The 57,392-nt window shown below is 62.9% G+C and carries 55 protein-coding genes and 1 pseudogene (2 of these 56 running past the window's edge); 39 read left to right on the top strand and 17 right to left on the bottom strand.

Features of this window, described 5'->3' with window-relative positions:
* From M0D64_RS19490 to M0D64_RS19470, 5 genes and pseudogenes are all read left to right on the top strand, one after another.
* A protein-coding gene (locus M0D64_RS19490) for a DUF1254 domain-containing protein (protein ID WP_266258897.1) crosses the window boundary here: on the top strand, window positions 1-901 show its 3' portion. Its footprint begins 587 nt before the window's first position; the window shows 901 of its 1,488 coding nt (coding positions 588-1,488); its start codon lies off the left edge, out of view; its stop codon occupies window positions 899-901.
* A gap of 101 nt (window positions 902-1,002) precedes the next feature.
* Window positions 1,003-1,974: a transporter gene (locus M0D64_RS19485; protein ID WP_171925315.1), complete on the top strand. Its 972-nt coding sequence runs from the start codon at window positions 1,003-1,005 to the stop codon at window positions 1,972-1,974.
* Window positions 1,975-2,052: 78 nt separating this feature from the next.
* The gene (locus tag M0D64_RS19480) at window positions 2,053-3,171 is read left to right on the top strand and encodes a BamA/TamA family outer membrane protein (protein ID WP_266258896.1); all 1,119 of its coding nucleotides are present in this window, start codon (window positions 2,053-2,055) and stop codon (window positions 3,169-3,171) included.
* A gap of 167 nt (window positions 3,172-3,338) precedes the next feature.
* Entirely contained in the window at window positions 3,339-4,067 is a 729-nt protein-coding gene (locus M0D64_RS19475) for an acetyltransferase (RefSeq protein WP_171925317.1), read from the top strand.
* A 170-nt stretch (window positions 4,068-4,237) separates the two neighbouring features.
* Window positions 4,238-6,590 (top strand): annotated as a pseudogene (locus tag M0D64_RS19470) (carbohydrate-binding family V/XII).
* A gap of 21 nt (window positions 6,591-6,611) precedes the next feature.
* Here M0D64_RS19470 and M0D64_RS19465 read toward each other — a convergent pair.
* The 6 genes from M0D64_RS19465 to M0D64_RS19440 form a co-directional block, all read right to left on the bottom strand.
* Window positions 6,612-7,274 (bottom strand): acetyltransferase, encoded by a 663-nt coding sequence (locus M0D64_RS19465; RefSeq protein ID WP_171927655.1) that lies wholly within the window; start codon window positions 7,272-7,274, stop codon window positions 6,612-6,614.
* Window positions 7,275-7,306: 32 nt separating this feature from the next.
* Complete coding sequence (gene vioA / locus M0D64_RS19460; protein WP_171927654.1) at window positions 7,307-8,455, bottom strand: dTDP-4-amino-4,6-dideoxy-D-glucose aminotransferase VioA; 1,149 nt, start codon at window positions 8,453-8,455, stop codon at window positions 7,307-7,309.
* A 46-nt stretch (window positions 8,456-8,501) separates the two neighbouring features.
* Window positions 8,502-10,847, bottom strand: a complete 2,346-nt coding sequence (locus M0D64_RS19455; RefSeq protein ID WP_171927658.1) for a tetratricopeptide repeat protein — start codon at window positions 10,845-10,847, stop codon at window positions 8,502-8,504.
* 305 nt (window positions 10,848-11,152) lie between these two features.
* Window positions 11,153-11,467: a flagellar protein FliT gene (locus M0D64_RS19450; RefSeq protein ID WP_171927653.1), complete on the bottom strand. Its 315-nt coding sequence runs from the start codon at window positions 11,465-11,467 to the stop codon at window positions 11,153-11,155.
* A gap of 3 nt (window positions 11,468-11,470) precedes the next feature.
* Complete coding sequence (fliD, locus tag M0D64_RS19445; RefSeq protein ID WP_171927652.1) at window positions 11,471-12,985, bottom strand: flagellar filament capping protein FliD; 1,515 nt, start codon at window positions 12,983-12,985, stop codon at window positions 11,471-11,473.
* Window positions 12,986-13,142: 157 nt separating this feature from the next.
* Window positions 13,143-14,291, bottom strand: coding sequence for a flagellin (locus M0D64_RS19440; RefSeq protein WP_171927651.1), 1,149 nt, complete (start codon window positions 14,289-14,291; stop codon window positions 13,143-13,145).
* Window positions 14,292-14,558: 267 nt separating this feature from the next.
* Between M0D64_RS19440 and M0D64_RS19435 the strand changes: the two genes are divergently transcribed.
* Both M0D64_RS19435 and rpsU read left to right on the top strand, forming a co-directional pair.
* Window positions 14,559-15,500, top strand: coding sequence for an aldo/keto reductase (locus M0D64_RS19435; RefSeq protein WP_266258895.1), 942 nt, complete (start codon window positions 14,559-14,561; stop codon window positions 15,498-15,500).
* 359 nt (window positions 15,501-15,859) lie between these two features.
* Window positions 15,860-16,072 carry a 30S ribosomal protein S21 gene (gene rpsU / locus M0D64_RS19430; protein WP_006050883.1) on the top strand — a complete coding sequence of 71 codons (213 nt, stop codon included), beginning with the start codon at window positions 15,860-15,862 and terminating at the stop codon, window positions 16,070-16,072.
* A 130-nt stretch (window positions 16,073-16,202) separates the two neighbouring features.
* Here rpsU and M0D64_RS19425 read toward each other — a convergent pair whose 3' ends face one another.
* On the bottom strand, window positions 16,203-16,628 hold the full coding sequence (locus M0D64_RS19425) for a hypothetical protein (RefSeq protein WP_266238857.1): 426 nt from the start codon (window positions 16,626-16,628) through the stop codon (window positions 16,203-16,205).
* 148 nt (window positions 16,629-16,776) lie between these two features.
* A complete protein-coding gene (locus M0D64_RS19420) occupies window positions 16,777-17,373 on the bottom strand; it encodes a DNA-3-methyladenine glycosylase I (RefSeq protein ID WP_171927648.1) in 597 nt (198 codons plus the stop codon).
* Window positions 17,374-17,513: 140 nt separating this feature from the next.
* Here M0D64_RS19420 and M0D64_RS19415 point away from each other — a divergent pair, with 140 nt between their 5' ends.
* Window positions 17,514-18,395, top strand: a complete 882-nt coding sequence (locus tag M0D64_RS19415; protein ID WP_154559876.1) for a BadF/BadG/BcrA/BcrD ATPase family protein — start codon at window positions 17,514-17,516, stop codon at window positions 18,393-18,395.
* Between the two features lie 86 nt (window positions 18,396-18,481).
* Window positions 18,482-19,303, top strand: coding sequence for a Cof-type HAD-IIB family hydrolase (locus M0D64_RS19410; protein WP_171927647.1), 822 nt, complete (start codon window positions 18,482-18,484; stop codon window positions 19,301-19,303).
* 82 nt (window positions 19,304-19,385) lie between these two features.
* Here the strand turns inward: M0D64_RS19410 and M0D64_RS19405 are convergent, their stop codons facing one another.
* The 3 genes from M0D64_RS19405 to aqpZ all read right to left on the bottom strand — a co-directional run bounded on the left by M0D64_RS19405 (window position 19,386) and on the right by aqpZ (window position 21,581).
* On the bottom strand, window positions 19,386-19,688 hold the full coding sequence (locus M0D64_RS19405) for a PXPV repeat protein (RefSeq protein ID WP_171927646.1): 303 nt from the start codon (window positions 19,686-19,688) through the stop codon (window positions 19,386-19,388).
* 284 nt (window positions 19,689-19,972) lie between these two features.
* Window positions 19,973-20,668, bottom strand: coding sequence for a histidine phosphatase family protein (locus M0D64_RS19400; RefSeq protein WP_171927645.1), 696 nt, complete (start codon window positions 20,666-20,668; stop codon window positions 19,973-19,975).
* 172 nt (window positions 20,669-20,840) lie between these two features.
* Complete coding sequence (gene aqpZ / locus M0D64_RS19395) at window positions 20,841-21,581, bottom strand: aquaporin Z (RefSeq protein WP_171927644.1); 741 nt, start codon at window positions 21,579-21,581, stop codon at window positions 20,841-20,843.
* 290 nt (window positions 21,582-21,871) lie between these two features.
* On the opposite strand from aqpZ, the gene M0D64_RS19390 reads away from it, so the two are divergent.
* A complete protein-coding gene (locus M0D64_RS19390; RefSeq protein WP_054038506.1) occupies window positions 21,872-22,174 on the top strand; it encodes an H-NS family nucleoid-associated regulatory protein in 303 nt (100 codons plus the stop codon).
* A 293-nt stretch (window positions 22,175-22,467) separates the two neighbouring features.
* On the opposite strand, the gene M0D64_RS19385 is transcribed toward M0D64_RS19390, so the two are convergent.
* Window positions 22,468-23,532, bottom strand: coding sequence for a glycosyltransferase family 4 protein (locus M0D64_RS19385; RefSeq protein WP_175054023.1), 1,065 nt, complete (start codon window positions 23,530-23,532; stop codon window positions 22,468-22,470).
* Window positions 23,533-24,236: 704 nt separating this feature from the next.
* On the opposite strand from M0D64_RS19385, the gene flhD reads away from it, so the two are divergent.
* The 20 genes from flhD to M0D64_RS19285 all read left to right on the top strand — a co-directional run bounded on the left by flhD (window position 24,237) and on the right by M0D64_RS19285 (window position 46,490).
* Window positions 24,237-24,557 carry a flagellar transcriptional regulator FlhD gene (gene flhD, locus M0D64_RS19380; protein WP_006050893.1) on the top strand — a complete coding sequence of 107 codons (321 nt, stop codon included), beginning with the start codon at window positions 24,237-24,239 and terminating at the stop codon, window positions 24,555-24,557.
* Between the two features lie 51 nt (window positions 24,558-24,608).
* Window positions 24,609-25,169 carry a flagellar transcriptional regulator FlhC gene (flhC, locus tag M0D64_RS19375; protein WP_171927643.1) on the top strand — a complete coding sequence of 187 codons (561 nt, stop codon included), beginning with the start codon at window positions 24,609-24,611 and terminating at the stop codon, window positions 25,167-25,169.
* 238 nt (window positions 25,170-25,407) lie between these two features.
* Window positions 25,408-26,268, top strand: a complete 861-nt coding sequence (motA, locus tag M0D64_RS19370) for a flagellar motor stator protein MotA (RefSeq protein WP_006050895.1) — start codon at window positions 25,408-25,410, stop codon at window positions 26,266-26,268.
* A 21-nt stretch (window positions 26,269-26,289) separates the two neighbouring features.
* On the top strand, window positions 26,290-27,297 hold the full coding sequence (gene motB, locus M0D64_RS19365) for a flagellar motor protein MotB (protein ID WP_154559868.1): 1,008 nt from the start codon (window positions 26,290-26,292) through the stop codon (window positions 27,295-27,297).
* 84 nt (window positions 27,298-27,381) lie between these two features.
* Window positions 27,382-27,759 carry a response regulator gene (locus M0D64_RS19360; protein WP_154559867.1) on the top strand — a complete coding sequence of 126 codons (378 nt, stop codon included), beginning with the start codon at window positions 27,382-27,384 and terminating at the stop codon, window positions 27,757-27,759.
* Between the two features lie 98 nt (window positions 27,760-27,857).
* A complete protein-coding gene (gene cheA, locus M0D64_RS19355; protein WP_266258894.1) occupies window positions 27,858-30,188 on the top strand; it encodes a chemotaxis protein CheA in 2,331 nt (776 codons plus the stop codon).
* Window positions 30,189-30,239: 51 nt separating this feature from the next.
* Window positions 30,240-30,776, top strand: coding sequence for a chemotaxis protein CheW (gene cheW, locus M0D64_RS19350; protein WP_097390704.1), 537 nt, complete (start codon window positions 30,240-30,242; stop codon window positions 30,774-30,776).
* A gap of 49 nt (window positions 30,777-30,825) precedes the next feature.
* A complete protein-coding gene (locus M0D64_RS19345; RefSeq protein WP_266238860.1) occupies window positions 30,826-32,712 on the top strand; it encodes a methyl-accepting chemotaxis protein in 1,887 nt (628 codons plus the stop codon).
* 204 nt (window positions 32,713-32,916) lie between these two features.
* Complete coding sequence (locus M0D64_RS19340; protein WP_171927657.1) at window positions 32,917-33,858, top strand: CheR family methyltransferase; 942 nt, start codon at window positions 32,917-32,919, stop codon at window positions 33,856-33,858.
* Entirely contained in the window at window positions 33,855-34,625 is a 771-nt protein-coding gene (cheD, locus tag M0D64_RS19335) for a chemoreceptor glutamine deamidase CheD (RefSeq protein ID WP_171927640.1), read from the top strand. Before M0D64_RS19340 ends, cheD begins: the two co-directional genes overlap by 4 nt.
* A gap of 5 nt (window positions 34,626-34,630) precedes the next feature.
* Complete coding sequence (locus M0D64_RS19330) at window positions 34,631-35,719, top strand: chemotaxis response regulator protein-glutamate methylesterase (RefSeq protein WP_266258893.1); 1,089 nt, start codon at window positions 34,631-34,633, stop codon at window positions 35,717-35,719.
* Between the two features lie 117 nt (window positions 35,720-35,836).
* Window positions 35,837-36,232, top strand: a complete 396-nt coding sequence (gene cheY, locus M0D64_RS19325) for a chemotaxis response regulator CheY (protein ID WP_093640812.1) — start codon at window positions 35,837-35,839, stop codon at window positions 36,230-36,232.
* Window position 36,233: 1 nt separating this feature from the next.
* Window positions 36,234-36,944 (top strand): protein phosphatase CheZ, encoded by a 711-nt coding sequence (gene cheZ, locus M0D64_RS19320; RefSeq protein WP_168435651.1) that lies wholly within the window; start codon window positions 36,234-36,236, stop codon window positions 36,942-36,944.
* 279 nt (window positions 36,945-37,223) lie between these two features.
* The gene (locus tag M0D64_RS19315; protein ID WP_171927638.1) at window positions 37,224-37,769 is read left to right on the top strand and encodes a DUF2844 domain-containing protein; all 546 of its coding nucleotides are present in this window, start codon (window positions 37,224-37,226) and stop codon (window positions 37,767-37,769) included.
* Window positions 37,770-37,784: 15 nt separating this feature from the next.
* Window positions 37,785-39,080 carry a DUF3443 domain-containing protein gene (locus tag M0D64_RS19310; RefSeq protein ID WP_266258892.1) on the top strand — a complete coding sequence of 432 codons (1,296 nt, stop codon included), beginning with the start codon at window positions 37,785-37,787 and terminating at the stop codon, window positions 39,078-39,080.
* Between the two features lie 207 nt (window positions 39,081-39,287).
* On the top strand, window positions 39,288-40,511 hold the full coding sequence (flhB, locus tag M0D64_RS19305) for a flagellar biosynthesis protein FlhB (protein WP_266258891.1): 1,224 nt from the start codon (window positions 39,288-39,290) through the stop codon (window positions 40,509-40,511).
* Window positions 40,508-42,610: a flagellar biosynthesis protein FlhA gene (gene flhA / locus M0D64_RS19300; protein WP_266258890.1), complete on the top strand. Its 2,103-nt coding sequence runs from the start codon at window positions 40,508-40,510 to the stop codon at window positions 42,608-42,610. Before flhB ends, flhA begins: the two co-directional genes overlap by 4 nt.
* A 350-nt stretch (window positions 42,611-42,960) precedes the next feature.
* A complete protein-coding gene (gene flhF, locus M0D64_RS19295) occupies window positions 42,961-44,865 on the top strand; it encodes a flagellar biosynthesis protein FlhF (RefSeq protein ID WP_266258889.1) in 1,905 nt (634 codons plus the stop codon).
* Entirely contained in the window at window positions 44,858-45,727 is an 870-nt protein-coding gene (locus tag M0D64_RS19290; RefSeq protein ID WP_171927635.1) for an AAA family ATPase, read from the top strand. The genes flhF and M0D64_RS19290 overlap by 8 nt, the downstream gene beginning before the upstream one ends.
* Before the next feature lie 28 nt (window positions 45,728-45,755).
* Window positions 45,756-46,490: an RNA polymerase sigma factor FliA gene (locus M0D64_RS19285; RefSeq protein ID WP_054038479.1), complete on the top strand. Its 735-nt coding sequence runs from the start codon at window positions 45,756-45,758 to the stop codon at window positions 46,488-46,490.
* A gap of 57 nt (window positions 46,491-46,547) precedes the next feature.
* On the opposite strand, the gene M0D64_RS19280 is transcribed toward M0D64_RS19285, so the two are convergent.
* The 5 genes from M0D64_RS19280 to flgA all read right to left on the bottom strand — a co-directional run bounded on the left by M0D64_RS19280 (window position 46,548) and on the right by flgA (window position 50,076).
* On the bottom strand, window positions 46,548-46,958 hold the full coding sequence (locus M0D64_RS19280) for a type II toxin-antitoxin system HicB family antitoxin (protein ID WP_154559857.1): 411 nt from the start codon (window positions 46,956-46,958) through the stop codon (window positions 46,548-46,550).
* Window positions 46,955-47,137: a type II toxin-antitoxin system HicA family toxin gene (locus tag M0D64_RS19275; RefSeq protein WP_266258888.1), complete on the bottom strand. Its 183-nt coding sequence runs from the start codon at window positions 47,135-47,137 to the stop codon at window positions 46,955-46,957. Before M0D64_RS19275 ends, M0D64_RS19280 begins: the two co-directional genes overlap by 4 nt.
* A gap of 307 nt (window positions 47,138-47,444) precedes the next feature.
* Window positions 47,445-47,891, bottom strand: a complete 447-nt coding sequence (locus M0D64_RS19270; protein WP_154559855.1) for a flagella synthesis protein FlgN — start codon at window positions 47,889-47,891, stop codon at window positions 47,445-47,447.
* A gap of 94 nt (window positions 47,892-47,985) precedes the next feature.
* A complete protein-coding gene (gene flgM, locus M0D64_RS19265; protein WP_168435649.1) occupies window positions 47,986-48,342 on the bottom strand; it encodes a flagellar biosynthesis anti-sigma factor FlgM in 357 nt (118 codons plus the stop codon).
* Between the two features lie 198 nt (window positions 48,343-48,540).
* Window positions 48,541-50,076, bottom strand: a complete 1,536-nt coding sequence (flgA, locus tag M0D64_RS19260) for a flagellar basal body P-ring formation chaperone FlgA (protein ID WP_266258887.1) — start codon at window positions 50,074-50,076, stop codon at window positions 48,541-48,543.
* A gap of 218 nt (window positions 50,077-50,294) precedes the next feature.
* On the opposite strand from flgA, the gene flgB reads away from it, so the two are divergent.
* The 9 genes from flgB to flgJ form a co-directional block, all read left to right on the top strand.
* A complete protein-coding gene (gene flgB / locus M0D64_RS19255; RefSeq protein ID WP_054038465.1) occupies window positions 50,295-50,789 on the top strand; it encodes a flagellar basal body rod protein FlgB in 495 nt (164 codons plus the stop codon).
* A 19-nt stretch (window positions 50,790-50,808) separates the two neighbouring features.
* Window positions 50,809-51,234, top strand: coding sequence for a flagellar basal body rod protein FlgC (gene flgC / locus M0D64_RS19250; RefSeq protein WP_054038463.1), 426 nt, complete (start codon window positions 50,809-50,811; stop codon window positions 51,232-51,234).
* A gap of 10 nt (window positions 51,235-51,244) precedes the next feature.
* A complete protein-coding gene (gene flgD, locus M0D64_RS19245; RefSeq protein WP_175054003.1) occupies window positions 51,245-51,976 on the top strand; it encodes a flagellar hook assembly protein FlgD in 732 nt (243 codons plus the stop codon).
* 43 nt (window positions 51,977-52,019) lie between these two features.
* Window positions 52,020-53,531 carry a flagellar hook protein FlgE gene (locus tag M0D64_RS19240; RefSeq protein WP_171927632.1) on the top strand — a complete coding sequence of 504 codons (1,512 nt, stop codon included), beginning with the start codon at window positions 52,020-52,022 and terminating at the stop codon, window positions 53,529-53,531.
* Window positions 53,532-53,550: 19 nt separating this feature from the next.
* Window positions 53,551-54,309: a flagellar basal-body rod protein FlgF gene (gene flgF, locus M0D64_RS19235; RefSeq protein ID WP_171927631.1), complete on the top strand. Its 759-nt coding sequence runs from the start codon at window positions 53,551-53,553 to the stop codon at window positions 54,307-54,309.
* Window positions 54,310-54,390: 81 nt separating this feature from the next.
* Window positions 54,391-55,179 carry a flagellar basal-body rod protein FlgG gene (gene flgG / locus M0D64_RS19230; protein WP_168435648.1) on the top strand — a complete coding sequence of 263 codons (789 nt, stop codon included), beginning with the start codon at window positions 54,391-54,393 and terminating at the stop codon, window positions 55,177-55,179.
* A 41-nt stretch (window positions 55,180-55,220) separates the two neighbouring features.
* Entirely contained in the window at window positions 55,221-55,919 is a 699-nt protein-coding gene (gene flgH / locus M0D64_RS19225) for a flagellar basal body L-ring protein FlgH (RefSeq protein WP_171927630.1), read from the top strand.
* A 2-nt stretch (window positions 55,920-55,921) separates the two neighbouring features.
* Window positions 55,922-57,127, top strand: a complete 1,206-nt coding sequence (locus M0D64_RS19220; protein WP_266258886.1) for a flagellar basal body P-ring protein FlgI — start codon at window positions 55,922-55,924, stop codon at window positions 57,125-57,127.
* A gap of 12 nt (window positions 57,128-57,139) precedes the next feature.
* Window positions 57,140-57,392, top strand: partial view of a flagellar assembly peptidoglycan hydrolase FlgJ gene (gene flgJ, locus M0D64_RS19215; protein WP_171927629.1) — the 5' portion only. It continues 746 nt past the right edge of the window; only the first 253 of its 999 coding nucleotides appear in the window; the start codon lies at window positions 57,140-57,142; its stop codon lies off the right edge, out of view.

The raw sequence follows: 57,392 nt of genomic DNA, 5'->3' as shown, positions 1-57,392 counted from the left end.
AGTCGGCAGTTTTATTCCGCGCGTTTTCATGGACGACACGCCTGAAGATCGCGTGGCTGTGCAGTCGGTGATTGCGAAGGTTGGCCTGTATCCGCTCGCCGAGTACGACGGCCAGGTCAAGGAGACCGACTGGTCGAAGCTGCCGAGCTTCGGCGAGGCCGGTGGTGCCGCGGGCGGCAACGCCGAAGAGATCAAGTGGGTCGATCCAAACCGCTTCTGGGACATGCTGCCCACCGTGCTCGACGAGACGCCGCCGCAACGCGGCGAAGAGGCGCTCTACGCGCAGGCGCGCGCATTGATCGTCGCGGCGCAGAAGGATCCGGCAATCAAGACCGCGATTGTTGAGGAAGGGACGAAGGCCGAAGCGGATCTGGTCACGCCGCTGTTCAACTTCAACACCTTTGGCAAGCGGCTGCCGGCGAACTGGAACACCATCAGCAACGGCGCCGCGTTCGGCACGGACTACTTCACACGCACGGCGGTGGCGAAGTCGAACATCTTCGTCAACAAGCCTAACGAGACCAAGTATTTCTACGCCGACGCAGACGCATCCGGTCAGCGTCTCGATGGCAACGCACGCTACACGGTGACGTTCGCCAAGGATCAGTTGCCTCCGGTCAAGGGGTTCTGGTCGCTGACGCTGTACAACTCGCATCACTTCTTCTCGCCGAACCCGCAGAACCGCTACTCGCTCGGCACCAAGAACAAGGACCTGAAGTTCAATGCGGATGGCTCGTTGACGCTCTACGTGCAGAAAACGAGTCCCGGTGACGACAAGGTCTCCAACTGGCTGCCGGCGCCCGCCAATGAAGCGTTCTCGCTGTATGTCCGCGCCTATTGGCCGCAGCAACCGGCGCTCGACGGCAGTTGGACGCCGCCGCCGGTCAAGCGTGAACCGTAAGAAAACACGCCGATATGCACGCGTGCGGCTTGCCGCCGCGGTGTGTCAAAACCTTGTTTCGCAAAGTGGAAGTGCGGAAAGTTAATTTCATGAGGATGACTATGAGTCGCACAAACCGTTTGTCCGCAAGCCGGTCACTCGCCAGGTTGTGCACGGGTGCGCTTCTTACCACCGCCGGCGTGGGTCTTTCGCAACAAGCGTGGGCTACTGAAGGTGGCGTCGGCAGACCGATCACCGGCATGCAGGTCACGCCGTACGCAGGCGTGGTGCCGCCCACCAGCGACTGGATCGTGTCGGCCAACACGATTTACTACGAAGGCTCGCTCGGTGCGAGCAAGACGATCCCGATTGCCGGTACTGTCACCGCCGGGCTCGACTATTCGATCGTGTACACGCTCGTGAATGCGATCAAGACCTGGGGCATTACGGCGGGCGGCTGGAACTTCGCTTCTTCGTTCGGCGTACCGATCCAGTACACCGACGTGTCGTCGTTTCATGGCCGCTTGCCGAACGATCATGGCACCCAGTTCGCCGACCTCTTCTTCACGCCGGTGGTGGCCGGCTATCACCTGACCAGAACCGACCACATCGCGTTGAGCCTACAGATCTATGCGCCGACCGGCGCGTACACCTCGAGCCGCCTCGCCAATGCCGGGCAGAACACGTGGACCTTCACGCCGACGGTCTCGTACACGAAGCTGTTCCCGAAAGAAGAGATCGAGTTGTCGTTGAACTATGGCGTCGAGTTCTATACGCCGAACGGCGACACCCACTATCACAACGCACCGGTCAGCGTGCTCGACCTGCTCGCGCTCAAGCGCTTTGGCGGCGGCTGGGGTGTGGGCGTGGTGGGCGGCTATATCCAGCAGATCGGTCATGATAGCGGCGGCCTGGCCGATGCCACCGGCGGCAATCAGGGGCATTCGGTGGGTATCGGGCCGATGGTCACGTGGTCTGGCAAGGTCCAAAAAACGCCGGTGTCGGCGTCGCTGCGTTGGGTCAACGAGTTCAACGTCAGCAACCGGCCTAAGGGGAATGCGGTCGAACTGTCGATTAGTGCCACCTTCCAGTAACGGAGCATGCATCTGGTGATCCGTCGCTCCTCGTGTGTGCCGTTTCCCGTCGACGCCGCTCCACCGAGCGAGTCCGAGGTGCCCCGCAGACGATCGCTGCGCGCCTCGGCGGTGGTCGCGGCGTTGCTGCTCGTGTCGGTCCACGGCCGCGCGGCGTCGAAATTCACCGATCCCGAAGACGGTGCTTTCGACTTGAGCAATCTTCTGCTGACGCATAGGGGCGTCTTGCCTGTGCCGACGCTGATCACCGAGCCGGCGGTCGGCTACGGCCTGGGCCTCGGCCTGCTCTATTTCTCGCTGCCGACGAAAAGCGCCGATGCGCCCGACGACGCCAAAGTGCCGCCGAACATCACCGGCCTCGGCGGCTTCGTGACCGGCACGCATAGCTGGGGCGCGGGGCTGATGCACTTCCACACCTGGGACGACGACCACATCCGCTATCTCGGCGTAATTGGCAAGGTGGGGCTGCATCTGAATTACTACGGCATCCAGAACCAGCCGCGCGCCTATCAGCTCGACGGTATCGCGCTCGTGCAGCAGTTCCTGTTCAGGCTCGGCAATAGTCACTGGTATGTCGGCCCGCGCTATACCTTCTTCGACGCGAGCACGCGTTTCGACGCGAGCGTTCCGGCGGGGATTCGCGAGTTCGAGAGAGATCAGCGCGTCGCCAAGGGCGGCGTGGTGGTCGACTACGACACGCGCGACAACATGTTCTATCCGTCGAGCGGCACCTATGCGGAGCTGGAAGCCGACCTCGCGCGTGGCGGCCTCGGCAGTTCCACCAACTTTCAGGAGCAGACGGCACGCGGCTACCAGTGGATTCCGCTGTCGAAGAGCTGGGTGCTCGGCCTGCGTGCCGACACCGGCTTCTCGCAAGGAAACATTCCGTTTTTCGCGCAGCCGTATGTGTCGCTGCGCGGCGTGTCCGATGCGAAGTTCCAGGACAACAACCAGCTTACCGCGGAAGCCGAAATTCGCTGGAACGTCACGCCGCGCTGGTCGGTGCTCGGCTTCGGCGGCGTTGGTAAAGCCTACGGCCATCTGCATTCATTTTCGGATGCACCCACCGCGTTCGGCTTCGGCACAGGGTTTCGCTATCTGATTGCTCGCAAGCTCGGCGTGACGATGGGGATCGACGTCGCGCACGGGCCCGGGCAGAACGCGTTTTATGTGCAGGTGGGCAGCGCATGGCGGTGACTCGTGAAACGTGGTTACGCATCGAACTGGTCGTGAAATGCGGCCCTAATCGGCGAAGTGCGCCGCAGTGCTCGCCGATATGCTGTTCATGACCATCGTCGCCATTCGCGACCTCAATGTTGAGGCGTGGCCGGCGACGCGATGCGAACCACCTTTTGCGGACCATCATGAACGTAACCACCTCAGACGACTTTATCGGAGTTCAACCCCAACACCCCTTTTCGAAGGCCTTTATCGTGCTCGGGTATCGGGATGGATCGATCTCGACGATCCCGAACAACTTCTTTCGTGACTGGCTGGATGAAGAAGCGAAGGTTGGGACCTTCTCGATTGGCAAGTGTTCGGGAATCGGTGTCGGCTCGATCGCCAAATATGATGCCGGGTTGCAAAAGCTTGTAGTCGGAAAGTTCGTCGCGGGTGGCTTGAGACTGAAGTTCCTGCTGAATGGGCAACACGACATGCGGACGATTTCAACGTCGATGCTTAGCGTTTACGGCAGTGGGCTAAACAACGTCCCACCGCCTCAGTACGGCGACACGGTTATTCGCAACGACGTATGGATCGGCGACGAAGCGATGTTTCTTGGCGGTTCCACGATTGAAAACGGCTGCGTTATCGGTGCAAGAACCGTGGTGCCGCCCAATTTCAAAAGTGAACCCTATGGCATCTACGTGGGTAGCCCCGCACGCCTTGTTCGATTCCGTTTCTCCGAGCGCATCCGCGAGAAACTTCTTGAACTTGAATGGTGGGACATGTCGATGCCCTGGCTGCAAAAAAATAATGACCGCTTCCTCGTTGACCTGACGGCAGACGAGGGGCGGTCGATGGAAATCCTGACCGAGTTGTTGCGCGCAAAAAACGAGTCCGGCAAGGCGATGGCCGCGACGAAGACTTGATGCATCAGCACCGGGCAGGATGGCATTGCTTGATATGGAGGTCACGCTGACGGCGAGCAGGAGCGAATTCGCATCCTTGCCGATCAGCGGGCTCGGTTGACTTGCCGACCGGGGCCGCTGCGTCTGATGACCGGTCTATCCCGCCGTCAATGCTCATGGAGCGATGCACAATGAAAACTACGATGAAGCGATCCTTGCTGTTGCTTGCCGGCGTCTGCACGTCGCTTGCGGTGACAGTCGCTACGCCCGGGCAGGCGCTTGCCGCGGCCGCCGTGCAGCCGCTGCCGACGGCCTGGCCGCGCGACTTCGATAGCGCGCAGCAGCGCATCGAGTTGTATCAGCCGCAGGTGGAAGTGTGGCAGGGCAACCGGATCGAAGGGCGCGGCTTTTGCGGTCGGTGCGAAGAGCGCCACGCCCAACTACGGCGTCGCGCATTTCACCGCGCGTGCTGAAGTCGACAAGACCAGCTCGACTGTTCAACTGCTCGATATCGTCATCGACCAGGTCGATATGCCGGCCACGCCGGGTGCCGCGGCTGGGGTGAAAACTGCCTTGCAGGCACGCATCCCGAAAGACGGCCTCACCACATCGCTCGAACAGTTGCAGGCCAGTTATGCCAGCACCCACGAAGGCAGTGAACCCGGCCTCGCGGTGCAGAACAACGTACCTCACATCCTCTTTGCTGAACGCCCCACGCTGCTCGTGCTGGTCGACGGCGACGCGAACTGGCGTGCGCTCGGCGACACGCACTATCAACGGCTGATCAACACGCGGGCGATGCTGCTCAAGGACGCGAGCGGCACGCTGCATCTGAATGCTGCGGGCTACTGGTACGAGGCGACATCGCTCGACGGTCCGTGGCATCTGAACGCAGCACCGCCGCATGAGCTGGTCGCCGCGGCGAACAAAGCGCAAGCAAATCTGAAGTCCGACCCGCTGTTGCCGGCCGACGGCAAGAAACCGGCGCAGGCGCCGGACGTTGTCGTCGCCGCGCAGCCGGCCGAGCTGGTGGTGACGACCGGCAAGCCCTCGCTGCAACCGGTGAAGGGCGCGAATTTACTCTCCGTCGCCAACGCCGACCACGCGCTGTTCGTCGAGCCGCGCGACAACCATTACTACTTGCTTCTGTCTGGCCGCTGGTTTGCCGCAGCGGGCCTGAATGGACCCTGGACCTTCGTCGACGGCAAGAGCTTGCCCGCCGATTTCGCGAAGATCGCTGCCGACGACCCGCACGCGAACGCGCTCGTCTCCGTGCCTGGAACGTCGCAGGCCAAAGAAGCGGCGATCGCCGCAACCATCCCGCAGACAGCGACCGTATCGCGCAAGTCCACCACGCTGAAGGTGGTCTATGACGGCACGCCGAAGTTCGTGGGCATTGCCGGCACGTCGCTTTCGTATGCGGTGAACACGGCGACGCCGGTGATCCAGACGGCGCCTACGCAATTCTTCGCGGTCGCCAACGGGATCTGGTTCACCGCGAGCGCGGCAAGTGGCCCGTGGCATGTCGCCGATACCGTGCCGGCTGCGATCTATACGATTCCGGCGGCTTCGCCCGTGCATTACGTGACCTACGTCCACGTCTATTCGGCGACCCCGGATACGGTGGTGGTCGGCTATACGCCGGGCTATATGGGTGTCGTTGTCAACGCAGACGGTACCGTCGTGTACGGCACCGGCTATGTGTACGCGCCGTACGTCGGCGAGGTCTACTACGGCTATCCGGCCACCTATGGCTACGGCGCGGGCTTCGCGCTCGGCACGACGATGGGCTTTGCCTTCGGCTTTGCGATCGGCGCCACGTGGGGCGCACCGTCGCCATACTGGGGACCGTATTGGGGCGGCAGCTGGCAATACGCGAACGTCAACCAGGCGAATATTTACGGCCGCTGGGGAGGGCAGGCCACCGTGACCCACGCGAGCGGCTGGAACGGCTGGACCGGCAACAGTTGGGCGGGAACGTCCGTGTCCGGTTTCAATCCGTACACTGGCGCTCATTACCAGGGGAGTCGTGGCGCCGTCGAGAACGCGTACAACGGCAACTACGCGGCCGGACGGCAAGGCTCGTTCAGCGATCCGTCGACGGGACGCAGCGGTGCGGGACGTAGCGGCGTAGTGGGCAACCAGGGCACCGGCGATTACGCGGCGGGCGGGCAACGCGCCGGCTACAACGCGCAGACCGGCCGCTACGGCGTGGCCGAAGCGGGCGTAACCGGCAACACGAATTCAGGCGATCATCAGGCGGCCTCGCGCGGCGTGGTGGGCAACAAGAACACCGGTAATGCGGTCGCGTGGAACAACGGCAATGTGTATGCGGGTAGTAATGGCAACGTCTACAAGCATGACCAGGGCGGCGGCTGGGAGCAGCACAGCGCCAACGGCTGGCAGCCGGTTCAGCCGAGCGCCAGCCAGACCCAGCAGCTCGACTCGTTAAAGCAGGGGCATGATCTGGGGAATGCCAGGGCGAGCGGGCAGTTTCAGGGGCGTGCGGCTGGCGGGGGCGGTGGGGGGCGGTTCAGGAAGTGAAGCGGGGGCGGCAGATTCTGACTAAAGATATTTGTCGCCCTGTTGGCGATCCCGGACCTTCTTCGCGGGGTTTCCGTACGTCACCGAAAAAGCATCGACCGCTTTCAGAACGATTGATCCGGCGCCGACCACGCTGTGTTCGCCAATCGTGATTCCATGGCGCAACACGGCGCCGATGCTCACGGCGGCGTGGCTGCCGACGCGGCAATTGCCGCCGGTGGTCACGCCGGGCGCCAGGCTCGAAAAATCTTCCATGACGCAATCGTGGTCGAGCGATGCCTTCGTGTTCACAACGCAGAACCGACCCACGCGGCAGTCGGCATTGATAACGGCGCCCGCCATGACGACCGTGCCGGCGCCGATGCGTGTCCCCTTGCCGACGCTGGCCGCCGGGTGGACTGCGCTGACAAATGGCAAGTGCGGACAGGCGTCGGCCACTTTGGCCGCCACGTTCGCGCGAACGTTGTTATCCCCGATCGCTATGATCACGCCCTTCAGATCGTGCTCGGCGGTCAATCTCGCCAGATCGGATTCACCGCCAAGAACCGGATAGCCGAGGGTTTCTTCGCCAACCGCCCGAAAGGCGTCGATGAGGCCGGCGATCCGGTAGGACCCCTGCTTTTCAACGATGTCGATAACGACTTTGGCGTGGCCGGAAGACCCGACCAGCACGATGTTTTGCATAGCATGCATCCCGCTTTTAAGACCGGCTCAATTCATTGAATGCCGGCGACGATGCTGACAATGCGCTCAACCTGTACCGGGTTCAGATCGGGATAGATCGGCAGACACAAGATCCGTTTCGACGCCGCGCTGGCGGCGCTCAGATTGTCCTTATGCGACGACGGCAGGCCTCGATACATCGGGAATTCAGAAATCAGCGGGTAGAAGTAGCGACGCGCATAGATATCGTGTTGCTTCAGGTGGTCATAAAGCGCATCACGGCTGATCGGAAAGTTATCTTCGACCTGAACGGGAAAGTACGCGTAGTTCGCGACTTTTTCGCCCGCGTCCGACAGGCAGCGAATGCCGGGCACGTCAGCCAGCAGCTCGCGATACTGCGCGTCGACCATCTTGCGTTTTGCCAATGCGTTATCTATGTGCTGCAGTTGCAGAAGCCCAAATGCAGCATTGATTTCGCTCATCTTGCCGTTGATGCCGGCGGCCACAACGGTCACCTCATCGACGAAACCGAAGTTCTTCAGATGGTCGATACGCTGCTTCGTCTTCGCATCCGGGCAGATGATCGCGCCGCCTTCGAACGTATTGAAGACTTTGGTGGCGTGGAAACTGACGATCGACAGATCGCCATGCTTGAGCACGCTGCCCTCTTCGGTCTGCACGCCGAACGCGTGCGCGGCGTCGTAGATGACCTTGAGGTTGTAGTTATCGGCGATCTTCTGGATGGCTTTCACATCGCAGGGATGGCCGTAGCAATGCACCGGCATGATCGCGGTGGTTTGCGGCGTGATGGCCGCTTCGATCTTCTCCGGATCGAGATTGAGCGTGTCCGGGTCGACGTCCACGAAAACCGGCTTGATGCCGTTCCACAGGAGCGAATGCGCGGTCGCTGCGAACGAGTAGGGCGTCGTAATCACTTCGCCATTGATGCGCAACGCCTGCAGTGCTGTGACGAGGGCTAGCGTGCCGTTCGCGAACAGCGCGAGGTGCTCCACGCCCAGATACTCGCAGAGCGCTTTTTCGAGTTGCTGGTGGAACGGTCCCCCGTTCGTGAGGATCTTGCTGTTCCAGATCTTTTCGAGGTACGGCATGAACTCGGCCAGCGGCGGCAGATGCGGCTGGGTCACATAGATGCGTTCGTCGTCCAGCGACGCGATCGCACGAAGAGGAGCGCTTGAGCCCATGGTTTCCTCGCTACTGTTTTTTAGTCCGGGTCACGGATGGCGGCCGTTATGCGGTGTGAACCGGGTCGCCGCTTGCTGCTTGCGGGTCGTGCGCGCTGAAGGCGGCCGGTGCGAGATCGTTGCACCAGCGCTGCCACATCGTGCGGAATGCGCGTGAAAGGCTTTTTGCGACAACTTCCGGCTGGAACGGGGGCGACTGCATGCAGCGATCCCGCAACGCCGTGCGAATGCTGGCGAGTGCAGGGATGTCGGAGGCCAGCTTGACACCCTTTGCCACGAAGTCGTCTGCGTCTTCGGCCGCGAACGCGTCGAGACCTGAATGAGCGAGCCATGCCGTCGCTGCCCGGCTCGCCATGGTCTTGCCGACTATCGTCAGCGTGGGCACGCCCATCCACAACGAGTTCAGAACGGTCGTCGAACCGGTATAGGGAAAGGTGTCGAGACAGATGTCGACCTGGAAGTGCTGTTGCAGGTAGACCTCTACTCGCGAACGCGTACGGAAAGTCAGGCGTTCCCGTGAAATCCCTTCGTTGACGAACCAGCTGATGAGATTTTCATCGCCTTCATCGCCGGTCATCGAACCCAGCACCATTCGGGCAGTGGGCAACTCGCGAAGCAACCTCGCCCACACGGCGATTACGTCGGGGCGCAACTTGTTCTGCCGGTTGAAACTGCCGAACGTGATGTAGCCGTTATGCATGGCCGGCAGGATGTTGACAGGCGGCGCATTCTTGTCCGGCTGAAACGGCCCGATGGAGGCGAGATGCACGAGCTTCTCGGAGAACTGCTGCTCGATGTCGCCGAACGGCGTAAAGAAACGGTCGCTCAGATAGTAGTCCATCGCGTCGAGACCGGTCGTCGCGGGGTAGCCGATCCAGCTGACCTGAATTGGCGCGGGCTTGCGCGCAAACGCCTGCAGCCGGTTACGGCCGGTATGCCCGCTCAGGTCGATCAGGATATCGATCTTGTCGGCCCGAACCTTGGCGGTGAATTGCTCGTCCGTCATGCCGGAAATCATGTTCCATTCGTGCATCTGGCTGCGCATCCACTGCGTGTAATCGTCCTCAAGCACATGGTTGGAATAGACATGGAGCTGCAGGCTCTCGTCTTTCGCGAGCGGCTCGATGATCGGCATCAAATAGGATGCGACCGCATGCCGGAACAAGTCGCCGGATACGATTCCAACCTTTAACTGGCGATGGGGCGCGCGGCTATTCGTGTGACGCTGCTTCGGCAAGCGCAGCGATGCTTCATGAATCCGGGCAAATTCGCGATGTTCAGCGTAGATTTGCTCCGCGGCGATGTTAGGGTTGTGCGCGATGGTGAAGAGCAAATTGCTGCGCGTCGGTGCAATTTTGGGATCGAGCTCAAGCGCGCGGCGAAAGCATAGTTCGGCCTCGTCCGTAGCGCCGGCGTTAAGCAACACGACGCCCAGCGTGCTATGCGACTCCGAGTAATCGGGCGCGAGTTCGGTTGCGCGACGGCACTCAGCGATCCCTTCGCGGGTGCGGCCCAAGCCGGCGAGCACCATGCCAAGGATACGATGACCTTCTGAATGGTCCGGATGCAGTTCGAGCAGTTTTCTGCACTCGGCTTCTGCATCGGCATAATGACCAAGCAAGCGCAGCAAGTCGGCCAGCGCCTTCCGAACTTCGGAATCGTCGCTACCAAACTTGATGGCGTTTCTCAGGGGTTCGGCGGAATCGCTGTATAGGGCGGCTTTATGAAGCGCGATACCGAGGCAACGCCAAGCGAGACCGTTCGTTGGAAATCGTTCCGTCAGGCTTCGTCCGAGCTTGACGGCGTCCGGAACGTGGCCCTTGGCGAAAAGCGTGTTGAAGCGGTGTATTTCCTGTGGGGTGGGGCGGCGCGTATCGAGTGCTGCCGTTGTGGCATCCGAGGTGTCCCGATCTGTCGAAATGACCACCGTCGTAGTGAGTTCCGGCGAGGCAACGACCGGCGTGACCGCAGCGGTGGCGTACACGGCAGTGCCGTGCGCCATGCGCGTAATCAGTCCGTCGACTGCTGGCCCCTTCAATCCCCTTTGCTGCCCCATTTCCAGCGCCAGCCAGGCCGCCTGGGTTTGGTCCGCATCGATCAACGCGTTGATGTACGCAACCCAGAATTGTCCATTGTTCGGCGCGCCGCCGAGCGCGGCTTCCAGGTGTGGCAGGGCCTCGACAGGACGACTGCGCTGCACGTACAGCACGCCGAGGTTGTACTGCACGTCGGCGTGGCTGGGCGTGGCTTCGAGGATCGCCTTATACAGCGCTTCGGCGTCGTCGAACTCTTCCTTGTGGTGATGCGCCAGCGCGGTTTGCAAAACCAGGGCGATGTCATGCTCGAACTGCTGTTCGGGCGTCAAGGGTTCAGCGGTCGGCTGCTCGTGCAGGAGAGTCATGGTGTCAGCGCAGAATGGTCTATGACGGAAATTGTGCGACGGGGAGGGCGTTTCCGATGCGCGGAGATGACGGTGAAAAAGCCGCCTGTTTAGCGCATGGAGAGGGGGGCGTGAGGACGAAAGCCAGAAAAAAGCCCGCACGAGGCGGGCTGAGGGAACGAGCGCGCCCTCACTTCAGCGCGTAGTTCTTATTGTCTGGTACTGCAGTTCAGTGCTGCTGCGCCTTTTCGGCGGGTCGATCCCGCGGTTCGGCCTGTTCGGTTCGGCAAGGAGCGGTCGCCGGACCTTTCGCCCGCTTACAGCCGGGCCACCCGCTGATATTCGCCGGCGGCCTTGGTACGGCCGATCGCCGCTTCGAACTCAATGTGCAGTTCGTTCTTGGTGGTTTCCGCATCGGCGAGCAGCGATTCGTCGATCGCCTGGATCCGGCGGATCATTTCCAGCGCAACGGGTTCCTGATCCGCCGACAGCGACATCAGCAGCGGCGAACGCGCTTCGGTCAAACGGGCCGCTTCCGGCCAGTCGGCGAGCGAAGCCGCCTGTTCGATTTCCCGTGTAATCGAAAGCAGACGTTCGACCAACTCCGACTGGTTCATTTGGATCGGATCCATGGCTTAGCCCTTGTTGGTCGCCAGTGCGCCGGCACTGTTGGTGCCGCCGAACAGGGCGGTCAGGTACTGCGAATTGTTGTTCATCGTCGCCATCAGCGTGTTCAGGGCGGTGAACTGCGCCTGATACTGACTCGTCAATTGCGCTGTGTAGTCGGCGAGCGCCGTTTGCTGCGTGGTGATGCTCTTCAGGTCGGCGTTCAGCGCGGTATTGCGCGTATCGATGATGCCGCCGGTCTGCGTGAAAGTGGTGATGCTGCTGTTCAACTGCTCGGCGATGCCGTTGGTCGAGTTGAAGAGCGAGGCGACCGTTGCCGGGTTGGCCGTCAGTGCGGTGCTCAGTGCGGTGTTGTCGACCACCATCGTGCCGTCCGCCGGGTTGTCTTTCAACGTGATGCCGATCGATGCCAGCGTGGTGCCGGTGCTGCCCGAGCCCACCGAGCCGCCCACGATCGAGGCCAGCGTGTTCTTGATCGTCTGCAGCGTCGAGTCGCCCAGCAGTGGGCCTTGTGACGACGATCCGGAGCTGAACGACGTGAGCGTGGACATCGTCGTGACGACGGTGTTGTAGAGGCTGACGAAGTTGTTGATCGCGGTGCTCTGCGACGTGGTGTCCGTCGCAATGGTCAGCGTCTGCGTGGTGCCCGCGGATGCCGCTGTCAGGTTCATCGTGACGCCGGAAATGGCGGTCGTCACGGAGTTGGTTGAGCTGCTGGCCGCGATCCCGCCGACCTTGAATTCAGCGTCCTGAGCAAACCCGCTTTGCGTCCAGGCACTGCTCGAATTCGCCGACGTGATCGACGATTGGCCACCCGTGGTGCTGGCGGTCGAGGTCACGCCGAGGCTCGACAGGCCGGTGTCGGACGTGACATTGCTGGTCGAGACGTTGATGACGTTGGCGGCGCCCGTGTTCGCCCCGCGCAGCACGAGGTGAGCGCCGTCCGTGCCGGTCACGATGGTCGCCGTGACGCCGGGGTTGCTGCTGCTGGCATTGATTGCGGAAGCGATGCCGGAGAGCGTGTTGTTAGTGCTGTCGACGTTGATGTTCATCGACTTGCCGCCAAGCGAAACCGTCAGCGTGCCGGTGCCGAGTTGCGTGGTGGCGCCGAAGGCCGCCGAGGACAAAGCCTGCGAACTGGCGATCTGCGTCACCGCGACCGAGTAGCTGCCGGCCACGGCGCCCGCACCGGCTGTCGCCGTCAGACCGGTGCCGCTGGCGGTTGCCGAGAAAGTCGACAGCGTGGTGCCGTTGGCGAGGTTCGTGATGCCCGACTGCAACGCGCTCAGCGCGGAGCTCAGGGCACCGTATGCGGACAACGTGGTGTTATCCGAGGTTTGTCGTGCCGACAGAGCCGCGGTTTGTCCTGCGGTCTTCGCGTTCACGAGTGCCGTAACGAGCGTCGACACGTCCATCGACGAGTTGCCGGTCGAGCCGCTGATGATCGATTGAGCGGCCGACTGCAGCGCCGCGTTGGCAGCGGCGGTTGACGCAGCAGTAGACGTTGTTGAGATCGAGGACATGCAGAGGCTCCGGGCGTCTGGAAATCTGTATTGGGTGGTGCGCGATGCTACATCACTTGGTGATGGGAATGCACAGCGGGAGGCGAGCCTCCCGTTGTTTGGAACCCGGAGATGCGCCGCATTGACGCGCGGCGCATCACCGTTACTGCGTCAGCTCTTAACCCAGGAGCTTCAGAACTTGCTGCGGGTTCGAGTTAGCTTGCGCCAACACCGAGATACCAGCTTGTTGCAGCACTTGCGCCTTGCTCAGGTTCGCCGTTTCTTGTGCGAAGTTGGCGTCCGTGATTTGCGATTGTGCCGACGACAGGTCGGTCGACTCAGCTTGCTGCGACGTCGAGATTGCGGTGAAGCGGTTTTGCGCGGCACCCAGCGATGCTTGCAGGTTGTTGACGGTCTGCAGTGCATTGTCGATCGAGACCATTGCTTGGTTCGCGCCAGTGACATTGCTGATGTCCAGGTTCGAAACCGTCGGCGGGCTGTTGATCGCGTTGATCTGTGCGACTGCCGAAACCTGAGCAGCGGAACCTGCACCTGCCGTCGTCGTTGCACCAGCCTGGAGTGCCAGAGCCGTACCTTGCGTGCCCGTACCTGCCGTTGCGCCTGCGCCGAAAACTGCGGCTGCGACCGTCGCTGCAATACCCTGGTTGTTTTGATCGGTGAAGGTGTAACCGCCCTTGCCGTCCGACAGCACGTTGATTGCTGTGATTGCCGGGCTGGCAGCCGTCGTGTAAGCACCCGCCGAGTCCACGCTGAGCGAGACCGTGCCGACGGTTTGACCCGTTTGCACCAGGCCGCCACCGATCTTCGCTGCCGACATCGATTGGCTCAGGTTCAGGCTGATGGTCTGGCCAACGTTCGCGCCGACCTGGAACGTCAGGCTGCCTGCCGAGCCGTCCAGAATGTTCGTGCCGTTGTACGTCGTTTGCGACGCGATACGGTTCACTTCAGAGATCTGCGCCGACACTTCCTTCTGCAGTGCTGCCTGGTCGCTCGACGACAGCGAACCGGTCGATGCTTGCACGGCCAGCTGACGGATACGTTGCAGGCTGGAGGTCAGCGACGACAGTGCGCTCGATGCGGTTTGAACCATCGACACGCCGTCATTCGCATTCGACACGCCCTGGTTCAGGCCGTTGATCTGCGTTTGCATACGCGTCGAGATCGCCAGACCTGCTGCGTCGTCAGCCGCGCTGTTGATGCGCTTGCCCGACGACAGACGGGTGATGGCTTGCGAAAGGGCGCTTTGCGAGCCATTAAGGTTTTGCTGTGCAACCAGCGAGTTGATGTTGCTATTGATTCCGAGCATGAAAATCTCCTAAATAAGCCTTGAGCCCAATACGCCACGTTGGCATCGGCGGAAGCACTCGTTCATTGCTGGCCGCCTCAGTGAAGGTTGACGGCGCGTCTAAAAAAAACTTGAGGAACTTTGTGCAATAACGATCCAATTGTTTTTCGGGCCGGTTGGGCTGCGACCCGTCTGTAAGCCGCTTGCAGCCTTGTTCGGGACATCCGCTGCAGGTATTGAAAAGACGGCGTATTCTCCTTTTCTCTTGTGACAAACCCTGGAGAAATCATGCAAAAGCGCCGGATTGGACGTTCCGAATTAGAGGTCGCGCCGCTTATGTTCGGTGGCAATGTATTTGGCTGGACGGCCGATGAAGCGACCTCGTTTTCGATCCTGGATGCATTTGTCGATGCGGGGCTCAACTTTATCGATACCGCCGATGTCTATTCCGCGTGGGTGCCGGGTAACCAGGGTGGCGAATCGGAAACCATCATCGGCAAGTGGTTCAGGCAGAGCGGCAAGCGCGACAGAATCGTGCTTGCCACCAAGGTTTCGAAGCACCCGCAGCGCGCGGGCTTGTCGGCGGCGAACATTCAGGCGGCCGTGGAGGATTCGCTGCGGCGCTTGCAGACCGACTACATCGATATCTATTTTTCTCACGACGACGACACCGAAACGCCCCTGGCCGAAACCCTCGGCGCGTATCAGAAGCTGATCGAGGCGGGCAAGGTGCGGGTGATCGGCGCGTCGAACTACAGCGGCGCGCGCGTCGAGGAAGCGCTCGCCGTGTCCCGCCAGCACGGGCTGCCCGAGTACCAGTTGTTGCAGCCGGAGTACAACCTGTACGACCGCGCGGAGTATGAGCGTGACATTGAGCCGGTGGCGCTCGCCAATCAGCTCGGCGTGGTGGTGTACTGGAGCCTTGCAAGCGGCTTTCTGTCCGGCAAGTACCGTTCGCAGGCCGATCTGGCCAACAAGGCGCGTGCCAGCCGGGTCGAGAAGTATCTGAACGAGCGCGGTTTGCGGATTCTGGACGCGCTCGACCGGGTCGCCGGGCGGCACGGCAGCACGCCGGCCACGGTCGCGCTGGCATGGCTGATCGCCCGCCCGAGTGTAACGGCCCCAATTGCCAGTGCGACCTCGGTCGACCAGCTCAAAAGCCTGGCCGCCGCCGTCCATCTGATGCTGACCGGTGCCGATATCCGTGAACTGGACGAGGCGAGCGCCTGACCCGCGCAGGAGACCTGGCGCGATCGCTAAACCCCTGGTAGGATGGGGAGTTTCCTGATATCATCGGGAGTGAATTGAGATCTTTGCCTGTTTCGTCAATGTTTTTCATTGATGAAAGGTTGGCGAAACGGCAGCAGACGCGGCATATGCGTTACGTCTGTCCGCGTTCCGCGGTGAACTCCCCACCTCTCTTTTCCGGCCTCCGTGGCCGTTATGCCTCTCGTTTCATTCGTGGTTTGGCCGGGATTTTTCCCGCGTTTGCCTGTTACTGGCCATGAATCGGAACGACCGGAGGGCCGGCGCGTGAGCGGTATCCGCCACGCAATTTACCCCTATCAAGTGATTGAGTTAGGAATTACATGACGACGATTCTTCTGAAAGAAAACGAGCCGTTCGAAGTGGCGATTCGCCGCTTTCGTCGCGCAATCGAAAAGAATGGCCTGATCGCAGAACTGCGTGAGCGTCAATCGTACGAAAAGCCGACTACGGCACGTAAGCGCAAGAAGGCTGCTGCTGTGAAGCGCCTGCACAAGCGCCTGCGCAGCCAGATGCTGCCGAAAAAGCTGCACTAAGCACGTTTTTTCGCGCTGTATTTAGCGCACTGCACGCCGAACGGCGGTGTGAGCTTCGAAAGAAGCCACATCGCCGTTTTGCTTTTGGGGAGTCGATTTACGTTGGGCTTTGCCGCCGTACCGAGGCTCGTTACGCGGCGCTCTTCAGGCGCTCGGCGGACAGGCCGAATTGCCGGGCAATCGAGCTCAGACGCTCATGCCATTCCCACGTGCCGAACACGTCGTGCACGTTCTGCAGGCAACTCAGCAGAGCGATTGTGGCCGGGTCGTACACATTGAGGCGGGCGCGCAGGAGCGCCTTTTTGAGCGCAGAGATGCCGGCATCCATATAAGCAGGCACCTCGATGGCCGCCTTGCCGATGTAGCGCACCGGAACGCCTTCCATCGCGGTCATATAGTCGTGCGGCTTGATGAAGCTGCCGACCGGGCAGCCACCGCAGTAGCCGCGGTATGCGCCGCCGCCGCGCGGCAGCAAGGCGGCGCGTTTCTGGCCGAGCAGATGGTCCACGGCCTGATCGAAAATCTCCTGATGGGTCAGGAAGCTAAGGGTTTTCATGGTTGGTCTCCCATGCGTTACGCAGCGTTTATTCGTTGTTCGAGCGCATGAACGGCAGTATCGGACACGCGCCAATTAACGAAACCCGGACTAGCACGGCGAAAAGCCTTCAATTCCCGGGTTTGGCTCGTTTGCCCTTTATGCAGCGTCAACCGGCCTTGCGATTGCGTCCCTTCTTGCCGAGCGCCGCGCATCGCGCGCGGCACATGCAGCTTCCCTCGTGGTCGTTCACCATGCCGACCGCCTGCATGAACGCATAGCAGATTGTCGAGCCGACGAACTTGCAGCCGTAGCGCTTCAGCCCCTTGCTGAGCGCGTCCGAAATTTCGGTCGACGCAGGCGCCTGTTTATACGTTGCCCAATCGTTCTGGATGGGCGTCTGATCGACGAACGACCATACGAAGTTGGCGAACGAACCGTGCTCGGCCTGAATCTGCTGCACGGCGCGCGCGTTGGTAACGGCCGATTCGATCTTGCCGCGATGACGCACGATACTTTCGTCCAGCACCAGCGCATCGACATGTTTGGGCGTAAAGCGCGCGACCTTGTCGATGTCGAAGTCGGCGAACGCGCGGCGATAGCCGGTTCGTTTGTTGAGAATCGTCGACCATGACAAACCTGCCTGGGCGCCTTCCAGTACAAGCAGTTCGAACAAATGCTGATCGTCGCGCGAGGGCACGCCCCACTCGGTGTCGTGGTAGTGTGCGAGCGCTTCGCTCGATACCCAGTTGCATCGCTGTGTCACTTTCGCGCTCCCGCGTTGTCATGTCGTCCGTCAGCATAGCGGAAGCCGTGCGCGCCGCAAGCCGGCCATTCGGCCGATTGCGGGATTGAAACTGACCTGCCACGCTATGCCTTATTCACCACCTGAACTCACTCGATTCGATGAATAAAGACCTCTTTCTGATCGGCATTGACGGCGGCGGCACTGGTACACGAGTCGTACTCGGCGACGCGCAGGGCCGTGAACTGGCGCAGGCGGCGAGCGGGCCCTCGGGGCTGGGCCTCGGCGTGGAGCGCGCGTGGCAGGCCATTGAGGCGGGCTGCGCCGATGCATTTGCACGTGCCGGCGTGCCGCTGGACTGGGCGCGCTGCGTACTCGGTTGCGGGTTGGCAGGGGTCAACAATCGCGACTGGCTGGCCGCGTTTCGCGCGCAGGCGCCGGCGGTTGCCGGGCTCGCGGTGGAAAGCGATGTGTACACCACCTTGCTTGGTGCGCACGGCGGCGCACACGGCGTGGTCGTCGCGCTTGGCACCGGCAGTCAGGCGGCCGTGCTTGACGGCAATGGCGACTGCCGAACTGCCGGCGGCTTCGGTTACCCGTCGGGCGACGAAGCGAGCGGCGCCTGGCTTGGGCTACGAGCCATCGTGTATGCCCAGCAAGCGCTCGACGGCCGTGTGCCCAATGACGATCTGGCGCAGGCGCTGCTCGCCCACACCGGCGCACATGACAGCGACAGCCTCGTGGTCTGGCTGTGCGAAGCTAATCAGACCGCTTATGCGAGGCTCGCGCCGATCGTCATTGCGCATCGCACGCATCCGTTCGCAGCGCATTTGCTCGATGAGGCCGGCGTGGAGGTGGGCAAGATGATTGCCGCGCTCGACCCTTCAGCGAGCCTGCCGGTCGCGCTGTGCGGCGGTCTCGGGGCACCCTTGCGCGAGTACGTGCCGCAGATCTATCAAGCCCGCTTGCGCGAGCCGTTGGCGGACTCGGCACACGGCGGTTTGCAATTGGCGCAGCGCGAAGCGGCTCGCATCGGCGGTTGAGAATCGTCTGGCGCGCCGGGTGTGATCTCGCGGATGCGCGCGCAACGGTAAAATGCGATCTTTGACGCTGCCCGGCTGCTCACACTATGTATAAAGTCATTGCCACGGATCTCGACGGCACGCTGCTCAACGCCGATCACCAGGTGGACCCGTTCACGATCGCCACCGTGCGTAAGCTGGAAAGCGATGGGCTGCACTTCGTGATCGCCACGGGGCGCCACTACTGCGACGTTGCGGGCATTCGTGACCTGCTGGGCATCAAGGCGTACCTGATCACGTCGAACGGCGCGCGCATTCACGCGCCGGACAACACGGTGATCCACGCCGACGACCTGCCGCCGGCCATCGTGCAGCGGCTGGTGCAGCCGGAAATCGCCGGCGCGCACGGTCGTGTGATCGTCAACCTGTTCGCCGACCAGGCGTGGTTGATCGACCGCGATGCGCCGGATCTGCTGAAATTCCATCAGGATTCCGGCTTCACCTACGAGGTCACCGATTTGCCGAAGCACGACGGCGTCGACATTGCCAAGGCGCTCTACATCGGTGAGCCCGCCGATCTCGCGCAAATCTCGGCCAACCTGGCGCGCGAATTCGGCGACGCGCTGTACGTCACCTATTCGCTGCCGGATTGCCTGGAGGTGATGACGTCGAACGTATCGAAGGGGCGTGCTTTGCAGATCGTGCTCGAGCGCCTCGGCGTCGATGCCTCGCAATGCGTGGCGTTCGGCGACAACATGAACGATATCGACCTGCTGGAGACAGCCGGCCATCCGTTCATGATGAACAACGCCAATCCCGATCTCATCACGCGTCTGCCGAACGTGCCGCGCATCGGCAACAACTTCGAAGCGGGCGTCGCGCAGCATCTGCGCAAACTTTTCTCGCTCGACGGCGAACTGATGTCCTGAAAACGGACCGGCCCGCATCCTCTTTCGCGGATGCGGGCCGGTTGTTCGCGGTCCTACGCGACCTTACGAGCCAACGCTACGATCAGCCGTGCCATCCGCCATGGCGATCGCCACGGTCATCGTGACCCCAGTGGCGGTCGTTGTGATCCCAGCCGCGGTTATCCCGGTGGTCGTCGCGATAGTAGCCGCCGCGGTCGTAGCGATGGTCCCAGCCGCCGTTGCCGTAGTACACCGGCTGCGGCGCTGCGTAGACGGGGGCAGGCTGGGCATAAACCGGCACGCCGAGCGACAGTCCGATATTCAGATCCGTATGCGCTTGCGCGACACCGCATGCGCCCGCCGCGAGTCCGGCAGCAACCAGCAAGTGAGTGACGATGCGTTTCATGTTGTTCTCCTGTGAGGCGACGTATGTTTGTCGCACAGGACCAATCTACGCATTCCGGTCGCGGGTTAGTGAGACGAGATGTTACGGACTGCAAGCATCGTCGCAGGGTTTGAAAGGCGGTAGAAGGAACCTTCGAACGCAACGCGCGACACGTGCTTTCCGCCCGAAGCCCCGTCAATAAGGTCTCCAGGCTCCTTAGACCGAGCCGGCGTCCAGTTCCCGCCGCCTATTGCCGCAATTGGACGGCCGCGCTCGTAATCACGGCTTACATCTGTATTACCCAATTAATCAGCGGAGCCAGCGGAAGCACCCGCCGCAGCCGCGGAAGGCGCTCCCGGCAGTGCCGCGCATGGGCAATCCGCAGCGCGGCCGTTCAGTCCCTGACGGTCAAGCTTGAACGTAGCGTGGGCCGTGCCGTTTTGCCAGTTGAGGCGAACGACATAAATACTGTCGAAGTCGTCGCTTTGCCAGTTGGGGACATCGGCGGCATTGCCGCCATGCGTGCTCATCATCTGGCGCAGCAACTTCACGATCAGCTTGTGCTCCCACGCAACGACAATCAGCTTGCTGCGATTGGCGGGATTGACGAGCGCTGTACCGAGCTGGTCGATCTGGGCGAAGCCGTACGGGGTTTGCACCGGCATCTGGAACTGGATGGCGGTTGGCTCGATGGTCGCCAGCGGCCGGACATAGTAATAGGGATGGCCGCTGTCGTCCTTTTGCTGGCCGGGATCGGGCGCGTAGATCGCATCCGGCTTGCCGAACTTGGCGGCGATCACTGCCGGCAGGGCCAGCGACCGGTTGAGCCCCTGACAATCGAGCTGGCCGTAACCCTTGGCGGGCTTCTCGCCGTGGCGCACGAATACGAGCGTTTCGGTATTGCTGTCCGCCGCATGGGCCGCGGGTAACACCAGTACGCCTGCACACAAACCGCCGATGGAGAGTGCGACGCCATGCAGGAATCCGCGGAAACGGGTCATCGGTAGCACCTGTGCGAGCTTGGGAAGTCGCACGATTCTAGCAGCGGGTTATCGGCGGGCCACGGGCCGCGCGCATTGTGCGCAAAACCGAAACGGGCGCTGTAGCGCCCGCTTTGACTGCCTGGAATATGCACATCCGAGCACACCCGGACACACCCGGCGCACTCGCTGATCAGTCGAGCGCCAGTTCCTGCGAATTGCTGCGGCGGCTTTCGGCGACGAACGGGTACAGCACGCCTGCGATCACCGCGCCGATAATCGGTGCGACCCAGAACATCCATAGCTGATCGACCGCTGCGCCGCCGACGAACAGCGCCGGACCGGTGGAGCGCGCCGGGTTGACCGACGTGTTGGTAACCGGAATCGAGATCAGGTGAATCAGCGTCAGGCACAGGCCGATGGCGATCGGCGCGAAACCAGCCGGCGCGCGCTTGTCGGTCGCGCCGAGGATGACGAACAGGAAGAAGCCGGTCATCACCACTTCGCAAATGAATGCGGCCGCGAGCGAGTATTGGCCCGGCGAGCGCTCACCGTAGCCGTTGCTGGCGAAACCGCTGGCAACGAGGTCGAAGCCAGGCTTGCCCGAGGCGATCAACGACAGCACCAACGCACCCAGCACCGCGCCGATCACTTGCGCGACGATGTACGGCAGCAGGTCGCGGGCCGGAAAGCGGCCGGCGACGGTCAGGCCGACGCTCACCGCCGGATTCAGGTGGCAGCCGGAGATGTGGCCGATCGCATACGCCATTGTCAGCACAGTGAGGCCGAATGCGAGCGAGACGCCCACGAAACCGATACCCAGGCCGTGGACCGGGCCGGCGAAGTTAGCGGCGAGGACGGCGCTGCCGCAGCCCCCGAGCACGAGCCAGAAGGTGCCGAACAGCTCGGCAGCAAGGCGCTTTGACAACTGCATGATTTGTAATCCTAAAATGTTTGACGCTTGGAGTGGCATGAGTGCTAAGCGCAGGTGCATGCCATTGAGCGCGCAATTCTAGGGAAAGACAGCCGGATTAGGTGTCAAGAATTGTCAAAGTGGAGTCGCCTTTACCTATTATTACCAGATAAAGATCTCGTTTTACAATTCATCGACGCTTAATAATTATCAGATGATTTCTTCCTAAATCGGTATTATTGTCCATTGCGAATTTTTATAATTGCAGCTAGTCTGCGAGCGAATGAGTTCTAAAAAAGGGGAGAACCGATATGTCTCAATATGCAGACCTTAAGGCACAGATTGCCAAATTGCAGGCACAGGCAGACGAAGCCCGGCGTACTGAAGTCGACAATGTTGTCGCCGACATCCGCCAAAAGATCGCTGAATACGGTCTGACCGCGCAAGACCTCGGCTTTGCGGTGGCCGCCAAGCGTGGGCGCCCGCCGAAGAAGGCGCCGCTGCCGGCCAAGTACCAGGATCCGAAATCGGGCAATACCTGGAGCGGACGCGGCAAACCGCCAAAGTGGATTGTCGGCAAGAATCGCGAGCGCTTTCTGATTGGCGCGGTCTGAATGCCCTGCGGTCCGGGCGAAAGCCAACTGAAGGTTGATCGGTACCGGGTTGTTTATTCGCGTCGAGCTAATCCTGGATGGAAGCGCATCCATGGCTGTATTAAAAAAGCCGCCCTTGAGAGGCGGCTTTTCCGTAGTAGAAGCGGGTTAACTCTAGCTAACCGCTCGCGCAAACGATTCACCAGGCAAATTTACTCATGATTGGCGTGCAAATCGGAAAACGGCGGGAAAACGGCGTAAGCACGACTTAAGCGGCTGAGCGGATAAAAACCTCAGTCGCTTAAGCACGCCGCTCAACCCACCGCTACCCGGCGCAACATTGGGCGGCGCGTCGCTTCGATCAGTGCCGAATAGCCGTCGACGTAATTCTGGGCCATTGTTTTCGAGCTGAAGCGGCGTTCGAACTGCGCGCGAATCTCGGTGCGCGACAGTTCGTCCAGACGCTGCAGCGCGGCGACCGCGCCTTGAACGTCTTCGACAATGTAGCCGGTCACGCCGTGGTCGATCACTTCCGGCACCGAACCGCGGTTGAAGGCGATCACCGGCGTGCCGCACGCCATCGATTCGATCATCACGAGGCCGAACGGCTCCGACCAGTCGATCGGGAACAGCAGCGCCTTGGCGCCCGACAGGAACTCGGGCTTCTGCGCCTCGTTGATCTCACCGACGAACTCCACGTGCGCCATGGAGAGCAGCGGTTCGATTTCCTTCTTGAAGTATTCCTGGTCGACCTTGTCCACCTTGGCGGCGATCTTCAGCGGCAGACCGCTTTGTGCAGCGATCTTGATAGCTGTATCGACGCGCTTCTCCGGACAGATACGGCCGAGGAACGCCAGGTATTCCGGCTTCTTGTGCGCCTGCGGTGTGAGCAGTTGCTCCGGCAGACCATGGTAAATCGTGTTCAGCCAGTTGGCCTGGGGCAGCGGCGCGCGCTGCGAATCCGAGATCGACACCACCGGCACATTCGAGAACGCGTCGAACACCGGTTGCAGCTCCGGCAAGTCCAGACGGCCGTGAAGCGTTGTCACGAACGGCGTGTCCATGGTGGTGAAGAGCGGGAACGGCATGTAGTCGAGGTGAAAGTGCAGCACGTCGAACTCATGCGCGACCTTGCGCACCTTCTCCATCATCAGCACATGCGGAGCCAGCGCATCGCGAATCGTCGGGTCGAGGCGCAGCGCACGCGGCCAGCAGGCGTCGAGGTTCGCGGAGGTGACCGAGTCGCCGCTCGCAAACAGCGTGACGTCGTGGCCGAGATCGACCAGGGCCTCGGTCAGATACGAGACGACGCGTTCGGTGCCACCGTAGAGTTTCGGCGGGACAGCTTCATACAACGGCGCAATTTGTGCGATTCGCATGCGTTTCTCCTGTTCAAAACGGCTTCGCACAACGGCGCTCGGGTCGAGCGAGGAGCGAATGCCTGACGGACGGTTGGGCGCGGTAAGCCGCCGCCCGGGGGTGTTCCGAACCTGCATCGGGTAATCCCTTAGCGTCATTATCAGGATCGGCCGCGCTAATTCGAGTTATTTTTCAAACACTTAATGTTGTTACAGCGCGAAACATGATGCGTTACAGGTCGGCAGGAGGCTGGCCCGATGGTCGGCAAGCACGACTGGATGGGCATCCAGACGCTGAAGGAACAGTAGCAAGGGGCGGTCCCGGAGACTGAAGCGCGCCCCTACACCAGGCGCGTTGCGCAGAAGTGAAAACGTCTTATAATTCTTCCTCACCGCTGCAAGGTGCGGATCGTGAGTCACTCAGGACTCACCATTTGGTTCACATTTCCGCTGAAGAATTAGCCAAAACGCATCGCCAGCCCCAAGCTGCGCGCCACTTCGCCTGCTTCAGCCTTCTTTCTAACCCCGCCGTGTAGGAAAAATTCCTACACGAATGACGGATTAATCCGTCAAACAGGCAGGGTGTCTGTCCGATTTTCGTCCGCTCCCCCTTTCGCCACAATGCTCGCAAGACCAGAAACGAGCCGATTCGTGCGGTTTAGGTGCGCGCGTTCGAGCAAACGTTTCCGTAACGGCCTGACCAGCCAGATACACCCGGGGGAATCATGAGCGCGACAAGCGAAATGCTCAATGAGATCAGAGAAGTCAACCTTTCTTATCTCCTGCTCGCCCAGCGTCTGCTGCGCGAAGACAAGCCGATGGGCATGTTTCGCATGGGGATTTCGGACCAGTTGGCCGACGTGCTCGCCAATCTGTCTTTGGCGCAGACCGTGAAGCTGGCGGCGTCCAATCAGGTGTTGTGCCGTTTCCGTTTCGATGACCATGCCGTGCTGTCCGCCCTTGCGGACAAAGGCAAATCCAGCGCCGTGGCCCAGGCGCATTCCGCGATCCTGATGGCAAGCCAGCCAGTCGAGCAACTCGGCTGATGGCAGCTTTTAGTTCAAATAAAGCGATCAGGTCGGGGGAAATGCGAGCGGATGGCATATAAAAGTGTTGTGCAGGAAGTCAGGGAAATTACCCTGGCCATCGAGCTGATCGAACTCGGCGCGCGTTTGCAATTGCTAGAAGCGGAAACCAGCCTGTCGCGCGACCGGCTTATCAAGCTGTATAAGGAGCTGAAAGGGGTGTCGCCGCCCAAGGGCATGTTGCCGTTTTCGACCGACTGGTTCATGACCTGGCAGCCGAACTTTCACTCATCGCTGTTCTACAACATCTACCGTTTCATGGCCGGCCACGGCGGCTGTCTGACGATCCAGTCGATTGTGAAGAGCTACCGGCTCTATCTGGAACATGTCCAGTTGCACGACGACGAGCCCGTGCTCAGTCTCACGCGCGCCTGGACGCTGGTGCGTTTCTTCGACTCCGGAATGCTGCAAATGACCACCTGTTGCCGGTGCGGCGGACATTTTGTCGCGCATGCGCACGATCCGCAGCACGCCTTCGTCTGCGGGTTGTGCCAGCCGCCGTCGCGCGCGGGTAAGACAAAGAAATTTGCCGACGCCCGGGCCCGCGAAAGCCTCGCCGCGCTCCAAATTTGAGCTGCAGGGCGATGCCGGCCCATGGTTCGCAACCCGGCGCGCAGCTCGTTACAACGCCCACACCCCCATTCGACAGGCCTTCCAGCCCGATCGGCCAACACCGGACCCGGCCGGGCCGGTTTAACCCGCCTCTGGTTTACACCGGAGCGACGAGCCGCTTTTCCGTCAAAGTTTTCTGCTCCGTTGCCGTAAACCAGATTAACGACGGTCACCGTCGCTTCTTTGTGAGGGCTCGGCAGTGCTGATTTTCGTGGGAACACTCGTGACGCTTTTGTCCGTTTTCGGCGGTTACGCGCTGGAAGGCGGCCATCTTGGCGCGCTGTTGCAACCCGTCGAAGTGCTGATGATTGTCGGCGCTGGGGTCGGCGCGTTCATTCTCGGTAACGGGATGAAGACGATCAAGGCGACGCTGCGCGTCATTCCAACCCTGTTCAAGGGCGCCAAGTACAACAAGGACGTGTACATGGAGCTGATGGCGCTCCTTTACGTCCTGCTGGCCAAGGCGCGCAAGGAAGGCACGCTGACGCTGGAAGCCGACATCGACGATCCGTCGAAGAGTCCGATCTTCACGCAGTATCCGAAGATCCTCGCAGACCATCACATCATCGAGTTCCTGACCGACTACCTGCGTCTGATGGTCGGCGGCAACATGAACGCGTTCGAGATCGAAAGCCTGATGGACGAGGAGATCGAAACGCATCACCAGGAAGGCGAGGCGCCCGCGCACGCCCTGAACAAGGTCGGCGACGCCATGCCGGCGTTCGGGATCGTGGCCGCGGTGATGGGTGTGGTACACACCATGGCCTCCGCCGACAAGCCGCCCGCGGTGCTCGGCGAAATGATCGCCCAGGCGCTGGTCGGCACTTTCCTCGGGATTCTGCTTTCGTACGGGCTGATCGGACCGCTCGCGAGCGTCGCCGAACAGCGCGTGACCGAGTCGACCAAGATGTTCCAGTGCATCAAGGTGACGATTCTCGCCAGCCTGAATGGCTATGCGCCGGCGATTGCCGTCGAATTCGGCCGCAAGGTGCTCTTCTCGACTGAGCGCCCGTCGTTCGCCGAGCTGGAAGAGCACGTGCGCCGCGTCAAAGCCAAGTAACGGGCGCCGGGAACCGATTCGATGAGCAAGGACAAAGACCGCGCCATTGTCGTCAAGCGCTCCGCGCCGGCCAAGAAAGGCCACCACGGCGGCGCGTGGAAGCTCGCATATGCGGACTTCATGACCGCGATGATGGCGTTCTTCCTGCTGATGTGGCTGCTGAGTTCGGCTTCCACCGTGCAGTTGAAGGGCATCGCCGATTACTTCAACCAGCCGTTGAAGATCACGCTGTGGGGCGGCGATCGCAGCGCCGAGGACTCGAGCATTCTGAAGGGCGGCGGCCGCGACATTTCGACCGACGCGCAGGGCGTGACGCGCTCGACCGACGGCACCAACAATCGCGCCGAGCGCACGGTCTCCCACAGCAACGACGACTCGGTCAAGCAGTTGCAGGGTGAGCTGGAACGCCGCGAGCAGGTCCGTCTGCACGATCTGCAGGTCAAGCTGATGGCCGCGATCGAAGCGAACCCGGTGCTGCGCCAGTTCAAGCAGCAGATCCGCATCGACTCGACGTTGACCGGCCTGCGCATCGAAATCGTCGACTCGCAGAAGCGGCCGATGTTCGCGACCGCGAAAGACGTGGTTGAGCCATACATGCGCGACATCCTGCGCGAAATCGGCCACACGCTGAACGACGTGCCGAACCGCATCATCGTGCAAGGTCACACCGACGCCGCGCAATACGCGGGCGGCGAGAAGGGCTACAGCAACTGGGAACTGTCCGCGGACCGCGCCAATGCGTCGCGCCGCGAGCTGATCGCCGGCGGCATGGACGAAGCGAAGGTGATGCGCGTGCTCGGCCTCGCGTCGACGCAGAACCTGAACAAGGCGGACCCAATGGACCCGGAAAACCGCCGCATCAGCATCATCGTGCTGAACAGGAAGTCGGAGGAGGCGCTTGACCATGACGACTCCACCACGACCACCTTGTCGGACGACGCGGCCGGCTCCAAGCCGCTGCTGCAAAGACTTGCGCAACCGGTGACGGTTGCACCGAAGGTGCCGGCGGTAGCGCCGGCGGCCCAGTAACAGACAGCGATCGGCAGGCCGGTCCATGCGTCCAGGTGGCGCGGACGGCGGGCCGGTCCATAGCGTAAGTGCAGCGAGGTTTTCATGATCAGGCACATCCTGGCAATCGACGATTCGGCATCGATGCGGCAGATCCTCGCCGCAACGCTGACGACGGCCGGCTATGAAGTGACGCTCGCGGCGGACGGCAATGAAGGGCTCGAAAACGCGCTTGCCATGTCGTTCGACCTCGTGCTGACGGACCAGCACATGCCAGGCAAAACCGGCCTCGATCTGATCACGGAACTGCGCGGCAATCCGGCTTACCAGGCGACGCCCATCCTCGTCCTCACGACGGAATCGGGCGAGCCGTTCAAGGCGGCGGCGCGGGCCGCGGGAGCAACCGGCTGGATCGAAAAGCCGCTCGACCCCGACATGTTGACCGAACTGGTCGCGGCATTAGCCGAATCGGACAACGCATGAGCGCCCCATAAGCGCCACCTTTACACAAGTTATAGAAGCTCTCGACGCGGCGGCACGACAGCCCAAGCGTAGACAGGAACTCTCGCGGTGACCCAGGCATGACACTCGACATCACTCAGTTCTATCAGACCTTCTTCGACGAAGCGGACGAACTGCTCGCGCAGATGGAGCAGTTGCTGCTCAATCTGGATATCGCGCACCCGGACCCCGAAGACCTCGCGGCGATTTTCCGCGCGGCGCATTCGATCAAGGGGGGCGCGGCGACGTTCGGTTTTACCGCACTGACGGAAACCACCCACATTCTCGAATCGCTGCTCGACCGCGCGCGCAATAACGAACTCGTGCTGCGTAAGGACATGATCGACACGTTCCTCGAAACCAAGGACGTGTTGTCGGGCCAGCTCGCCGACTACCGTGCGAGCGCCGAGCCGGATACGGCTGTGGCCAAGGCGATCTGCGCGAAGCTCGAACAGTTGCATGCGGAAAGCCGCCTGGGCGCCGAAGCGGCCGCGGCACCGGCAGCGGCCGTACCGGTGGCAGCCGTAGCATCAGTAGAAGCACAAACAGCAGGACAAGGCGGGACCCCGCCCGAGCACGTCGTCGAACAGGCGGTGCAGGCGGCGGGTGAATGGACTGACGGCGAACCGGCACAGACCGGACAAGCCGCGGGTACCGGTGATGCAGCCGGCCCCCATCTGAAAATTACGCTACGGGGCGTAGGTGAGAAGGACCAGGAACTGCTGTCCGAAGAGCTCGGCAACCTGGGCAACATCGTCGGGCAGGTCAAGAGCGGCGGCGATCTGACGCTGTGGCTCCAGACCGATGTGACCTCCGACGACATCATCGCCGTGTGCTGTTTCGTGATCGACGAAAGTCAGATCTCGATCGGCCGCGGCGCCGCACCGGCGGACGAGACGCAGCAAGGCGAACCTGGAACGCCCGACGCTGCCGATTCGACCCCGGCGCAAGCAGCACAGACGGCACCAGCACACCAGGCGGAGCAGGCAGCATCGTCGGCACCGGCGGCCCACACCGCTGCGCCCGCTCAAGCCGCCTCCACGCACGGACTATCCGACGCGCCGGCGTCGCCAGCGACTACGCCGGCGCCCGTCGCGGCTGCACCCGCAGCAGCGAGCAGCGCACCGGCGGCAGGCGTGGCAACAGGTGTGGCAGCAACCACGACGGCGACCGCCGAACAGGATCGCAAGGCAGCGCGGCCGGCCGCGGCGGCAGGCGGCGCGGAAGGCAGCTCGATTCGCGTCGGCGTCGAAAAGGTCGATCAACTAATCAACCTGGTCGGCGAACTGGTGATCACGCAGGCGATGTTGGCCGAGACCACCAGCACGTTCGATCCGGCGCTGCACGACCGGCTCTTCAACGGCATGGCGCAACTCGAGCGCAACGCGCGCGATCTGCAGGAAGCGGTGATGTCGATCCGCATGATGCCGATGGATTACGTGTTCAGCCGCTTCCCGCGTCTGGTGCGCGATCTGGCGGCGAAACTCGGCAAGGAAGTGGAACTCGTCACCTTCGGTCAGGCGACCGAACTCGACAAGAGCCTCATTGAACGGATTATCGATCCGTTGACTCACCTCGTGCGCAACAGTCTCGACCACGGTATCGAAACCGTGGAAGCGCGGCGTGCGGCGGGCAAGGATTCGACCGGCCAGTTGGTGTTGTCGGCGGCACACCATGGCGGCAACATCGTCATCGAAGTGAGCGACGACGGCGCCGGTCTGCGCCGCGACAAGATTCTCGCGAAGGCCGCCAAGCAGGGCATGCAGGTCAGCGAATCGATGTCCGACGAAGAAGTCTGGAACCTGATTTTCCTGCCGGGCTTCTCGACGGCGGAGCAGGTCACGGACGTCTCGGGCCGTGGCGTCGGCATGGACGTGGTGAAGCGCAACATCCAGTCGATGGGTGGTCACGTGGAAATCACCTCGCATGCGGGCAAGGGCAGCACCACGCGCATCGTCTTGCCGCTCACGCTGGCGATTCTCGACGGCATGTCGGTCAAGGTCGGCAACGAGATCTTCATTCTGCCGCTGAACTTCGTGATGGAGTCGCTGCAACCGCGTGCCGAGGACATCTACACGGTGGCCAACGGCGAACGCGTGGTGCGCGTGCGCGGCGAATATCTGCCGCTCGTCGCGTTGCATGAAGTATTCGCCGTCGACGACGCCAAGCAGGAACCGACGCAAGGCATCGTCACCATCATGCAAACCGAAGGGCGCCGCTTTGCGATGCTGATCGACGAACTGGTGGGACAGCAGCAGGTGGTCGTGAAGAATCTGGAAACGAATTACCGCAAGGTGCACGGCATTTCCGCCGCAACCATTCTCGGCGACGGCAGTGTCGCGCTGATCGTGGACGTGGCGGCGCTGAATCGCGAGACGCGCCATGCGCACGGCGCGATGAGCCTCGCATGACATCCGCAACACTCACTCAACTTATTTCATCCCAACCGTTTGGGGGCTAACGTGGCAGAAGTCCAATCCATCAATTCGAGCGTCGCGAACGCGAGCGGTACGAATGGCCGCCGCGACTCGCAGCAGGCGGACGCCGGCGGTCAGGAATTCCTCGTCTTCACGCTCGGCGCCGAAGAGTACGGCATCGACATTCTCAAGGTGCAGGAAATCCGCGGCTACGACAACGTGACGCGGATCGCCAATGCGCCTGAGTTCATCAAAGGCGTGATCAATCTGCGCGGCATCATCGTGCCGATCGTGGACATGCGCATCAAGTTTCATCTGGGCCGCGTCGAGTACGACCATCAGACCGTCGTGATCATCCTGAACGTCGCGCATCGCGTGGTCGGGATGGTGGTGGACGGCGTGTCGGACGTGCTGACGCTCGCCACCGACCAGATCATGCCGGCGCCGGAATTCGGCGCGACGCTGACGACCGAGTATCTGACGGGTCTGGGCACCGTCGATGGCCGCATGCTGATCCTGATGGACATCGAGAAGCTGATGACCAGCCGCGAAATGGCGCTGATCGAAACGCTGAGCGCGTAAGCATCACTACGCGCCAGTACGAAAGACAGATCGAACAGGGAGCATCAAGATGCTGAGCAGGTGGTCGATTCGCACATCGTTGACGATGGTGGGGATCATTCTGGTTGCGCTGACCGTCGTGGTCGGCGCGCTTGGTCTGACCGCGCTGAACAGCGCGAGCCAGTCGCTCGACCGTATCGCGCGCGGCGATCTGGTCGCCATTCACGCGCTCGACGATGCGTCGGCGTACCTGTTGCGTTCGCGCGTGACGCTGGACCGCGTCACCGCGTTGAGCACCGCTGGCGACACCGAGCAGGCGAAGACGGCGCTTGATCGTGCGCAAGTGCTGCTCGCCAAGTCAAGCGAAAACTGGCAGGTGTTTCTCAACGCACCGAAGAACGGCGTTGACCAGACGCTGCTCGACGATCTGACGGCGCGCCGCACGACTCTGACGCGAGACGGCGTCGATCCGGAGTTCGCCGCGCTGCGCGCGAACGATCCAGCGGCCTATCACGCGATCGCCGATACCAAGATTCCCCCAATGTTCCTTGCGTACGACAACGTTGCGTCCAATGTGATCAAGGCGATGCAGCAGCATGCGGTGGATCAGCAGTCGAGCGCGCAATCGAACATTTCGCTGATGACCACGCTGATCATCGGCGTCACCGCGATCGCGCTGCTGCTGGTGGTGGGCATCCGCCTTGCGCTGCGCGGCCTGATCGTGCAGCCGCTGAACGATGCGACGGCGTGCTTCGAGCGGATCGCCTCGGGCGATCTGTCCGAGCAGATCAACGTGTTCAGCCGTAACGAAATCGGCCGCCTGTTCGCCGGCATCAAGCGCATGCAGGAAAGCATGGCGACGATGGTGACGGCGGTTCACAGCAGCACCGAATCGATCGACACCGGCGCGCGTGAAATCGCGATGGGCAACACCGATCTGTCGCAACGCACCGAGCAGCAGGCCGCGTCGCTTCAGGAAACCGCTTCGAGCATGGAGCAACTGACCGGCACCGTGCGCCAGAACGCCGAGAACGCGCGCCAGGCGAGCCAGTTGGCTGTCAATGCATCGGATATCGCGACGCGCGGCGGCGACGTGGTGAGCCAGGTCGTCACGACCATGCAGGACATCGCGACCAGTTCGAACAAGGTCGTCGACATCATCGGTGTGATCGAAGGCATTGCCTTCCAGACCAACATTCTCGCGCTGAACGCGGCGGTCGAAGCCGCGCGGGCCGGCGAGCAGGGCCGCGGTTTCGCGGTGGTCGCGGGCGAAGTGCGCAGCCTCGCGCAGCGCAGCGCCAGCGCCGCGAAGGAAATCAAGGAACTGATCGGCGACTCGGTCGACAAGGTGCAAAGCGGCTCGGCCCTGGTGGGCCGCGCGGGTAGCACGATGGACGAGATCGTGCAGGCGGTGCGCCGCGTGACCGACATCATGGGCGAAATCAGCGCGGCTTCCGAAGAGCAGTCCGGCGGCATCGAACAGGTGAATCGCGCAGTCGTGCAGATGGACGAAGTCACGCAGCAGAACGCCGCGCTGGTCGAACAGGCCGCGGCTGCTGCGGCGTCGCTCGAAGACCAGACGCGCCAGTTGCAAGCGGTGGTGAGCGGCTGGAAAGTAGCCGGCGGCCAGACGCGCAGCGTCGCCACTGCAGCGCGTCCGCAAGCGGCGGCACGTTCGCACAGTGGCAAGAGCGGCAGCCAGCGCGTGCAGCCCGCAAAAGCCGCGCCGCAAGCGACCGCACACGCCGCAGCGCATCCGGCAGCAGGCAAGGCGGCCGGTGCGGCAAGCTCGGCAGCGCATGCAACATCGGCTTCGGCCACCCAGGGTGCCGACACCGCGCGTGTGGAACCGGCTCTCAAACCGAAGACGGCCCGCGCCGCATCCGACTCCGCAGCACGTCCGGCCGCAGCAGGCGCCGCGTCGGCAGGATCGGACGCGGACTGGCAAACGTTCTAGGAAGTGGCACAAAGACATGCGGTCATTCGGCATCTCGCTCCATGAGGGGCGAATCATCGAAGCACGCTTAAGAGGCGTGTCGCGGGCCGACCGCGTGTTGGCAGAACTCGCGGTCGGGCGCGACCCCGCGAACACAACCCCTTTCGCCAGAAGCAATGCAGTTGGCGAAAAGCGGGATGGCTCGTATTGCAGGCAGGAACTTTCATAATGGCAACGCGCGCACAGCAATCTTCGCAACCGGCTAGATCCGGCGAGCAAGGACGGGATTTCGAATTCACGTCGGCGGATTTCGCTCGCATTCGCGATCTGATTCATCGCAGCGCGGGCATTTCGCTGTCGGATCACAAGCGCGATATGGCGTACAGCCGTCTCGCGCGCCGGCTGCGTGCCCGTGGCCTCGAGAGCTTCAAACAGTACCTCGATCTGCTCGAAGCGGAAAACGATCCGGCCGAGTGGGAAGCGTTCACCAATGCGCTGACCACCAACCTGACTGCGTTCTTCCGCGAAGCCCATCATTTTCCGATCCTCGCCGAGTTCGTGCCGCGCCGCGCGCAGCCGGTTTCGGTCTGGTGCTCGGCGGCCTCGACCGGTGAGGAACCGTATTCGATCGCGATGACGCTGATCGAAGCGCTCGGCGACAGCGGCGCGCGTCAGGCCAGCGTGCTCGCCACCGACATCGACACGCAAGTGCTGGCGAAAGCCGAAGCCGGCATGTATCAGTTCGACCAGGTGAAGCACCTGTCGCCCGAGCGGCTCAAGCGCTTCTTCCTGAAAGGCACCGGCGCGCACGCCGGCATGGTCAAGGTGCGCCCGGAAGTGCGCGCGATGGTGCGCTTCGAACAACTGAATCTGACCGACCGCGATTACCAGTTGCGCTCGCAGTTCGACGCGATCTTCTGCCGCAACGTGATGATCTATTTCGACAAGCCGACGCAGGCGCAGGTGCTCGGGCGCTTCGAGCCGCTGATGAAATCGGGTGGTTTGCTGTTCGCCGGCCACTCGGAAAACTTCACCTATGTGACGCAGGCGTTCAAGCTGCGCGGTCAGACCGTCTATGAACTGACGCGCGACACAGGCGCCGCACGCACGCCGGCACGCGCCACGAGCCATGCCGGCAGCGCCACGGCGAGCGGGGTGGCCGCATGAGCAGCAGCCTGCCGATCGCTTCCAATCTGTACTTCGACAACCACTTCCAGCGCCCCGGCGTGAAGCTGTTGCCGAACGAGTTTTACACGACGAGCGAGGACATGGTGCTCGTCACCGTGCTCGGTTCGTGTGTCGCGGCCTGCATTCAGGACCGCACGGCCGGCATTGGCGGCATGAATCACTTCATGCTCCCCGACGACGGCGCGGATGCCGGCCAACCCGCGTCGGATTCGATGCGCTATGGCGCGTACGCCATGGAAGTGCTGATCAACGAGCTGATCAAGGCCGGTGGCCGGCGCGAGCGTTTCGAAGCCAAGGTGTTCGGCGGCGGCGCGGTGCTGGCCGGCATGACGACGATGAACATCGGCGATCGCAATTCGGAATTCGTGCGCCGTTATCTGGCGCTCGAAAAGATCCGCATCGTCGCAGAGGATTTGCAGGGCAATCATCCGCGCAAGGTCGCTTTCATGCCGCGCACCGGCCAGGTGATGGTGAAGAAGTTGCGCCTGCAGCAGGAAGCGGGCGTGGCCGAGCGCGAACAGGCGCTGATGCGGCAAAGTGCCGAAGCGCGTACCGAGCGGCTCGCGGCGGCACGCAAACGGGTCGAGTTGTTCTCGACGCCGGCCGCCACGCGGCCCAAGGTCGAACTGTTCGGCGCGGCGGGCGGCAGTGCGGGCGCAGGTGCTACGAAGCCGCGCATCGAACTGTTCGGCGCAAGCCCGCGCCCGATTAACTCAAACAACGCCAGAACTACAGAGGAGGCGTGAGCGCTGTGCAAAAGATCAAAGTACTGTGCGTCGACGATTCGGCGCTGATCCGCAGCCTGATGACGGAAATCATCAACGGCCAGCCGGACATGACCGTCGTGGCGACCGCGCCCGACCCGCTGGTCGCGCGCGATCTCATCAAGCAGCACAATCCGGACGTGCTGACACTCGACGTCGAAATGCCGCGCATGGACGGTCTGGACTTCCTCGAGAAGCTGATGCGCCTGCGGCCGATGCCGGTCGTGATGGTGTCGTCGCTGACCGAGCGTGGCAATGAAATCACGCTGCGCGCGCTGGAACTGGGGGCGGTCGACTTCGTCACCAAGCCGAAGGTTGGCATTCGCGACGGCATGCTCGACTACTCGGGAAAGCTCGCCGACAAGATTCGCGCCGCGGCCCGTGCACGGGTGCGCCAGGCCGCGCCGGTTCAACACGCGGCCGCGCATGCGGCGCATGCGCCCGCTGCCGCCGCGCCGCTCTTCAACAATCCGCTGCTCAGTACCGAGAAGCTGATTATTGTCGGCGCGTCGACGGGCGGCACCGAAGCGATCCGCGAAGTGCTGGTTCCGCTGCCGCCGGATGCGCCTGCCGTGCTGATCGCGCAGCATATGCCGCCGGGTTTCACAAAATCTTTTGCGCAACGCCTTAATGGTTTGTGCCGGATTACCGTTAAAGAGGCAGAGCACGGCGAACGCGTGCTGCCGGGACATGCGTATATCGCGCCCGGCCACGCTCACCTGTTGCTGGCCCGCAGCGGCGCGAACTATATTGCGCATCTGTCGGACGAGCCGCCGGTGAACCGGCACCGTCCGTCGGTTGACGTGCTGTTCCGTTCGGCTGCACAGCACGCGGGCAAGAATGCGGTAGGCGTGATCCTGACCGGAATGGGGCGCGATGGCGCCGCCGGACTACTGGACATGAAAAAAGCAGGGGCGTATACCCTTGCACAGGACGAGGCGAGCTGTATCGTATTCGGCATGCCGCGCGAAGCCATTGCGCTCGGCGCCGCGGACGAAATTGCTTCGCTGCCGGAAATGAGCCGACGCGTCATGGCGCGTCTGTCGTCAATGGGCGACCGCGTACAGCGGGTATGATGCGCGGGCCTGACGGCGAGCGCCAGGCATGGGAGCGGAGTAAGTAACTCCGGTCGACAGCCATCGGAATGAACTGGCGGTTATGCGCCGCATCATGGATCAAGCAAAGGGAATGAAATGGATAAGGGAATGAAGATTCTGGTGGTTGACGACTTTCCGACGATGCGCCGGATTGTTCGCAACCTGCTCAAAGAGCTCGGCTACTCGAACGTCGACGAGGCGGAAGACGGGCAGGCCGGCCTCGCGCGTTTGCGCAGCGGGGCGTATGACTTCGTGATCTCCGACTGGAACATGCCGAACCTGGACGGTCTGGCCATGCTCAAGGAAATCCGCGCCGACGCCCACCTGACGCATCTGCCGGTGCTGATGGTGACGGCCGAGTCGAAGAAGGAAAACATCATCGCGGCGGCTCAGGCCGGCGCGAGCGGTTATGTCGTCAAGCCGTTCACGGCCGCGACGCTCGACGAGAAGCTCAACAAGATTCTCGAGAAGATGGCGAAAGCCGGGAGCTGATGTGACTCTGCCGACCAACGCGCACGGAGCCGAAGCGGCGACTGAGAGCGGCGACCTCGCGTCTGACCGCATCCTCGCCCGTATCGGACAACTGACGCGCACGCTGCGTGACTCGATGCGTGAACTCGGGATCGACAAGCATGTCGAGCGCGCGGCGGAAGCCGTGCCCGATGCTCGCGACCGTCTCAAGTACATCGCGAACATGACCGAGCAGGCCGCCGAGCGAGTGCTGTCATCGATCGATATCGCCAAGCCGATCCAGGAGCAACTGCAGAAAGATGCCGGCGAACTCGACGCGCGCTGGGAGCAGTGGTACGCGGCGCCGATCGAGCGCGAGGAAGTGCGCGCGCTGATGAACGACACGCGCACCTTTCTGCGCGGCGTGCCCGAGGCGACCACCGCGACCAACTCACAGTTGATGGAGATCATGCTGGCGCAGGACTTCCAGGATCTGACCGGGCAGGTCATCAAGAAGATCACGGATGTCGTGTACCTGATCGAGCAGCAACTGCTCGGCGTGCTGGTCGAGAACATCGCGCTCGAGCGCCGCGAGCAGTTCGCGGCGAATGCGGCGGCACTGGCGGCCGAGCCGTCGTCCACCGGCAGCCCCGAGCATCTGCTGAACGGTCCGCAGATCAATCCGGAAGGCAAGACGGACGTGGTGCAGGATCAGTCGCAGGTCGACGATCTGCTGGCGAGCCTCGGCTTCTGACCTGCCGGCCGCCCGCAAGGGCGCGAGGCAGGACCGCCGGACCGGTTATGGGTGGCGAGCCACGCTCCTGCGTGCGCCTGCTGTCTGCCGACACAAACCACAGGCATACTACGGACTCAAGCAGCGGCATGGCATTCCGGTGAGAGACAGTCACCGGTCGGTGGCACGGTGAGGCAACTCCCCGGAGTGCGACCGCAGCGGTGCCGTATGATCTGCATACATGCGGCCGGTTCGCACGAGGTGCGAGCCGAGCAGCAGCAGCTCGGGAGGAGCCTCGTCATGTGGAGTCGCGTACGCCGCGCCGGGTTCGTTATGGCGCTTGCATTACCCTGTTCGTTGTCAGCCGTGCAGTCCGCGTATGCGGGATTGGGCGGCGCCCCGATGACACCCCCTACGGATGCGTCGGTTTCTTCCCGCACCGTGCAACCCGGCACCAGTTCCGCAACGGCGGCTCAAAGCGTGATGCGTTCTGCATCGAGCGCTGCTTCTTCCACTTCGGCTTCGGCGTCCTACACCGTGCGTGAAACGACGCTCGGCAACGGCACGGTGGTGCGCGAATACCTCGCCGCGGACGGTTCGGTCTTCGGCATCGCGTGGCGTGGTCCGCAAATGCCGGATCTGAACGATCTGCTCGGCAGCTATTTCCCGCAGTACGTCGCCGGCGTAAAAGCCGTGCGCGCGGCGCGCGGAGGCGCTCGTGGCCCCGTTGCGGTCGACCAGAGCAACCTCGTGGTCCGCTCCGGCGGCCACATGGGCGGGTTCAACGGTCAGGCCTGGTTGCCGCCGGCGCTGCCGGCCGGCGTCAGCGGTTCCGACATCCAGTAAGGGCGGGGACGAACGATGCGAACCATGCAAAGTCATATTGCCGGGAAGTTCAGGGGCTGGGTGCAGGCCGTCGTGGCGGTGATGTTGGTGTCGGTGGTGGCCGCCTGCGGCGGTGGCGGCGGCGACAGCTCCAGCAGCAATTCGTCGAACACGCTGAACGGCGGCTCGCTGCCGGCCAGCCCGACCCAGCAACCGATCGCCGCGACGGCGGCGAACACCGTGCCGATTACGGTCGGCGTGGGTGTAAAAGGCGTGATCAACATTCCGACGGTTAGCGTGACCGTTTGCCCGCCGGGTTCGCCTCCCACTTCTTCCAGTTGCCAGACCATCAACAACATTCAGGTCGATACCGGTTCGTTCGGGCTGCGTGTGGTCGGCTCGGTGCTGAATGCATCGTTGCTGCAAGCGTTGCCGATCAACACTGTCGGCACGAGCAGCACACAACTCGCGGAATGCGCGACCTTCGCCGACGGCTTCACATGGGGCTCGGTGCGCACCGCGACCGTGGCGATTGGTGGCGAGACGACGACCGCGGGCATCCCGATGCAGATCATCGGCGACATGCCCTCGAGTACGGTGCCGGCGAAGGGTTGCGGCAGCGGCCCGGCGGACAACACGGTCAGCGATCTCGGCGCCAACGGCATTCTCGGCATCGGCACGGCGCCCAACGATTGCGGCGTCAACTGCGAGAACGTCAACTCCAGCAACTACTTCGCGTGCCCGGGCGGCTCATCCTGCACACCCACCGCGCTGGCGCCAGCGCAGCAGGTCGCCAATCCGGCGGCCAACTTTGCGGCCGACAACAACGGCGTGATCGTGCAGATGCCGCCGGTGTCGAATACCGGCGCGTCATCGGCCACCGGCACGCTGGTGTTCGGGATCGGCACGCAGTCGAACAATGCGCTGGCCGCCGCACAGACCTTCGCCACCAATGTCTCCGGCGACATGACCAATAGCGTCTATAACGGCACGACAGTGACGGCGTTCTTCGACTCGGGGTCGAACGCGTACTTCTTCGCCGACAGCTCGCTCGCGCAGTGCGGCAGTAATTTCGCCGGGTTCTATTGCCCGTCGTCCGCGCAAACCCGGTCGATCACGCTGGGCGGCCTGAGCAGCACGAGAGCGAGCGTCAGCATCGGCATCCTGAGTGCGTCGACGCTGTTCGGCAACACCAGCAACTTTGCGTTCAACGATCTGGCCGGGCAGATCGGCGGCAGCAGCAGCTTCGATCTCGGTTTGCCGTTCTTTTATGGCCGCTACATGTACTACGGCTTCGCGACCGGCGGTCAGGCGCCTTACGTCGGCTTCTGAGGCGCATGACACACGCGTAAGAACCAGCCGGACACCCGCGCGCGTCAACCCGGGTGTCCGCTGGCCGTAGCCGCTGCTAGCCGGCCCTCCATCCCTCGAAATACCCCCCTTTCTCCGCCCTTATCCGCCGATCGTCGCTTGCGTCGAGCGGGAATAATCGCTCTCACTGGAAAGAGGCGTCGTGCCTCGACCGACTGGAGAGCATTTGTGGCAGAGGATAGCGACCTCGAAAAAACCGAATCAGCCACTCCCCGGCGCCTGCAAAAGGCGCGCGAGGAAGGGCAGATCGTGCGTTCGCGGGAGCTGTCGACGTTTGCGCTGCTGGCAGCGGGATTCTTCGGCGTATGGGGCATGTCCGACAGCATCGGCGAGCATTTGAAGGGTATGCTGCGCTCGTCCTTCACGTTCGACCACGCCACCGTGTTCGAAACCCGCCGCATGCTGATCGGCGCGGGCGCCGCGGGCCGCGAAGGCCTGTACGCGCTGCTGCCGGTTCTGGCCTTCACCGGCGCCGCCGCCCTGCTCGCGCCGATGGCGCTGGGCGGCTGGCAGTTGTCTTCGAAAGGCCTCGAGCCCAAGTTCAACCGGCTCAATCCGATCGAAGGGCTCGGCAAAATATTCTCAATCAACGGACCGGTTCAGCTCGGCCTGTCGCTCGCGAAGACGCTGGTGGTAGGCGGCATTGGCGGCTCGGCGATCTGGAATCGCCGCGAAGAAATTCTCGCGCTGGCAACCCAGCCGCTGCACCTGGCGCTCGCCAACACCGTGCATCTGATCGCGGTGTGCTGCGGCATGACGGTCGCGGGCATGTTCGTCGTGGCTGCGTTGGATGTGCCGTATCAACTCTGGCAGTTCCACAAGAAATTGCGCATGACGAAGGAAGAAGTGAAGCGCGAACACCGCGAAAGCGAAGGCGATCCGCATGTGAAAGGCCGGATTCGCCAGCAACAGCGCGCCATTGCCCGCCGCCGCATGATGACCCAGGTGCCCAAGGCCGACGTGGTGGTGACCAACCCGACGCACTTCGCGGTCGCGCTGCAGTACACCGACGGCGAGATGCGCGCGCCGAAGGTGGTCGCCAAGGGCGTGAACCTGGTGGCCGCGCGGATTCGCGAAATCGCCGCCGAGAACAACGTGCCGCTGCTCGAAGCGCCGCCGCTCGCGCGTGCGCTGTATCACAACGTCGATCTGAACCGCGAGATTCCCGGCCCGCTGTATGGCGCGGTCGCCGAGGTGCTTGCGTGGGTGTATCAGTTGCGGCGTTTCAACACCGAAGGCGGCGTCGCGCCGGTCGCCCCGACCGAGTTCGACGTGCCGGCGGACCTCGACAAGGGCGGTGTGCCGGACGATGAAGCCGAGCAGGAAGCCGCCGACGTGCTTAATTCTGCCAATAAGCCAGATAACGACGACGTTTCAGGAGCCTCCGCATGAACGCTCGCGCCGGATTCCTGTCCCGACGGCCGGATGCCTTGAGCGGCACCAATTTGCGCGCCCTCGCCGGGCCGGTGCTGATCTGCATGATCCTCGGCATGATGATTCTGCCGTTGCCGCCGTTTCTGCTGGATCTGCTGTTCACCTTCAATATCGCGCTTTCCGTGATGGTGCTGCTCGTCAGCATGTACACGATGAAGCCGCTCGACTTCGCCGCTTTCCCAAGCGTGCTGCTGTTCTCGACCCTGCTGCGCCTGTCGCTGAACGTGGCGTCCACGCGGATCGTGCTGCTCGAAGGCCATACCGGCCCGGATGCGGCGGGCCAGGTGATCGAGTCGTTCGGCCACTTCCTCGTGGGCGGCAACTTCGCGGTCGGTATCGTCGTGTTTGTCATTTTGATGGTCATCAACTTCATGGTGATCACCAAGGGTGCGGGGCGGATCGCGGAAGTGTCCGCACGCTTCACGCTCGATGCGATGCCCGGCAAGCAGATGGCGATCGACGCCGACCTGAACGCCGGCCTCATCAACGAAGATCAAGCTCGCAAGCGCCGCCTGGAAGTCTCCCAGGAAGCCGAGTTCTACGGTTCGATGGACGGCGCGAGCAAGTTCGTGCGCGGCGACGCGGTCGCCGGTTTGCTGATCATGGTGATCAACATCCTGGGCGGGTTGATCGTCGGGATGGTGCAGCACGGCATGGACTTCGCGTCCGCGGGCAAGACCTACACGCTGCTGACCATCGGTGACGGCCTTGTCGCGCAGATCCCGTCGCTCGTGATTTCGACGGCGGCCGGTGTGATCGTCTCGCGCGTCGCGACCAACGAGGATATCGGCACGCAGCTGACCGGCCAGCTCTTCACGAACCCGCGCGTGCTGGTGATCACGGGCTGCATTCTGGTGTTGATGGGCCTGATTCCGGGCATGCCGCACTTCGCGTTTCTGATTCTCGGCGGTGGCCTGATCCAGCTCGGCCGCACGATGAAAAAGCGCAGCGAAGCCCGCAAGAACACCGCAACACTGGTCGACGTCGCACCGGCCACGCTCGCGCCGGTCGAGAATGCCGAAGCCAGCTGGGACGACGTGTCGATGATCGACACGCTCGGTCTCGAAGTCGGCTACCGGCTGATTCCGCTCGTCGACAAGAACTCGGATGGCGAACTGCTCAAACGGATCAAGAGCATCCGCAAGAAGTTCGCACAGGAAATCGGCTTCCTGCCGCCGGTGATCCACATCCGCGACAACCTCGAATTGCGGCCGAACGGCTACCGGATTGCGCTGAAGGGCGTCGAGGTGGGCGTCGGCGAGGCGTATCCGGGGCAGTGGCTGGCGATCAACCCGGGGCAGGTGTCCGCCGCGCTGCCGGGCACGCCGACGCAAGATCCGGCGTTCGGTCTGCCGGCTATCTGGATCGATACGAATCTGCGCGAACAGGCGCAGGTTTACGGCTACACGGTGGTCGATTCGAGCACGGTGGTGGCCACGCACCTGAATCACCTGGTGGTCACGCATGCGTCCGAACTGCTCGGCCGCCGCGAAGTGCAGGCGCTGCTGGAGCGGATGCAGAAGGACACGCCGTCGCTCGTCGACGATCTGGTGCCGAAGTCGCTGCCGCTCACCACGCTGCAAAAGGTGCTGCAAAACCTGCTGGAAGAAGGCGTGCCGATCCGCGACATGCGCACGATTCTCGAAGCCCTGTCCGAACACACGCCGAAGGTCACCGACGCACACGATCTCACCGCCGCCGTGCGCCTTGCGCTGGGCCGTGCGATTACGCAGCAGTGGTTCCCGGGCGTGGGCGACATGCAGGTGATGGGCCTCGATTCGAATCTGGAGCGCGTGTTGTCGCAGGCGCTTTCCACGGGCGCCAATCCGGGCCTCGAACCGGGCCTCGCGCATACGCTGCTGAACGAAACGCAGAAGGCGATGACGCGTCAGCAGAACCTTGGGCTGTCGCCGGTGCTGCTGGTGCAGCATGCGCTCCGGCCGATGCTCGCGCGTTTCCTGCGCCGCAGCCTGCCGCAGTTGAAGGTGCTGTCTTATGCCGAAGTGCCGGATACGCGCAATATCAAGGTGGTGAATCTGATCGGGGCGCATGGTTAAACCCCGCGCGGCTAAGCCTGATAGTGCGCCGCAGCCGTTCCAGACCGATGGTTTCCGCCGGCGCTCCTCGAGCGCCGGTTTTCATTCCCGCGCCTGACTTTTCGCCCTGCAAGCGGCTGGCGGAGGTCATGCTGCGTCCGCGAAAGCGCCGTCGTACGCCGCCGGAGAGCCTGTTTCAAACCGTCGCGCGTGTGAATTGATGTGCGTTTCCATCGCCCGAATTGCCCGCCTTTAACGGTCTTTATCCATCGATCGTCACTCGACAGGTTTCGCAATAATGATCTCAATGGGAAGCGGTATGTTGCCGGTCCGGTAGTCCTTAAGTCCGTATACCTCATCGGGGGTCCAGCTTGAACATTCGTAAATTTGTCGGTGCTACCAGTCGCGATGCTCTGCGTCTCGTGCGCGAAGCCTTGGGCCCGGATGCCGTCGTTTTGTCCAACCGCACGATGGAAGACGGCAGCGTCGAGATCGTCGCCCTGGCCGATAGCGACCTCGCCGCCATCACGCCGAAAGCGCCGCGCGGCAGCGCAGGCGCACCGCTGGCCACGCCGATGAATGCCATGGCCGGACAACAGCCGGCGCTTGCCGCACCGCGCGCCAATCCGATGATGCAAGCGAATCCGTATGCGAGCGGCATGCCCGATGTGTTCTCGTCGGTGTTCGGCGCAAGCCCGGAAGCGGGCGCTGAGAACATGACGCCGAACGTCGTTGGCACCGTTCAAACCGCCAACGCCGCCTCAGGCTCAGCCGCGAAGTCCGCCGTCGTCCCTGCCGCGCCGAAGGCCACGCTGCCGAACGCGCCCAAAGCAGCGCTGGCCGCTGCCGCGTCGCTGCCGCAACCGATCAACACGGAGCAACCCAGCGCCCGCGCTGCTGCAACGCGTCTCACCGAAGACATCCGCGCCGATCTGCTCAAAGCCGCCGAAGCTCAAGCGCCGCGCACGATGGCTGAATCGAATCCCTGGCTGATCGACCACGCTCGCCGCATCGCCGCCGAACAGCAACAACAAGGCGCGTACAGCGCGCGCCCCGCTGCGATGACACCCGCTGCCGCCATGGCCAAGGGTCTCGGCGCTGCGGTGGAAGCGGGCCAACAGGCCTCGCAACCGGCCGCGCAGCAAGTCACCGATACGCCCGAGTGGGCCCGTGAAGGCGCGCAACTCGCCGCGCGCCGCGCCGCTCAGAAAGTGGCCGCATCGCTGCCTGCCGCCGACGACGCCCGCACGCCCGCTTCGGTCGCCGAAGCGATCAAGACGCGCATGGAGCAAGTCGTCAACGACACCGTGATGAGCGAGCTGTCGTCGATGCGCGGGATGATGGAAGAACACTTCGCCGGCCTGTTGTGGGGCGATCGCCAGCGCCGCAGCCCGGCGCGCGCGGCGCTCACCAAACACCTGTTCGCCGCCGGCTTCTCCGCGCAACTCGTGCAGATGATGGTCGACAACCTGCCCGACGACGTCGACAACATGGAAGGCGGCATGGAGTGGGTGCGTTCGGTGCTCGAATCGAACCTGCCGGTGATGGAAGACGAAGACGCGCTGATGGAGCGCGGCGGCGTGTTCGCGCTGATGGGCCCGACGGGCGTCGGCAAGACCACGACCACCGCCAAGCTCGCCGCGCGCTGCGTGATGCGCTTCGGCGCCAGCAAGGTGGCGCTCCTCACCACCGACAGCTACCGGATCGGCGGCCACGAACAACTGCGCATCTTCGGCAAGATTCTCGGCGTATCGGTTCACGCGGTGAAAGACGGCGGCGATCTGCAACTCGCGCTCTCCGAATTGCGCAACAAGCACATCGTGCTGATCGACACGATCGGCATGAGCCAGCGCGACCGCCTGGTCTCCGACCAGATCGCGATGCTGTGCCGCGCCGGCCAGCCGGTGCAGCGTCTCCTGCTGCTCAACGCGACGAGCCACGGCGATACGCTGAACGAAGTCGTGCAGGCCTATCAGCGCGCGCCGGATCAACAGCCGCTCGCCGGCTGCATTCTGACCAAGCTCGACGAAGCCACCAATCTGGGCGGCGTGCTCGATACGGTGATCCGGTACAAGCTGCCGGTGCACTACGTGTCGACCGGTCAGAAGGTGCCGGAAAACCTGTACGTCGCAACGAAGAAATTCCTGATCAAGAGTACGTTCTGCATCCCGCGCGACAACTCTCCATTCGTGCCGCACGACGACGACATTCCGGCGTTGCTGTCCGCGCTGTCGGCGCGTTCTACGGCCGAACTGCACGAGGTCCGCTTTGGATAAGTTCATGTCCGATCAGGCAGAAGGACTGCGGCGGCTGTTGGCTCGTAGCGGCTCGCGCGTGATTGCGGTGACGGGCGGCTCGGCCAGCGTCGGCTGTACAACGACGGTAGTGAACCTTGCCGCGGCGCTCGCGCAGCAAGGCAAGGACGTGCTGGTGATCGACGAGTGCCTCGGCGACAAATCGGTGAGCGCGATGCTCGGCGGCGTGCGCGGCGCAGGCAATTTTGCGGCGGTGATGCGTGGCGAAATGACGCTCGACGATGCTGCCGCGCGCCACGCACTGGGCTTCTCCGTGCTGGCCGCCTCGCGCAACAACCGAGAAGGCCGCACGGCCGCGCAATTCGACGTGCTGCTGCGCGGTTCCGCGGACATCGTGCTGATCGATGCGCAACTCGATGAGCACGGCCATCTTTCGCCCCTCGCGATGCAGGCGCACGACCTGATGATCGTGACAAGGGTGGCCGCGCAAGCGATCACCGAGGCGTACGCGTGCATGAAGCGTCTGCACTACGCGCACGCCACCGCGCAGTTTCGCGTGCTGGTGAACCACGTACAGAGCGTGGACGACGCGCATACCGCGTTTGTCAACCTCGCCGGCGTGGCTGGACGCTACCTGACGGTGGCGCTGGAAGACGCCGGTTGCATTACCGCCGATGTGCGGATGGCGCGAGCCATGGAGTTGTCGCGGTGTGTCGTCGATGCGTTCCCATCGACACCGGCTGCGCGCGACTTCCGGCACCTTGCCGCCGAATTGCAGTACTGGCCGATGCGGCCAGCGATGTCGTCGCAAACGCCCTGGATGGCGCCTGCGACAGTTACAGCGGCGCAACACGCCGACCAACCGTCCGCGCAGCACGCCTGAGAGGCGGCACATGGACAAGGGGAGCACGATGTATAACGCTCAGGGAAAGATTTCCCAAGCCGAAGTTCTGACGAAGTACGCGCCTCTCGTGCGTCGCCTCGGCTTGCAGCTCGTTGCCAAGATGCCGGCAAGCGTCGATCTCGACGACCTGATCCAGGCCGGCATGATCGGACTGCTGGACGCGGCGAGCCGCTACAAGGAAGACCAGGGCGCGCAGTTCGAGACGTATGCCAGCCAGCGGATTCGCGGCGCGATGCTCGACGAGTTACGCAGCAACGACTGGTTGCCGCGCAGCTTGCGGCGCACGTCGCGCGAAGTCGAATCTGCCGTGCACAAGGTCGAACAGAATCTGGGCCGCTCGGCGAGCGAAACGGAGATCGCCGAGCATCTGCAGATGCCGCTCGACGAATACCAGTCGATGCTCCAGGATCTGCACGGCAGCCAGTTGATCTATTACGAAGACTTCGATCGTTCCGCGGACGATGAACCGTTTCTCGACCGTTACTGCGTCGATCATTCGGACCCGCTGTCGGCGCTGCTGGACGACAGCCTGCGCTCAGCGCTGGTCGAGGCGATCGACCGCCTGCCGGAGCGCGAGAAGCTGCTGATGTCGCTGTACTACGAACGCGGCATGAACCTGCGCGAAATCGGTGCGGTGATGGAAGTCAGCGAATCGCGGGTGTGCCAGTTGCACAGCCAGGCCGTGGCGCGCTTGCGCACGCGCCTGCGCGAAATGGCCTGGGCGAACGCCGAGGCGACTTGAGCTGAGACGGATGGCTGACCGGTGGTGCGCGAAACGTCCGCCTGGTTTTCTCGCCTGTTACGCGTCCGCCATCTCATGCTCCGCGGCCAGCGCGAGAAACGCCGAGCGCGACATGCCGCGTGCCTCAACGTAAGCGTCGATATCCTGAACCAGCGCCTCAGGCAGTGAGATATTGATGCGCACCGCTTTCTTCAACGCCGGAATATTCCGCGTTGTCACGAAACCCCACGTGAAACCCGTGTAGTCCGGATTGCGCCGATGCTCGTCCAGCGTCAGCCGTTCGGGAATCGGCAACCCTTCGTCGAGCAGCGTATCCAGATGCGCCTCGATCGCTTCCTTCGCGTTCGCGTAGGCTTCTTCCAGCGAATCGCCCGCCGAATGGCAACCCGGAATGTCGGGAACGACCACGCCGAACGCTTGATGCGTGTCACCAGGTTCGATCGCGATCGGGAAAATCAGGTTCTTCATTTCAGGCCTGCCTGTTTCAAGATGCTGTTCAGTGTGCCGGGCGGAAGATCTTTCTTCGGATGCGGGATGGTCACGAGAGCGGCTTTTACCGCGTGCCGGAAATGGTGGTGGCTGCCCGATATGCGGATCAGCCGCCAACCATCCGCTTGAATCACTTTGACGACTTCGGCACTGTTCATATTGCACTCCTCGAATCATACACACGATTACACAACCTCGCTAGTGGGTACCGCTCCGCCTGGTTCGTCAAAGGCAGCCTCGAAAGCTGCGCGTGACGGCGGATAAGCTCAGTGGGGGAAGCCGTGATTTCAACGTGGCGGAGAATTTCGCGCTACCTGGCCAGATGGCCAACGCGCGTTGGAGGCGGGCCTGGGCGCCCTGTGCGGGAAGGGAAAACAAAAAGGGCTCGTCAAAGACGAACCCTTTTGTTCAAAGCAAGCTACTCAATCGCGTCGGCGCGTGAAACGCGCCGTTCCAGCGAAATCTTCAGGCCGCGGGACGCGCGGGAATCCGGCCATCCGGTCCATAGAAACCGGCCTTCTGCGGCACAGCCACCTGCAGCGCCGTCAGCGCGCGCTGGTTGTAGTCCATCCGCACGCGGATCAGTTCACCGTTACTCGTATTGAAGCGCCGCGCCCGCTCGGCGGCCTTTTGCAGCAGTGCCCATTGATCGGCCAGCCGCGCATCCGCGCTTGCTGCGAGCTCCATGCCAGGCCAGCCGGCCGGAAGGCCCATTTCCGCGAGCAGCGTGTCCCGGGTGGTCTCGAGCCTGGCGAGCAAGCCGATCAGCTCGGTTTTCTTCTCGACGATCGGCGGCAGCAGTTCCAGCGGCGACAAGGCAGTCAGCGCCTTGGTCTCGAGCGTCAGAATCGAGGCGAACGCCTCGACGGCCGAATATTCTTCGATGAGGGTGGCAAGCAGGGCGTCTTTCATCTCAACAACTCGCTGAACACGACAGCTCGCGCATGATTCGCGAGCCGGGTTTGTCGAATGCCGCCCGGCAATTCACCGTATTTCGATGCGTCGATTAGTTGCCGGTCGACGAGGTTTTGCTTTGCAACAGTTCGCGCGCGGTATTCAGCACGCCGTCGGCGATCTTGCTGGAATCGATCTTCAGCGAGCCGTCCTTGATGGCTGCCTTGATCGACTCGACATGCGCCGTGTCGATATCGGCCGAACCGGACGCCGCGAGACTGCGCAGATGCTGCGACAGACCCGACAGGCTGACGCTGGCGTCGCCCGAACCGCTGCTGGTGGTGGTCTGCGAGGTCGTGCCCGCACTCTGCGCGTTGCTGTTCGCGCTCGTCGCGTCGCTTTGCTGCGAGCGCGACAGGGCGTCTTTCAACGACGGCAGATTCGAATTGGTTGTGGAATCGACTTTCACGATTGGCTTCCTGAACGATTTGATCTTGATAACGGCAACCGCTGATCAAAACTTTAGCGCAATCGCTCCAGGTTTTGCCTCGCCTTTCAAGGCGATCCGGCCCCACGACGGGTTCGACATCCACTGCACCAGCCGTACCGGCCGTCGCGTGTGAATCCACGCCGGCGGACGGGCTGCCGGGCTCGCCGCCGGGCCGCGTCACAACTGAATCTCCACCGTCGAACCATCCTTGACGATGCCGGAGATGATCTGGCCGTTAGCCGTCTTCACCCGCACCTGCTGGCCCGGCGACGCGTTGTTCATCGCGCTGCCTTCGGCCGAAATCGCGAAACCGTTGCCCGCCGCGACAACCCGCACCGTTTGTCCGATCGACACCGCCGACGCGCTTTTCAGCATGTCGCGGCGCAGTGGCATGCCGCCGGCGATGCGCACGAGCGACACTGAGCCGACTGCCTGTGACGGGTCCGTGACGATCGCCTGCGGCAAACCGGTCAGATCGCCGTCACGCGCGACGAGGTCGGCTGCGGTGAACACTTCGCCCGGCGCCATCGCGCGGGCGGCCAGATAGTAAGTGGCGCGCAGCGAAACGCGCGCTTGCAGATAAATGGTCCACGGCCGTTCGCCGGCGCAGCGCACCCCGACGGTCATGCGGCCCCACAGGCGCGCGCCGCTGGGCATGAAGGGTTCGAGCATCGTGCAGGCCGCGAGCCCGCGCGGAAATGCCGGCGCGACGGTGATTTCGACCTTGCCGGGCAAGCCTGCCGACTGCTGTTGCAGGAAGGCGAGCGCGGCACTGCGAATCGCCTCGGCGTCTTGCTGGCCCTCCAGTGGTACGGGTTGCGCTAGCGCCGCCGGTCGCAGATTCTGTTGCGCGACAGCCGGCGCCACCTGGCGCATCGACGGCGTGCGGGCAATGGTGGCGGGCGGTGTCGGCATCGGCGCGGGTGTCGGCGCAGCCACCGCCGTGGTCACGACGGGTTTGCCGTTCGCGCCCAGTTGCGGCGGCTCGCCGCGCGAAGCAAGGCTGTCGAAGCCACCGGCCGCGGGCGCGCTGGCGGCTACGCCGTTAGGCGCATTGGCGACGACCGACTGCACGCCGGCGGTTTGCCGCCCGGCATTGAGCGACGGCGCCGGCGTCATCACGACCGGGACGATCTGACGCGAGGCCGGCGCCCCATTGACGCGCGCAATCCCGGCCGGCGGAGTCGTTGCGGCCGTAGCCACATTGGCGCTTCCCGGCGCGGGAATCGTCACGACTCCGTTTGCGTCGGGCTTAAAACTGGTACGGATCATCTGCGGCGCGGCAGGCGGCTCGCCCGCGCCCGGAATGACGATCGAGCCGCTCGCGTTGGCGGCGCGCGTGAATTGATCGGCGTCGCGCGCGACCGGCCCCGGCGTCAGCGACTGCGCGGTAGCGGCGGCCAGCGTCGCTGCGGACCCCGTGCGTTTCGCGGGCGCTGCCTGCATCTGCGCGGCCAGATCGTTGAGCGCGGTCGGATTCTTTTCGCCCGGGCCGGGAATCACGATCGGACCACCGGCGTCCTGAGCCTGCTGAGCCTGAGTCGTGGCCGGCAGCAGCACGATGCCGCCGGCGACCCATACCGCCAGATTCACGACGAGACGCGTCATGAGACGGGATGCACCGCGCGAAACACGCCGCGCCGCGCCAGCACCCACGCGATGCGCCGCCGCGCAGCTTGCGCGGTGCGTCGGGTCGAAGGTGGGCTGGTCCATCGTGTTTCTCCATCGAATGCATCGGTACGCTTTGCATTCTAGTGAGCGCCCCCATTGTGCAAACGTTGAATAGAAGCCCCCTTTCCCGGTTATTCGTCCGATTGCCACTTGCGTTCGGCCCATAAGATGCACTTCATGCAAAAAGGTCTTCCCGGCCGACGCAATCCTCACGCGAGGCACGAAACGGGAAGCCTCGGGAACGTTCTCCGGAGATTTCTATGCTGGACAAACTCGATGCCGAATTCGCCTTTGGCCGCCAGGCGCTCGATGTGCGCGCCTACCGGCAGGAACTGCTGTCGTCGAATATCGCCAACGCCGATACCCCCGGGTACAAGGCGCGCGACGTCGACTTCGCTTCGTCGCTGGCCGGCGCGCTGAAGAAGACCGGCGGCGGTGCGGGCACCGGCGCCTCGAACAACTCGACGCTCGCCATGACGCAGCCCGCAGGGGTGACGAGCGGCATGTCGATGGTGTCGACCGCGCCGGGTCATATGTCCGGCAAGACGACGCTGACGCCGACCGGCGGCACGCCGGACGACTACGGCAATCTGCAGTACCGCATTCCGACGCAACCCGCGCTCGACGGCAACACGGTCGACATCGATACGGAACGCGTGCAGTTCGCGGACAACACGTTGCACTTCGAATCGGGCATGACGGTGCTGTCTGGCCAGATCAAGACGATGCTCGCGGCGATCCAGTCGGGTTCGTAGACAGGAGAGGAAAGGAAACATGCCATCCCTGATGAACATTTTTGGTGTTGCAGGCTCCGCGATGTCAGCGCAGTCGCAGCGGCTCAACGTGACGGCGTCGAATCTCGCCAACGCGGACAGCACGACCGGCCCGGACGGCCAGCCGTACAAGGCCAAGCAGGTCGTGTTCGCGGTCAGCCCGATCGGTGGCGCGCGCACGGGCTCCGGTCAGCAGATCGGCGGCGTGCAGGTCACCGGCGTGGTCGACGACCCGACGCCGATGAAGACCGCCTACGACCCCGGCAACCCGGCGGCCAATCCGGACGGTTACGTCACGCTGCCCAACGTCGACCCGGTGCAGGAAATGGTCAACATGATCTCGGCCTCGCGCTCTTACCAGGCCAACGTCGAGACCCTGAACACCGCCAAGACACTGATGTTGAAAACGCTCACGATCGGAACCTGAGGAGAATTCCTTGACCACCAACACCACCATCGGCAGCAACGGCACGAACGTGTCGCAAACGCTGCTCGATACGATGAACGGCACGAGCAGCACCAAGAGCGCGACCAGCTCCACCAGCTCGACCGGCAGCACGTCGGGCACTTCGGCGACCGATCTGCAGAATACTTTCCTGCAACTGCTCGTCGCGCAGTTGAAGAATCAGGATCCGACCAATCCGATGGACAGCTCGCAGATGACCTCGCAGTTGGCGCAGATCAACACGGTGTCGGGCATCAGCCAGTTGAACACGACGCTCACCTCGCTCGCCACGCAGATGTCGGCAGGCCAGCAGTCGCAAGCCGCGCTGCTGATCGGCTCGACCGTGCTCGCGCCGGGCAGCTCGGTGTCGGTTGCAAGCGGCAAGGCCGGCGCGTTCGGCGTGCAGCTCGCCAACTCGGTGAGCGATCTGCAGGTGGTGGTGAAGAACTCGGCGGGCACGATCGTCAACACGATCGACCTCGGCAAGCAGTCGGCGGGCACGATTCCGGTGGGCTGGACGCCGACGGATTCGGCCGGCAACACGCTGCCCGACGGCAGCTACACGATCAGCGCGGTCGGCACGATCAACGGTCAGCAGGCAACGGCCACGACGCTCACGGGCGCGACGGTGCAAAGCGTCGTCATGCAGAGCAGCGGTACGCCGGGCCTCGTGCTGTCGAACGGCACGACCGTGGGGCTGACCAGCGTCGCCGCCATCCTCTGATTCAGATTCTGTCAGTTACGACTTTCCAGATACGGAGACCGTCATGGGTTACCAACAAGGTTTGAGTGGTTTGTCCGCATCGTCGAGCGACCTCGACGTGATCGGCAACAACATTGCCAACGCGAACACGGTTGGCTTCAAGAGCGGCGCGGCGCAATTCGCCGACATGTACGCCAATTCGGTGGCGACCGCAGTGGGCAACCAGGTCGGCATCGGCACCAAGCTCTCCGAAGTGCAGCAGCAGTTCTCGCAAGGCACGATCACCAGCACCAACCAGGCGCTCGACGTCGCGATCAACGGCAACGGCTTCTTCCAGTTGTCGAACAACGGCTCGCTGGTGTACTCGCGCAACGGCGTGTTCCAGCTCGACAAGAACGGCAACATCGTCAACGCGCAAGGCCTGCAACTGATGGGCTACGCCGCGAACGGCGCGGGGATCATCAACACCGCGCAGACTGTGCCGCTCAGCGTGCCGACCGCGAACATCGCGCCGCAAGCCACCACCAAGATCGTCGCCGGTTTGAACCTGAACGCGCAGGATCCGCTGATGCTCGGCACGCCGGCCGTGACGCCGACCCTTGTCGGGGGCAGCACGCTCACGACTCCCGGCGCGACCATCACGAACACCGCCTCGGGCACGAACAACGACAGCTACACCGTCAACTTCACGAGCCCGACGACCTACACGGTGACCGACACCACGCTCGGCACGACGACCGCCGCCGCCACGTACACGGCCGGCACGGCGGTCTCGCTCGGCAACGGCCAGACCATCACGTTCAACGGAGTGCCGGCGACCGGCGACAGCGTTGCGATCGCGCCGACCCCGGTCGCGTTCAACCAGAACAGCTCGTCGACGTATAACTACTCGACCAGCACGACGGTCTATGACTCGCTTGGCGGCTCGCAGACGGTCAACATGTACTTTGCCAAGACCTCGGCCGGCACGTGGAACGTGTACGCGGGCACCTCGACCGGCACCGCGAGCCTGGTCGGCCACGCGAACTTCAACTCGTCGGGCACGCTGCTCGGCACGACCAACGCGGCTGGCGTCGCTACCACCACGCCGTTCGTCTTCAACTTCAGCGTTCCGACCACCGACGGTTCGTCGACGCCGCAGAACCTGACGCTGAATATCGGCGGCACGACGCAGTACGGCGGCAAGGACGGCGTGAACTCGCTGCAGCCTGACGGCTTCGCAGCCGGCACGCTGACGAGCTTCACGATCGGCGCCGACGGCACGCTGACCGGCAACTACTCGAACCAGCAAACCGCGGCGCTCGGCCAGGTCGTGCTCGCGAACTTCTCGAACCAGAACGGTCTCGTGAACCTCGGCAACAACGAGTTCCAGCAGACGTCCCAATCGGGCGTCGCGCAGATCTCAGCGCCGGGCTCGACCAACCACGGCGTGCTGCAAGGCGGCGCGGTGGAAAACTCGAACGTCGACCTGACGAGCGAACTGGTGAACCTGATCACCGCGCAACGCAACTATCAGGCGAACGCGCAGACGATCAAGACCCAGCAGACCGTCGACCAGACCCTGATCAACCTGTAAGCGACCGGGACTTCCCATCATGGATCGGCTGATCTACACCGCGATGTCGGGCAGCACGCAAGCGCTCGAACAGCAGGCTATCGTTGCCAACAATCTGGCGAACGCCTCGACCACCGGCTTTCGCGCGCAGCTTGCGACTTTCCGCGCCGTGCCGATGGCGTTCGGCGACGGCAGTTCGATCAACGACACCACCACGCGCACCTTCGTGCTGTCGTCGACGCCGGGTGCCGACTACACGCCGGGGCCGATCCAGCAGACGGGCAACCCGCTCGACGTGGCGATCCAGGGTCCGGGCTGGCTGGCGGTGCAAACCGCCGACGGCAACGAGGCTTATACGCGCGCCGGCAACCTGCACGTCGACGAGAACGGTCAACTGGTGAACGCCATGAACCAGACGGTGCTCGGCAACGGCGGCCCGGTATCGGTGCCGCCGGGTGCGGAAATCACCATCGGCAAGGACGGCACGGTGTCCGCGCTGACGCCGGGCGATCCGCCGACGGCGGTGGTGACGGTCGATCAGTTGAAGCTGGTGAATCCTGATCCGCAAACCATGACGCGCGGCGACGACGGCCTCTTTCGCACCGCCGACGGCAATGCCGCCGACGCCGATCCGGCCGTCACGCTGGCGCCGGCATCGCTTGAAGGCAGCAACGTGAATCCGGTCAGCGCGATGGTCGCGATGATCACCAACGCCCGCCAGTTCCAGATGCAGACCAAGCTGCTGGAAAACGCGGACAAGAACGACCAGTCCGCCAACCAGTTGCTCAGCTTTAGCTAACGGGTCGCGTCGGGGTTACCCCATACATGGGACCGGACTAAGCGCTAAAGCGCTAACTCCGGTCGACACAGGAGAAGAATAGTGAATCGCTCGCTCTACATCGCCGCCACCGGCATGAATGCGCAACAGTCGCAGATGGACGTGATTTCGAACAACCTCGCGAACGTCAGCACCAACGGCTTCAAGGGCTCGCGCGCGGTGTTCGAGGATCTGCTGTATCAGACCATCCGTCAGCCGGGTGCAAACTCGACGCAAAACACCGAACTGCCGTCCGGTATCCAGCTCGGCACCGGTGTGCAACAGGTCGCGACCGAACGTCTCTACACGCAGGGCAACCTGCAGCAGACCGGCAACTCGAAAGACGTCGCCATCAACGGTCAGGGCTTTTTCCAGGTGCAGATGCCCGATGGCACCACCGCCTACACGCGTGACGGTTCGTTCCAGACCAACGCGCAGGGCCAGCTCGTCACATCGAGCGGTTACCAGGTGATTCCGGCGATCACGATTCCGAACAACGCAACCTCGCTGACCATCGGCAGCGACGGCGTGGTGTCGATCACCGTCGCCGGCTCGACCAACAGCCAGCAGCTCGGCTCGATGCAGGTCGCTACCTTCATCAACCCGGCCGGTCTGGATGCAAAGGGGGAAAACCTGTTCTCCGAAACGGCTTCGTCGGGTGCGCCGAACGTCGCGCAACCGGGCCTGAACGGCGCCGGCACGCTGAATCAGGGTTACGTGGAAGCATCGAACGTGAACGTGGTGCAGGAACTGGTGAACATGATCCAGACGCAGCGCGCTTACGAAATCAACAGCAAGGCCGTGACGACCTCCGACCAGATGCTGCAGACCCTCAGCCAGATGCAGGTTTAAGGCTTAAGGGACTGGGGAATTAACAGGCGGTAATAATCAAGATGTCGCACTTCACTCGTAACCCGGTTCATTCGCGCACCGCTCAGGCACTCGTGCAGCTCACACTGCTCGCGGCGCTGGGTGGCTGCGGCCTCGTGCCGAAGCAGCCGATCGTCCAGCAACCGATGACGGCACAGCCGCCGATGCCGCCGCAGGCGCAATCGCCGGGCTCGATCTACAACCCGGGTTACGCAGGCCGGCCGCTGTTCGAAGATCAGCGGCCGCGCAATGTGGGCGACATCCTGACGATCGTGATTCAGGAAAACGTCAACGCAACGAAGTCCTCGGGCGCAGGGGTCAACCGTAACGGCAACACCAACTTCGACGTGCCGACCGCCGGCTTTCTCGGCGGCCTGTTCGGCAAGACCAACCTGAGCGCGAACGGTGCCAACAAGTTTTCGGCAACCGGCGGTGCGAATGCGTCGAATACGTTCAGCGGCACGATCACGGTGACGGTGACCGGCGTGCTGCCGAACGGCAACCTGATGGTCAGCGGCGAGAAGCAGATGCTGATCAACCAGGGCAACGAATTCGTGCGCTTTTCCGGTGTGGTGAATCCCAACACGATTTCCAACCTGAACGCCGTGTACTCGACCCAGGTGGCCGACGCGAAGATCGAATACTCCGCGAAGGGCTACATCGACGAATCCGAGAACATGGGCTTCCTGCAGCGCTTCTTCCTCAACGTGTCGCCGTGGTGATCATGCGTACCGCCTTCTCCCGCTCCCGCCGCGCCGCGTTCGCCGCACCTCTCGCGCGATTGGCTCGCGTGGGCCGTGCACTGGCCTTCATCGCGCTTGCTTGCGCCGCGCTGCCGGCCGCTACGCCCGCTTATGCCGAACGTCTGAAAGACCTCGTGCAGATCCAGGGCGTGCGTGACAACCCGCTGATCGGCTACGGCCTCGTCGTCGGTCTCGACGGCACGGGCGACCAGACCACGCAGACGCCGTTCACCACGCAGACGCTCGCCAACATGCTGGCGAACCTCGGCATCTCGATCAACAACCAGGCGGCGGGCTCGACCAACCAGCAATCGTCGCTGTCGAACATCCAGTTGAAGAACGTCGCCGCGGTGATGGTGACGGCGGTGTTGCCGCCGTTTGCGCGTCCCGGCGAAGCGATCGACGTGACGGTGTCGTCGCTCGGCAATTCGAAGAGCCTGCGCGGCGGCACGCTGCTGCTTACGCCGCTCAAGGGCGCGGACGGCCAGGTGTATGCGCTTGGCCAGGGCAATGTGGCGGTCGGCGGCGCCGGCGCGAGCGCGAACGGCAGCAAGGTGCAGGTGAACACACTCAATGCGGGCCGCATCGCCGGCGGCGCGATCGTCGAACGCGCGGTGCCGACCTCGGTATCGCAAGCGGGTACGATGCAGCTCGACCTGAACGACATGGACTACGACACCACGCAGCGCGTGGTGGCCGCGGTGAACAACGCGTTCGGCAGCGGCACGGCCACGGCGCTCGACGGCCGCACGATTCAACTGCGCGCGCCCTCCGATCCGGAACAGCAGGTCGCCTTCACGGCGCAATTGCAGAACCTCGACGTCAAGCCGGCGCAAGCGGCCGCGAAGGTGATCCTGAACGCGCGTACCGGCTCGATCGTGATGAACCAGATGGTCACGCTGCAAAGCTGCGCGGTGGCGCACGGCAATCTGTCCGTGGTGATCAATACGCAGCCGGTGGTGAGTCAGCCGGGCGCGTTCTCGAACGGCCAGACGGTGACCGCGCAACAATCGCAGATTCAGATGAAGCAGGACAACGGCGCACTGAAGCTGGTGACCGCCGGCGCGAACCTTGCCGAAGTGGTGAAGGCGCTCAACGCACTGGGTGCGACGCCCGCGGATCTGATGTCGATCCTGCAGGCAATGAAAGCGGCGGGCGCTTTGCGCGCCGACCTGGAAATCATCTAAGGAAGACACAGGATGAATTCGGATACGACCAATTCCGCCAATGCGGCGAACGACCTGACCCAGCGCTTCGCGCTCGACGTGCAGGGCTTCGGCAAGCTGAGCGCACAGGCCAAGGCCTCGCCGCAAGCCGGCATGAAGATGGCGGCGCAACAGTTCGACGCGGTGTTCACGCAGATGATGCTGAAGAGCATGCGCGATGCGACGCCACAGGATGGTCCGTTCGATTCGCATGACAGCGCCACCTTCACGTCGATGATGGATCAGC

Origin of the sequence: Paraburkholderia sp. WS6 (genome assembly GCF_030464835.1) — a bacterium.
Lineage (GTDB): Bacteria > Pseudomonadota > Gammaproteobacteria > Burkholderiales > Burkholderiaceae > Paraburkholderia > Paraburkholderia madseniana.
This window is presented reverse-complemented; position numbering and strand designations above follow the sequence as displayed.

What these genes read in the sequence shown, in the direction of transcription:
- cheD (WP_171927640.1), top strand. Translation starts at nt 33,855, where the DNA reads ATGAGCAGCAGCCTGCCGATCGCTTCCAATCTGTACTTCGACAACCAC.
- flgC (WP_054038463.1), top strand. Translation starts at nt 50,809, where the DNA reads ATGCCATCCCTGATGAACATTTTTGGTGTTGCAGGCTCCGCGATGTCA.
- M0D64_RS19425 (WP_266238857.1), bottom strand. Translation starts at nt 16,628, where the DNA reads ATGAAAACCCTTAGCTTCCTGACCCATCAGGAGATTTTCGATCAGGCC.
- M0D64_RS19385 (WP_175054023.1), bottom strand. Translation starts at nt 23,532, where the DNA reads ATGCGAATCGCACAAATTGCGCCGTTGTATGAAGCTGTCCCGCCGAAA.
- M0D64_RS19415 (WP_154559876.1), top strand. Translation starts at nt 17,514, where the DNA reads ATGAATAAAGACCTCTTTCTGATCGGCATTGACGGCGGCGGCACTGGT.
- flhD (WP_006050893.1), top strand. Translation starts at nt 24,237, where the DNA reads ATGAGCGCGACAAGCGAAATGCTCAATGAGATCAGAGAAGTCAACCTT.
- rpsU (WP_006050883.1), top strand. Translation starts at nt 15,860, where the DNA reads ATGACGACGATTCTTCTGAAAGAAAACGAGCCGTTCGAAGTGGCGATT.
- M0D64_RS19240 (WP_171927632.1), top strand. Translation starts at nt 52,020, where the DNA reads ATGGGTTACCAACAAGGTTTGAGTGGTTTGTCCGCATCGTCGAGCGAC.
- M0D64_RS19345 (WP_266238860.1), top strand. Translation starts at nt 30,826, where the DNA reads ATGCTGAGCAGGTGGTCGATTCGCACATCGTTGACGATGGTGGGGATC.
- flgA (WP_266258887.1), bottom strand. Translation starts at nt 50,076, where the DNA reads ATGGACCAGCCCACCTTCGACCCGACGCACCGCGCAAGCTGCGCGGCG.
- flgB (WP_054038465.1), top strand. Translation starts at nt 50,295, where the DNA reads ATGCTGGACAAACTCGATGCCGAATTCGCCTTTGGCCGCCAGGCGCTC.
- M0D64_RS19405 (WP_171927646.1), bottom strand. Translation starts at nt 19,688, where the DNA reads ATGAAACGCATCGTCACTCACTTGCTGGTTGCTGCCGGACTCGCGGCG.
- cheA (WP_266258894.1), top strand. Translation starts at nt 27,858, where the DNA reads ATGACACTCGACATCACTCAGTTCTATCAGACCTTCTTCGACGAAGCG.
- M0D64_RS19280 (WP_154559857.1), bottom strand. Translation starts at nt 46,958, where the DNA reads ATGAAGAACCTGATTTTCCCGATCGCGATCGAACCTGGTGACACGCAT.
- M0D64_RS19440 (WP_171927651.1), bottom strand. Translation starts at nt 14,291, where the DNA reads ATGCTCGGAATCAATAGCAACATCAACTCGCTGGTTGCACAGCAAAAC.
- M0D64_RS19310 (WP_266258892.1), top strand. Translation starts at nt 37,785, where the DNA reads ATGCGAACCATGCAAAGTCATATTGCCGGGAAGTTCAGGGGCTGGGTG.
- M0D64_RS19410 (WP_171927647.1), top strand. Translation starts at nt 18,482, where the DNA reads ATGTATAAAGTCATTGCCACGGATCTCGACGGCACGCTGCTCAACGCC.
- aqpZ (WP_171927644.1), bottom strand. Translation starts at nt 21,581, where the DNA reads ATGCAGTTGTCAAAGCGCCTTGCTGCCGAGCTGTTCGGCACCTTCTGG.
- M0D64_RS19270 (WP_154559855.1), bottom strand. Translation starts at nt 47,891, where the DNA reads ATGAAAGACGCCCTGCTTGCCACCCTCATCGAAGAATATTCGGCCGTC.
- M0D64_RS19220 (WP_266258886.1), top strand. Translation starts at nt 55,922, where the DNA reads ATGCGTACCGCCTTCTCCCGCTCCCGCCGCGCCGCGTTCGCCGCACCT.
- flhA (WP_266258890.1), top strand. Translation starts at nt 40,508, where the DNA reads ATGAACGCTCGCGCCGGATTCCTGTCCCGACGGCCGGATGCCTTGAGC.
- M0D64_RS19360 (WP_154559867.1), top strand. Translation starts at nt 27,382, where the DNA reads ATGATCAGGCACATCCTGGCAATCGACGATTCGGCATCGATGCGGCAG.
- M0D64_RS19315 (WP_171927638.1), top strand. Translation starts at nt 37,224, where the DNA reads ATGTGGAGTCGCGTACGCCGCGCCGGGTTCGTTATGGCGCTTGCATTA.
- flhC (WP_171927643.1), top strand. Translation starts at nt 24,609, where the DNA reads ATGGCATATAAAAGTGTTGTGCAGGAAGTCAGGGAAATTACCCTGGCC.
- M0D64_RS19275 (WP_266258888.1), bottom strand. Translation starts at nt 47,137, where the DNA reads ATGAACAGTGCCGAAGTCGTCAAAGTGATTCAAGCGGATGGTTGGCGG.
- M0D64_RS19465 (WP_171927655.1), bottom strand. Translation starts at nt 7,274, where the DNA reads ATGCAAAACATCGTGCTGGTCGGGTCTTCCGGCCACGCCAAAGTCGTT.
- M0D64_RS19475 (WP_171925317.1), top strand. Translation starts at nt 3,339, where the DNA reads ATGAACGTAACCACCTCAGACGACTTTATCGGAGTTCAACCCCAACAC.
- flgF (WP_171927631.1), top strand. Translation starts at nt 53,551, where the DNA reads ATGGATCGGCTGATCTACACCGCGATGTCGGGCAGCACGCAAGCGCTC.
- M0D64_RS19390 (WP_054038506.1), top strand. Translation starts at nt 21,872, where the DNA reads ATGTCTCAATATGCAGACCTTAAGGCACAGATTGCCAAATTGCAGGCA.
- vioA (WP_171927654.1), bottom strand. Translation starts at nt 8,455, where the DNA reads ATGGGCTCAAGCGCTCCTCTTCGTGCGATCGCGTCGCTGGACGACGAA.
- motB (WP_154559868.1), top strand. Translation starts at nt 26,290, where the DNA reads ATGAGCAAGGACAAAGACCGCGCCATTGTCGTCAAGCGCTCCGCGCCG.
- M0D64_RS19285 (WP_054038479.1), top strand. Translation starts at nt 45,756, where the DNA reads ATGTATAACGCTCAGGGAAAGATTTCCCAAGCCGAAGTTCTGACGAAG.
- M0D64_RS19435 (WP_266258895.1), top strand. Translation starts at nt 14,559, where the DNA reads ATGCAAAAGCGCCGGATTGGACGTTCCGAATTAGAGGTCGCGCCGCTT.
- M0D64_RS19450 (WP_171927653.1), bottom strand. Translation starts at nt 11,467, where the DNA reads ATGGATCCGATCCAAATGAACCAGTCGGAGTTGGTCGAACGTCTGCTT.
- M0D64_RS19400 (WP_171927645.1), bottom strand. Translation starts at nt 20,668, where the DNA reads ATGACCCGTTTCCGCGGATTCCTGCATGGCGTCGCACTCTCCATCGGC.
- fliD (WP_171927652.1), bottom strand. Translation starts at nt 12,985, where the DNA reads ATGTCCTCGATCTCAACAACGTCTACTGCTGCGTCAACCGCCGCTGCC.
- cheY (WP_093640812.1), top strand. Translation starts at nt 35,837, where the DNA reads ATGGATAAGGGAATGAAGATTCTGGTGGTTGACGACTTTCCGACGATG.
- M0D64_RS19485 (WP_171925315.1), top strand. Translation starts at nt 1,003, where the DNA reads ATGAGTCGCACAAACCGTTTGTCCGCAAGCCGGTCACTCGCCAGGTTG.
- flgH (WP_171927630.1), top strand. Translation starts at nt 55,221, where the DNA reads ATGTCGCACTTCACTCGTAACCCGGTTCATTCGCGCACCGCTCAGGCA.